Source organism: Priestia sp. FSL R5-0597, from assembly GCF_038006305.1.
Taxonomy (GTDB): domain Bacteria; phylum Bacillota; class Bacilli; order Bacillales; family Bacillaceae_H; genus Priestia; species Priestia zanthoxyli.
This window is the reverse complement of record NZ_JBBOUZ010000001.1, coordinates 2,666,949-2,724,619: the sequence shown is the minus strand read 5'-3', so window position 1 is coordinate 2,724,619 and position 57,671 is coordinate 2,666,949. Positions and strand designations below refer to the sequence as shown.

Below are 57,671 nucleotides of genomic sequence, written 5' to 3'. Positions count from 1 at the left end.
ATGGTGACGTTTCTTTCAAGCGACTATCCGGAGTACATAAACAAGCGTCAAAGCAATATGAAACAGATTGAACAAAGCATACATAGAAGTGTTACAGAGCTTTTCGGAAAAGAACTTTCTTCCGAAGCGGATATGGTGGCGTTTAGAAATGACTTTTTTCAACTAACAGAAAAACATGCTAACACGTCATCGTTAAAAGAAATGAAGGAAAACTGGAATACGTATTTGTCAGCGTTCGTTGACTTTCAAAAAAAGCATGAACATGTAAAACAAGCGACAGCCACAGTACTCGAAGAAGACAAGAGTTTAAAGCAAGAATGGCATCAGCTAAGCAAAAATAAAGTAGTGACCAAACAAAAAACGACCGCCTTTCGCACAAAGCAGCATGAGCTAAATGAAAGCATTCGAAAAGCCACGACTGCACAAAAACAGTTACTCGAACTGCACTGGCCGGATGTTCGCAGTCAGTTTGATGCGCTACAAGAAAAAATGAGCGGAAGTCTTTCTACCGTGCTGAAAGAAACGGAACGCAGTATGGAAGTGATTAGCCAAAACGATGCAAATGAACATGCCAAGTTAAAGCAATCACTTACCGACCTACATGCAGTCCACAAAGTCGACGCTCATCAAACGTGGTTAGCGGCTTTTATTAAAAAATCACGACCATTTTTTAACGAACTGAGTGAAGATATAAAGGATACTCGGTGTCAAGAGCTATGGAACCGAATTTACGGCATGTATAAAGGAATAGCAGTAAACGAGTTTATTGTTGCATATGAAGAATTTTTAGCGCTTCAGCCGCTTGCCAGTGTAAAAAGCACGGAAATACCAAAGCCATTAGCTCGGTTAAAGGTAGATATAGAACCTGTTACACTGCCATCCTACGCAGACTTTCCCGTGCTCAAAAAGCAGCAATCATCACGGCGCACTTTTCCTATTTTAATAGGAGCCGCTATCGTCCTTGTCTTATTAATGACGATTGTATATATGAATCATGACAATCAAACGGCAGAAACAAGCTCAGATATAAAAGAAGCGCCCAGCACGAAGCCGTTAAAAAATGAAGATGTCAAACCAGATTCTGTAAGCAAAACGGAGCTTGAAAACTTTTTTATCTCCTATAAAGCTGCTTACTTTTCAAGTTTAAACAGCGGAGACTTTAGTGGGATGGCACCCTATATCGACTCGAATCAGCCAGTGTATAAACAGTTAAAAAGCTATATCACATCACTCGCCGGCAAAAACGTATCGTTTGCTAACGATCAATTTTTAGTGACAAAAACAGAGTCACATGATGACGGAACCTACAGCATTTATACAAACGAAGTGTACACGTTCACTGATTCATATGACGCGAGCACGCAGTTTAAAAAAGAACGAATTTATCATGTGAAAGCTGCTGGCAAAGACAAACTTCAAATTACTAAAATTGATACGTTAACAGATGAGCAGAAGCCGGTGGAAGAGTGAATGGTTTCTGAGAGATTATGAACAACCGCTAGTTCCTTTTTGGAGCTAGCGGTTGTTGTGGTTGGAGGCGACTTTTCCTTTTTTGGTAGAGTGGTAGCGACTATTTGTGAGTCTTTCATTCATTAAGCTCATGTCTCTCCTAGTATAAGTGTGGTAGTATCGAACATGTATAAAATATAGGTCGTAACATAAGTAAAAGGAGGTGCTATGATGAAAAAACGCACAAAAATAGTTAGTGCAGTCATTGCTGGAGCTACTATTTTAATAGGAGGTATATGGATGGGAAATGAAACCCGTTATCCAAACGTCCCCGCTTTTAATGATCACTTTACACGAGAATTTTTAGAAAAAGATAAAAAAGTAGATGATGGATTTTATGAGTTTAAATCGAAGACAGGGCAGTATACGATGTGGTTTCCAGAGGAGTATCAGTTAATTCATGAAAATAAAGAAGACTACTCTCTCAATGGAAATGCTTATGAGCGATGGGTGGCTTCTTCGGAAAACTCCTTTAATAATAAAAATGGAATTTCATACATAAACGTAGAACTGGCAGAGAAGGTAAAAGAAAATGAGGAGGTAAATGTAGAGAGTCTGTTCAAAAAGAACCTACATGTGAATCAACCAAAAAAGATAGAAACAGCGCATATCAGTATATATTACGATTCAGCATATACATATTTTAAAGGAACTGAAGAAAAAGTTGTAAAGAACAATATCAAGTATGTTCCAAATACATATGTAGCATATATAGCAGATGAAAATACGGATAAAGTAATCGAGCTTTATTACAAATACACTGGAGATCATTTAACAGAGAAACAAGGGGAAAAACAAGAAAAATTCATTTTTAAAATGCTGAAAAGCGTAAAGTTCTAATATCTAATAGGGGAAATAGGCAAGAATGAAAAAGGAATTCGTGTTCATAAAACAACAAATTCCCTATTTCAATACTCTTCTCAAAAAACATTAGCAATTCCAGTTTTTTTCAATGAAATGAAATGCAGGCCGTAAATTTGTTTTATTAGCAATTGAAATAAGAGCGGGAACAACCGAAGGATCTGTTTTAGAGAAATTAGGAATCCGCGGATTTAACCGGAAAAACTGATCGCCTAAAAGCTCAGAGCTGACCATTGATTCATAGTAGCTCGATCCACCAGAGATAATCTGAAGAAATGGCAGCAAGGGTTCATTAGGAGACCGGTCTAAAAGCACTCCCCAATTTGGCGGAAGGTCCTCCATATCTTCAGGTCGTATGTTATCGGCACTAACCATTCCCCATCCCTTGGTATCTCTTCTTAATTGAGTGGGCTGCTCACCTGTTCCGATGGACAATACGGCAATTTGATCCAACGGCTGCTTTGCTTTTCCCACTGCAAACGCGATACTAGCTGTACTGGTATTAGTTGCTACTGTATACCCATCCACGTAGTTTTGATAAGCTCTTTGCGTTGCGGGAGCAGCGCTGCTCCTAAGTATTACGTCACTCGCTTTTTCATTAAGATAAGGGGAGTCAGGAAAGTTATGAAATAACACAGGATTCCAACGGTTCAGCTCCGGTGAAAATAAGTGAAAGGATGGCACAACAATTCGTTTCTTTAAGTCTCTAAGGCGAAGGTCTCGGGGGAAAAACGTTCGTATGGCTTTAATAAAACCAGAATAGGGTAGTTGTTGGTTAAAAACAGGTCCGCCCGGTCGGGAAACGCTGAACGCCGGTAAGATGTGATCTTTGAAAAACTGAAACGTCTCTTCTGGTGATCTTCCGCTTGCTAACGCAAGAGCAGTAAATGAACCAATTGAATTTCCTGAAAAAACATTGGTTTTACTAATTAACTCTGGGTTTCGGTGAGCCAATCTATTCAGAAGCTGTAAACTTAAAGCACCTAAAGTACCGCCTCCATCAAAGGTCATAATCCGATATTTTGTCAAAGGTGATTTCTCCTTTCAAATTTCATGAGACGTATCATTCTGTATATATTTATTTTATGTGTTGTAGAGGTATGATTATCTCTTTTACCGCTCCTTTAGAAGCCAGGTTATGTAGATGAACATTCTTAGAAATAAATAAAGACTCTAACGAACCAAACCATCGGCTAAATCTTAGCCGATGGTTTTATTTGAGTAGATGTTGTTAATAAGGAACATTTCCTTGCTTAATTACAAAAATAAGAACAAGAAAGAGTATGAAAATGGAAATGAAGCTGAAAATATTATACTCATAACATTTCGTTCCTTCTTTTAATCTTTTCATTCCCTTTATAAGTGCAGGTCAAATCTAAAATAGCCCTTTTAAAGAAATTAAAGGAAATATAATACCCGTTTATACAACATTTTATTGTAAGATAGATTAGTTGCATATGAATCGAATATTAGTAGGTCCACACTAACTTATCTATTTTTAGTGTAAGGAATCAAGAAAGAGTGAGGGAAAGGTCAAAATGTCTAAGACAAGGTATAAGAACCAAAAAGAATCCAATGAAGCAATTGCAAAAGCTTATATAGAGAACAATTATACAAATAGTCAAAATAAGCTGTTGCTAGTATCAAAAGCTAATTACGGGAAAAGAAGTTCAAATGTATGTTACTCGGCAGTAGACGATAAAGGTATGAATTTTTATGAATTTAACAACAACGCTGAACAGAATTTAATGTTAATTGAGCGGTATGAATGGGCTGATTTCTCTAGCGTTACAATTGACCATAGCATTGCAAAATCAGTATTTACATTTGTAGGTCATGGTGAAAATAGAGATATTACAATAGAGGTAAAAGGAAAGGAAGTAGAGCAAGTTATTCGTAACCACTCTTCTATGGAAGTTAACGTAGTAAAAAGACCTGTCTGGACTAAGGTATTAGGATATCGTTCACAGACAACTTGGAAAATGTTTATGGCTTCTACTGTTTACACCTTAATTCTTTTATTCATATTACATCCCTTATTACCAGCAGCTACTCATAATTTTATTATGGGACTAGCTTTACTAATTCTGTTTTTAAGCATCACAGGCTTATTTGTTGGATTAATAAAGCCAAAGTGGGTATTGCCTAAATTTAAAATCAAAACAAGAAAACGTGTATTATTTTCTTATCTATATTTAATTATTAGTTGTTTTTTTATTGCTGTAGCTTTTACAGATGGAGAATCAACTTCTACCCCTGCTTCAACTCAAGTAAGTTCTTCGCAAAACAGCGTCACTGTTTCATCTAAAAAAGATGGTGCTGATAGCAGCAAGCAAAAAGTTGAAAAGAATGATAGTGATAAAACAGCAAAAGAAGAGAAAAGACAAAAAGCTGAGGAGCAAGCAGTAAAAGAAGAAGCAAAACAAAAAGCTGAGGAGCAAGCGGCAAAAGAAGAAGCAAAACGAAAAGCTGAAGAACAAGCAGCAAAAGAAGAAGCAAAACAAAAAGCTGAAGAACAAGCAGCAAAAGAAGAAGCAAAACAAAAAGCTGAAGAACAAGCAGCAAAAGAAAAGGCAGAACAAAAAGCTCAGGAGCAAGCGGCAAAAGAAGAGGCAGAACGAAAAGCTCAAGAGCAAGCGGCGAAAGAAGAAGCGGAACGAAAAGCTGAGGAGCAAGCTGCAAAACAAGAAGCAGAGCGTAAAGCTCAACAACAAGCAGCTAGTCAACAGTCTACACCTAGCAGTTCTACTAGCAACAGTGGAAATTATAAGCCATTTGAAAATGATCCGAGTGATGATCAACAGTCTAATATGTCTTGTTCGGGACAAATCAAAGGTAACAAAAATTCGAAAATTTACCATGTACCTGGCGGAGCTTATTATGATAGAACTCAAGATAATATTGTTTGGTTCTGTTCAGAAGCGGATGCACAGGCAGCTGGGTATAGAAAATCCCAACGATAAAGATATTTATGCAACCTTTAAAAGCTCTCCTATATGTTTCTTGGAGAGCTTTTTTCTTTGTGAGAGATTATTTAATGTAGGTATTAAAGGCGCAGAACGAGTAAGTTTTAAAAGCAGAGAAGATATGAAAAAAGAATTCTTTAAATAAAACAACTTGGATAAGAAAGCTTAAAGTAGCGTTTTGTAAACGCGTCTGCAAATAAAGTTCCCTTGCTCATCTGATGCTGTCATATAATAGAATTAGCTATTATACTTACATTTATTAATACTTTTTCAAAAACGGTCTTAGCTCTAAGGTTTTAAATAGTTTTATAGATGGGAGTTAAAGCAAGCTTATGAACAGAGACGAAGTACTTCAAAAAATAAAGAACTTAAACATCTGGAAAAAAAGGGATCAAAGAGCTCCGCACAAACCATTGTTGATACTGTATGCCCTAGGTCAGCTACAGACCAAGCAACGAATGCACCTGCCGTATAGCGAGGTGAAAATCCCTTTAAAAGAGCTGCTTATGGAGTTTGGACCTTCTCGGAGTTCCTACCATCCAGAGCATCCTTTTGTTCGTTTGACAGGAGATGGAATATGGGAGCTAAGCGAAGAAGTTGATAAGCGTAGCTTTACAGATAAATATTTACTGAGTACAAATATAGTAGGCGGTTTTAGACAAGATGTTTATAACCTTTTTGCAAATGATCCTACGCTGCTTCAAGACGTCGCGCAATTTTTATTAAATGAGCATTTTCCGGATACGATCCATGAAGATATATTAAGAGCCGTAGGCTTGGATTTTGAAACACAGTTAAAGAGAAGAAGAGATCCAAAGTTTCGAGAGAAAATTCTTCAAGCTTACGGATATAGCTGCGCTGTTTGTGGGTTTAACGTTCGTCTTGGACATAATTTAGTTGGTGTAGAGGCCGCTCATATTAAGTGGCATCAAGCGGGAGGACCAGATATTGAAAGTAACGGAATCGCGTTATGTTCAATGCATCATAAATTATTTGATCGAGGAGTTTTTACTTTTTCAGATCATAATGAGCTCTTAGTGGCAACTCAAGCACACGGCACAAATGGATTTGAAGAGTGGCTTATGAAATTTCACGGACAAAAGCTTAGAGATCCGATTCATCCGGCGTATCAGCCGAATGAAGATTTTCTTGGGTGGCATGTTAGAGAAGTGTTTAGAGGACCCGCTAGATATCAAGCAAGTGATATAAATTGATTTTTGCACATGATAGATTGCTATGTTTATACTTAGGAAGTAATTTACATATAGTGGCGTCATTTAAAATACGTTAAAAATAAATTAGCACACTTATCCAGAACCCCTCCGGTAAGTTTTCTACTCTCTTTTTCCTCCCTTTAAACTGTGTGTCTTTTCTGAAGAAAATTCATAGGATATAGCATCTTATCTGTATTAAGAAAGGGGTTATATCGTGGAGGAAACAAAGCTTACTGGACGAATCGTTACACCTGATGATGTGGAATATGATCAGGCTAGAACAAATAATAATTTAGGTGTGCCTAAATTTCCGAGAATAATTGTATTTTGTCAGAATACAAACGATGTAGTAAATGCATTGAAATGGGTAAAGGAAAATCATGTCCCATTTCGAATAAGAAGCGGTAGGCATAGCTATGAAAATTTTTCATTAGTAAACGGTGGATTAGTGATTGATGTTAGTGAAATGGATAGAATCACGTTCAACTCTAAAGACATGACAGCGAAAATAGAAGCAGGAGCTAATCTAGGGAAAGTATATAATGAATTATGGAAAAAAGGAACGACTATCCCTGCAGGAACGGAAAGCAGTGTTGGTCTTGTAGGCCTTGTGCTTGGCGGAGGAATTGGGATGTTATCAAGGCTGTTTGGGCTTACCTGTGATAATTTGGTTGAAGTTGAAATGGCGATCGTAAATGAACAGAGAGAAGTTGAACTCATTAAGGCAAATAAAAATCACAACAGTGATCTCTTTTGGGCGTGTTGTGGCGGCGGGGGCGGAAACTTTGGTATTGTTACGTCTCTTACCTTTAAGGTGCAGCCTATTTCAAAGGTGTCAATCTTTTCAATTACATGGGAATGGGAAGATTTCGAAGCTGCTTTTGATGCATGGCAGCACTGGGCCACAAATACCGATAAGCGCTTAACTTCGGAGATTGAGTTAAAATCGAAAGAAGCGAATCAGATTATTGCTCAAGGTGAATTCGTTGGTTCATCATTCAAGTTAAAGGAACTTCTGCAGCCTTTAATAGATGTTGGGTGTCCTAAAAAAGTAGTAATAAAGGAAGTTTCATATATTGAAGCTGTACAATTTTTTGACGATCCGAGCGGAAACCAACCCGCCCCTCGAAAAAGGTCAGGTTCTTTTCTTAATAAACCTTTTCCAAAAGACGCTATTTTAACAATGAAGCATTTTTTAGAAAATGCTCCGAATGAAAAATCTAGTATTTGGCACCAATCTCTCGGGGGAGCAGTAGAGGAAGTTGCCTCTAATGAAACGGCCTTTTATTATAGAGATGCTGTTACCGCACAGGAGTACCTTGCTACATGGAGCCATCCTTCAGAAGAGCGAGTAAACATTCGATGGATTGAAGACTTAAGGAATGCTTTATCGAGATATACAACTGGAGATTATGTGAACTGGCCGGACCGGCTCATCAGAGATTGGCCAACGGCGTATTATGGAGAGAATTTTAAAAAGCTTCGAGAAGTGAAACGAGCATATGATCCGTGCAATCTATTTCATTTCCCTCAGAGCATTCCGCCGTTTATTAACTGGTTTTAAAAAGCGTCTTTCAAGTCGGAGAGCCAAATAATACCCACCTTAAATGAGGTGGTTTTTTGTGTATATTTCCTTTTCCTGAGAGCGTGAAAAAGGCAGCAAACAGTGGTAAGCAGTTATTTTATCAATAGATGGCTACGTTATACGGAGAAACATACATAAATATCATAAACATTGACATTCCCTTCCAAACCGCATACAATAGCTACTAATAAAAGCACACAAATTCGTTGAAGAGAATCAGTACGCTGCAAGTTTGTTCCACAGAGAGCTGGTGATAGCTGAAAGCCGGTGTTCAAGCTGCAGGGGAATATCCTCTCTGAGAAGTCAAACTGAACTATAAGTAAGTTTGAACGGTAGTCTACCGTTAAAAAGAACGCGTATGATTGTACGTTGCTGAGTGCTATTGATGAACGGATCAATAGAAGCCAGGGTGGTACCGCGGTTTAAAACCCGTCCCTAGTCATAGGGACGGGTTTCTTTGTGTGCTTTTAACTTTAAAAGGAGTGGTATCACATGAAAGAAGTGAATGTAAGGGAGTCTTCGCAAGAGCGCGAACAGCGTATCCAGCAGCAGTGGCAAAAAGGAAATGTGTTTCAGCAGTCGGTTGAAAACCGAGAGGGGCATCCTTCGTTTGTATTTTATGAAGGACCTCCAACAGCAAACGGTTTGCCTCACGTTGGGCACGCGCTAGGCCGGACGATTAAAGACGTGGTGGCTCGTTATAAAACGATGACGGGGCATCAAGTGATCCGAAAAGCAGGCTGGGATACGCACGGACTACCGGTAGAGCTCGGTGTCGAAAAGCAGCTCGGAATTTCAGGGAAGCATGACATTGAAAAATACGGCGTAGAAGCTTTTATCAACAAGTGTAAGGAAAGTGTGTTTGTGTATGAAAAGCAGTGGCGCACGTTCACGGAGCAGCTTGGCTATTGGGTTGATATGGAAGACCCTTACATCACCTTGGAGAATTCATACATTGAAAGCGTATGGAACGTGCTTGGCACGATTCATGACAAAGGACTTCTTTATAAAGGCCACCGCGTATCACCTTACTGCCCGAGCTGTCAAACGTCGCTGAGTTCGCATGAAGTAGCGCAAGGGTATAAAGATGTAAAAGATTTAACGGTAACGGTGAAATTTAAAGTGAAAAACCGCGATAATGAGTATTTTTTAGGGTGGACGACAACGCCTTGGACGCTTCCGTCAAACGTGGCGCTTGCGGTGCATGAAGAGATGAACTACGTTCGCGCTGAGCAAGGCGACAGCGTGTATATAGTGGCAGAAGCGCTCGCAGACAAAGTGTTAAAAGGAGAATATAGCGTTTTATCTCATCATAAAGGAAATGAGTTAAAAGGAATGTCGTATGAGCCGCCGTTTAATTTTGTGAACGTTGAAAAAGGTCATGAAGTCGTAACGGCTGATTACGTAACGGATCAAAGCGGAACAGGAGTTGTTCATTTAGCACCTGCTTACGGCGAAGATGATTACAGAGTTGTAAAAGAAAACGGCTTTTCATTTGTGAACGTAGTGGATGAAAAAGGACAGTACACGTCTGAAGTGCCGCCTTTTCAAGGACGTTTCGTGAAAGACTGCGACGTTGATATCGTTCGTTATTTAGCAAACGAAGGCGTGCTGTATCATAAAGAAAAGCATGAGCACAGCTATCCGTTTTGCTGGCGATGCGACTCGCCGCTTCTTTATTACGCAAATGAAAGCTGGTTTATCCAAACGACGGCGTTAAAAGAACAATTTTTGAAAAATAATGAAAGCGTGAAGTGGTACCCGGATCATATCAAGTACGGTCGCTTTGGCAACTTTTTGGAAAATATGGTGGACTGGAACATCAGCAGAAAGCGCTACTGGGGAACGCCGCTGAACGTATGGGAATGCGAAGAATGTCAGCATCAAGTAGCTCCAAAAAGCATCAAAGAGCTTCAGAAACATGCGTCTCATTCCGTGGATGACAGCATTGAACTTCATAAGCCATATGTAGATGACGTGCAGCTAACGTGTCCGGTCTGCAGCGGAGAAATGAAGCGAACGCCGGAAGTGATTGACGTTTGGTTTGACAGCGGGTCGATGCCGTTTGCACAGTATCACTATCCGTTTGAAAACAGCGAGCTGTTTCAAAAGCAGTTCCCGGCAGACGTTATCGCAGAAGGAATTGATCAAACGCGCGGCTGGTTTTACAGCTTGATGGCAGTTTCAACGCTGTTTACAGGAAAAGCACCGTATAAGCGCGTTTTGTCTCTTGGTCACGTCTTAGATGAAAACGGTCAAAAGATGTCTAAAAGTAAAGGAAATGCGCTAGACCCTGTTGATCTTATTCATACATTTGGTGCTGATGCGCTTAGATGGGCGCTTTTAGCAGACAGTGCACCTTGGAATCCGAAGAAATTTTCAGAGCGTGTCGTGCAAGAAGCGAAGTCAAAAGTCATTGATACACTTGTGAACGTGTACGGCTTTTACGTGCTGTACGCTAAGCTTGACGGCTATGATCCGGAGCAAACGTATGAATTAAAAAAAACAAAATTGGATGAGTGGATTCTTTCGCGTTTGCACAGCACGGTCAAGCGCGCAACAGTACATCTTGAAGATTACGGATTTACAAGCGCGGCTCGTGAAATCGCTGTATTCATTGAAGAGCTAAGCAACTGGTATGTGCGACGTTCCCGCGATCGCTTTTGGTCAGAAGGAATGGACGGAGAAAAAGCAGCAGCTTACGATACGCTTCATGAAGTACTAGTGACATTAAGTCAACTATTAGCCCCGTTTACGCCGTTTGTTGCGGATGATGTTCATGAAAATCTAACAGGGAAAAGCGTTCATTTAGCAGACTATCCTGTGTATGATCAAACCAAAGTGAATGAAAAGCTGGAAAAAGAAATGGCAGTGGTACTGCAAGTAGTTGAGCTAGGCCGAAGCATCCGAAATACGCATTCGTTAAAAGTAAAGCAGCCTCTGCAAAGTCTTTCACTTGTGGTAACGGAAGAAGATGTAGAGTGGGAAGCATACCATGATGTCATCAAAGATGAGCTTAATGTAAAGAACTTTAACGTGGAGCAAGACGACGACAAACTTGTTTCATACGTATTAAAACTTGATTTTAAACAGGCTGGGCCAAAGTTCGGGAAACAAGTTAATGAGGTCAACCAAGCGCTGAAAAACCTTTCAGAAGAGAAAGGGAAAGAGTTTGTTGAACAAGGCAAGCTGAGTGTTACGCTTGCTTCAGGAGAAAACCTAACGCTTGAAACGGCAGACGTACTCGTTGAAAAAGTGCCAAAAGAAGGTTTTGCAGTTGCATCCAACGGCACGTACACTGCGGTGTTGGATACGGCTTTAATCGAAGAACTCGTGCAGGAAGGAGTCGCTCGTGAAGTAATTCGAGCGGTTCAAGATTATCGCAAAAAGCTGGATTTACCCGTGAACTTACGTATTGATTTGGAACTTAGCGGAGACGAAGAAGTGAAGGAAGCCGTTGCGAAGTTTGAAACGCTGCTTCAAGAAAATCTTCTGCTGCACAGTCTCAGTGTGAAAGAAGCCATCAAAAACGGAGAGACGGTAAAAGTCGGAACAAAGCAAGTTACGCTTCGTGTTTTAAATCAGAACTGATAAAAAGCACTTACCTCATAGCAGGTAAGTGCTTTTTTACCTTTAATCAAACTGTCCGAGAACATTTTTAAGACTCGGCCAAACGATTTCAAAAGGAGCCGCTAGTACATACTCTTTTCCGTTTTCATCTTTAAAGTGTTGAACAAAACGATATTTTCCTACTTTGTAGTTAGGAGTTGCGATATCTAGTTTGAGTGATTTTCCTGGCTTCAGCGTGACGGTTTTATCAGGGAACTCTAATCCGTTTAGCACAACTTCGTACCACTTGCCGTCTTTTAAGTGATCCGCCGTATTTTCATAAGGAATTGTTAAGGTATGCGTCGAATTGTTTTGGATAACAAAAAAGCCAAACTGCGTTTTATCGTATTTTTCGCTTACAGCAGATAGCGTAATAGTTCTCCCGTCAATGCTTATGGAAGAAGGAATGTTTTTTTCTTGTTTGGGTCCTAGTTCCATTTTTTGACCGTTATAATCGATATAGCCAAAGATACAAAACAAGATAATAAAAATGCCTAGTATTAGTAAAAGTGTTCGTACTATTTTCAAGAGCTTTGCACCACCTTTTTATCACTCTTCCATTATACGGAAAACTTCTTGTTTGAAATAGTATGAATTTACATTTCCTGTATCACTTTTTTGAAAGGAAGAATTGAAATGAGACAAATTATAGCCATGGGCGGCGGAGGTTTTTCGATGGAGCCGGATAACTTGCTTCTGGATCAATACATACTTTCACAAGCTCAGGTAGATATGCCAAAAATCTGTTTTATCCCTACAGCCAGCGGAGATGCCGATAATTATATAGAAAGGTTTTATGAAGCGTTTGAGGAGTTGGTATGTACACCGTCTCATTTATCGCTGTTTGCACGAAACTTTATAGATTTAAAAGCATATGTGCTGCAGCACGATATTTTGTATGTAGGCGGCGGTAATACAAGGAATATGCTTTCTTTATGGAAAGAGTGGGGACTTGATACAATTCTAAAAGAAGCTTATAAAAAAGGAATAATCTTAGCAGGAATAAGCGCAGGTTCGATTTGCTGGTTTGAAGAAGGCGTCACCGATTCAATGAACAATAAACTGTCTAAAATCGACTGTTTAGGATTTTTAACGGGCAGCAACTGTCCTCACTACGACGGAGAAAGCAATCGAAGACCTTCGTATCATGAGTTAATGGCAAGCAGGGAAATGAAAGAAGGCTACGCTGTAGATGACGGAGTCGCGCTGCATTTTAAAGATGAGAAGCTATCCGCGTCAGTTAGCTCAAGGGCAACAGCAAAAGCGTACGCTGTTGATCGAAAAGCGAGCAAAATCATTGAACGTGAACTCCTGGTGACCTATTTGGGTGATCACAAGCAATAAATGGCCGCTTTCCATGTTTCTCTGTATAAAATGGAGCTTATTCGTACATACATAAGCAGAGACTCTATATAGGAGGTTACTTCAGTGAGTTATGAACGATACTGGGGACACATACATGAACAAAGCGATAAGCTGCAGGAGTTATTATCGTCGTATTGGCATCAGTATTCAGATTTTGGAAACTGGCAGTTTTGGGTGGTGCTTGCTTCGCTCGTTCTTCCTCTTGTGTTGTTGTATTTTACCGTAGATCGGACGAGGATCTTTGAGGTGTTTTTCTTCGGTTACACAGTGCACATGCTCTGGGCATATATTGATATTGCACTTGGGAGAAGCGGTCATTTAACGCACACGTTTTTTTTAACGCCGCTGCTTCCGAACGCAACGAATATTACCGCTTCTATTTTGCCGGTAGGCTTTCTGCTGCTTTATCAATATTGTACGAATCACCAAAAGAATTTTTATCTGTATACAATTCTGCTGAGCGCTGTTTTTTCATTTGGGCTAGCCCCTCTTGAACACCATTTTAAATTTATTGATTCAGGAAAAGGAATGAGCTTGTTTTATATTTTTCTGATTGATATAGGAATAACGTTAGTAGCGTATTGGGTTACAAGGCTGCTCGTAAAAGCAAAAGCCGCAGCCTATCGTAAAGTAGAAAAAGAACGCTGAAAAAATGTTTTAAAATGAGTAGTTAAGGGTATACATACATTTAATATAAATTGAGGTGAAGAAATTGTATTACTACCGCATTTCAGAAGGGCAAGGCGAAACGTACTCTGAAACAATTGTTATTCATGAAGAACAATTTGATCAAGGTACATTTGAAAAAATGGTGAAAGAAGCGATGGTCGATAAGCCTGGCAAAATCGATCAAGTGGACATTGTGAAATATTTAATTGGACATTATCATTTCCAAGTTGCATATATTGAAGCCGCTTTTCACAGTACATATACAGATTAATAACGTTATGTATTCGTTAAAAAACCCCGTTGCACTGGCAGCGGGTTTTTTTTGTCTCTACCAATATCGATAGTGATAGGGATTTTGAGGAGAGTAATAAGGATTTTGAGGCGGAGGATACGTATAAGTAGGCTGCTGGTGGTGTACAGGGCCTACTTGTTTTTTCTTTTTATAGTGTTCTTTTTCTCCGCATTCGTCCGTTGGTCCAATCACGATGGTTTGATTTTTTAGCGGAGCCAGCGTTTCCTTTAGCTGCTCCGGATCCAAGCAGTACGTGTGAGCAAGGACTTCAATAGGCGTTTTATTTAAAATGTCCGATCCAAAAATATATTCCGGGTAAGGGGCGTCAAAAATGGCAAGTAAATGCGTATTGTCTTCAGACGCAATTTCCCAGTGCCACCAGCCTTGAGGGATATTGGCTACTTGACCGGGAGTAATCGGAATATTTGTGACTTCGTTGTTAAACGGATCGATTAATGAAACGACGGCTGAGCCTGAAATGCAGTAGACAAGCTCAGCGGCATTTTGGTGATAGTGCGGTTCGACTACGCGGCTTTTGCTTAAGTAAATATCAAGTAATGATACATTTCCTAATGTGTTGAGCACATCCCGGCCCAATCGGTTAATGTAATTTTGATCGTTTCGCGTATTAAGTCTGTTTTTGTTCACATCAGAAAAGTATTGTACGTTTGGATTATTGTAATCCATATAGGGCGTTGACAAGGGTCTCCAGCTCCTATCCTTGAATTTTTTATGATGCTGTATCGTATGTAGAGAGTTTTATTTCGTGACAGAAGCCTAGGAGGATATGTAGGTAAGGCCTATTTTTGATAACGTGTACAAACATTTGTCCACTGATTTTCATACACTGTAACAGGTTCTTTTTTTACAGAGCCATGATCAATGTCAGACGCATAAGACGGATCATTTTAAGGAAAGTGAGTTGCAGAGCTGTTGCTTGATCAATATGAAAAGATAACTAGTACGTATGAAAAGCTGGATGAACTTCAGCTGCCGTTTGATAAGCCCATTTTAGTAGGAGTCGAGTGGAACGGAGTGCTGTTTGAGTTTTTAGTAAGGCTGAAAAAAGAGTCTTCTCATTTGCTTGTGTTTGGTTCAGGAGGAGGAGCAAGTCAAGAAATGCCGGCAGGTCCTCCATATTTTCAGCGCCATTCGTGGATGAATGAATTCCAAGATTCAATTATTTATTATAACGATCCTACGCTTTATTTAGGAAAGGTGTCGCTTGCGTGGGGGCAAGGGACAAGCGACCGTTTTTATTTAAAAGACATTGCGGTTTTAATTGAAAAGTTCATGAAAAAAGTACAGGTGAGTTCGTCTAATGTGCTATTTTACGGATCTTCGGGCGGCGGCTTTATGTCAATGTTTTTAGCGGGGTACGTAAAAGGAGCAAAAGCGCTTGTCAATAATCCGCAGACTTGCTTAACCAAATGGCTAAAAACACCGGTTCAACAGGTGTTTAATTTATCTTATCCTAACCTCACAGAAGATGAAGTGATCGCCTCATACGGTGAGCGAATTAACGTAGTGAAGTTTTTTCGCCATATTAACTATGTGCCAAAGGTGTATTACTTGCAAAACGGGGCGTTTGAATACGATATGAACAATCACTTGCTGCCGTTTCTAACGGATTTGCAGGATATGCCAGACGGCTGTGAAATTAATAATATAAAAGTGGAGCTCTATTATAACCCGAAGTTGAAGCACGCAGCTGTTAGTAAGCAAGAAACGATTGATTATGTGAATATGGCGAAGAAGATATAAGAAAAAAGGCAAGAGTTTATCCTTTAAGGAGCTCTTGCTTTTTTATGTCGAATTTTCTACCTCAATAGATACAAGTAGGAAGTTATGTTGCTTTTTCTTTTGAATATGATAGTGAAGATGAGGTGTAAGGAGGGGAAGTATGGCCGATCAAGATGAGAGAAAAAGATACTTGATGGAAGTTCAGACCTGGCTTGAACAAGTATGTGATCCTGTATTTGAAGAAGCCATTACAGAAGTAGATATAACGTCATATATAACGCGCACGCAAGAAGACGTTCTTGAATATTTAAGCGAAGAAGATGTCAACGAATATACGTTAGAAGAAATCAATAATGCAGTGCGGCATATTGATAAAGTTTTAAAAGAGCGGCTTGGAGACGATGGCAGGGAGCGAGAATCGATAGCGCCAGGACAGCACGAGCTGCCGCCGCTTGGCTATAGCTATTCAGCTCTTGAACCGTATATTAACCGGGAAATTATGCGTCTTCATCACAGCAAGCATCACCAAAGCTATGTCGATGGATTAAATAAAGCAGAGCTCATGCTGCAGCAAGCACGTAACACAAACAATTTTGACCTCATAAAACATTGGGAACGGGAAGCTTCTTTTCATGGCTCCGGTCATTACTTACACACAATCTTTTGGGAGATTATGAGTCCAGAAGGAGGAGGACGACCGAGACGACAGCTGCTGCAGCAGCTTCAAAAAGACTTTGGCAGCTATGAGAAGTTTATGATGCACTTTTCTCAAGCCGCTAAAAAAGTAGAAGGTGTTGGTTGGGCAATCTTAGTATGGTCGCCGCGTTCCCGAAAGCTTGAAGTTCTGCAAGCTGAGCGCCATCAGCTTCTCACGCAGTGGGATACGATTCCGCTGCTTGTATTAGACGTATGGGAACACGCATATTATTTACAGTACAAAAATGAACGTGATCCATACGTTGATAATTGGTGGAAAATCGTTTACTGGCCGAATGTAGAAAAAAGGTTTGAGGCAGCTAGAATGCTTCAGTGGCAGCCGTATTAACAAGTATTGCAGGTATTTTAATTTCAAATAAAAAGGCTATGATAAAAGCATTTTAGTTGAAGGGAAATCCGAACGATGAATTGAGATTCTTGATGGAGAATCCAACGCGTTCGGATTTTTTTATTGTTATGGCGATCATCATGTATGTAGGTGCTTTTAGCGGTTGATTTTCGTGCAAGACGAAGACTCCCGCGGAAAGCGACGTCTTGCACGAAAATCAACCACGATGTAAAAAGTGATTTATATTAAGATCCTTTAACGTATTTATTAATTTTAAATAAACTATGTTCTAAATAACCAATTTAAAATAAAGTATAAGCCTCTAGAACCAGTTAAATGTTACAAATGAAATAATCTAATATAAATGTGTGTAAAAGCACCGTTATATGCCTAAATATGTATGTTTTTAAAATGTTAAGGTGATTAATTTACTAGTTTAAAAGGAAGAATATTTATTTTTACTGTAACTAAACTATCAAACTATTGACATGTTATTGAAATATAACTGTAATATTCATGTGTTATTTTTTATGTATTGGTAGATAAAGGGGAAATCAATTACATGAAAAAGACAATGATTACGTTCAGTTTAGTTCTAATGTCACTGTTCGGAGTGGCAAGTGGTGCATCAGCTGCAACAAATACATATACAGTAAAAAGCGGAGATTCGCTATACAAAATTGCAAAGACATACAAAGTATCGGTTAGTCAGCTGAAACAGTGGAATAACTTAAAGTCAGACAGCATTCATCCGAAACAAGTATTAAAAGTATCTCAAGTAAAATCAAGCACGCCTGCTAAAGCAGCGCCTGCGAAGTCTTCAAACGTTGTGAAAGAATTTAAAGTAACAGCAACAGCGTACACAGCGAACTGCAAAGGCTGCAGCGGAAAAACGGCGATTGGAATCGATTTGAAAAAGAATCCAAATCAAAAAGTGATTTCTGTCGATCCAAAAGTGATTAAGCTTGGTTCAAAAGTATACGTAGAAGGTTATGGCACGGCAATCGCAGCTGATACAGGCGGTGCGATTAAAGGAAATAAAATTGATGTTCTTCTTCCTTCTCAAAAAGAAGCGTTAAAATGGGGAAGAAAAACAGTAAAAGTTCAAATCTTAAAATAAGTATTCCTTAAAGAAATGAGAGCCTTCGTTGAAAGGCTCTCATTTTTTTCTTCATTAAAGGGCATCCTACTTTATATATACTGATGGAAAAGTTTTACGAAAATGATCATATTTGTTGACAAATATTTCGGAAACGGATATATTTATCCGGTATATAATTAAGTTCATTAAATATTCGTGACATAAATTAATAGAATGAACACATAAACTATATTCTTAACCTGTTTGTCATCTGAAGATTTACATACAGATAATTTTAAAAGGGAAAGGTCTTGTTAAAATGAATACACAAACACAACAGTCCGATCAAGCGCGAACTCGGTCTATTTTTGGCGTAATGATAATGGGAGCGCTCGTCGCTTTTTTAAATCAAACGCTAATTAACATTGCGCTTCCGCAAATGATGGATCATTTCCATGTAACGGCGGCTACGGGGAACTGGTTAACAACCATCTTTATGTTAGTAAACGGAATTGTTATTCCAATTACAGCATTTTTAATGAATCGATTTACGACAAGGCAGCTGTATATTACAGCAATGGGTCTGTTTACAGTAGGAACACTCCTTTGCGGTATCGCACCGACATTTTCTGTTATTTTAGTGGGACGCGTCGTGCAAGCTGCAGGAGCAGGAATTTTATTTCCGTTAATTACAAACGTTATTTTCACATTATTCCCGCCTGACCGACGCGGTTTTGCGATGGGGATTTTTGGAGTAGCGATGAACTTCGCGCCGGCAGTAGGGCCGACACTTTCTGGTTTAATCGTTGAGCACTACTCATGGCGTGTTTTATTCTTTATGATGTTTCCAATTGCACTTATCAACGTAATTGCGGCTATTATTTTAGTGAAAAACGTAACGGAAACAAGCCGACCTAAGCTAGACGTGCTTGGCGTTATTTTATCAACAATTGGATTTGGCGGCTTACTGTATGCGTTCGCTACGGGCGGTACAAAGGGCTGGACCAGCACTGAGGTATTAGCCATGTTCATTGTAGGCGGTATTTCAATTCTGTTCTTTATTTTCCGTCAGTTAAAAATCGATCAGCCGCTTCTTGAATTCCGTATTTTCCGTTACCGTATGTTCACGCTGACAACAATCATTAACGTGATTGTGACAATGGCAATGTTTTCAGGTATGATTTTAATGCCGATTTATATGCAAAACGTACGCGGCTTTTCACCGTTTCTTTCAGGATTGCTGCTACTTCCTGGGGGAATTGTAATGGGGATTATGTCTCCGATTACAGGAAGGCTGTTTGATAAGTTCGGCGCAAGATGGCTTGCTGTTATTGGTTTAGCAATTACCGTTGTGACAACATATGAATTAACAAAGCTTGAAACAACCACAACATTTATGTATGTCATGATTGTCTATACTGTTCGTATGTTTGGGATGTCACTGCTTATGATGCCGATCTTTACAGCTGGATTAAATGAGCTTGCGCTTAGCTTAAATAAATACGGTACCGCGATGGTTAATACGCTTCGAATGGTTGCCGGAGCTGTAGGAATGGCGTTCTTTGTATCCATTATGATGAATCAAGGTGAAAAACACGTGAAAAACATCGTAACGAATCAGCAAATTTTGCCGACAGATAAAGGCAGTATGGCTGAAGCTGTGAATCAAGGTACAGCAATGGGTATTAACGATGCGTTTATGATCGCAACGATTTTAAGTGTGATCGCGTTTGTTTTAGCCTTCTTTATTCGCAAAACATCACCAAAAGAAGATACCATTACAAATCGTGTAAAAAAAGCAAGCTAATAAAAAATCCGTGCCTTATATGGTACGGATTTTTTTTATGAGTTAAATTTATCTTTTTTATAGTCAATATAAAGCGATCCGTCCGACTGAACCTCAGCATAAAAGACGTCATCAATTGATTTGACTCCGGCTTTTTCGAGCTGCTTATGCAGCCAGTTATGATCTACGTGCAGGTCCTTCAACGCATCTTCATTCGCTTTTCCGTCGTAAATAACGCCGGCTGAAGTGGGAAATAAAAGCGTTTTTGACCACGCGTTTGGCTTTTTATCTTGTTTTTGCATAACGGAAAGATTTCCATTGATTTCTAATATGGCGTATTCGACATCTTTTATGGAAAATACGTTTTGCTGCCTTAGCATGCCTAAAAGAGATTCAATATCTAGCCGCACTTGTTTTAACGCCTTTTCCATCACTTTTCCTTGCTTAATCACAATTTTAGGCTCACCGGTAATAAGATGCCGTGCTTTTTTCGATTTCATTCCAATATAGCCCATAGCGATTGTTAAAAATGTCCATCCTAGCAGTGAATAAACTCCTTTATCAATCTCTACTCGCTTATCAGTGGAAAGGGAAGAAGCAATATTACCAATCGTAATCGCCGTAATAAATGTAAATACATTTAACTGGCTGATTTCTGTTTTTCCCATGAGCCGCGTTAAAAGAAGCAACACAAAAAATGAACAGGCGATTCGAAACGTCGATTCAGCATAGCCCATACATTTCACCCTTCCTTCATTTCATTGTTTTATGTTGTGAAAAAATAGAAATTTTATGCAGTTAAAAGGATAAATTCCATGCTTGTCTCCCAATCGCTTTTGCTTTTGCGCTACAATAAAGAAGCAACGTGTTTAACTAGACAAAAGAAGGTGAAACCATGAAACCATTTAAAGCCTCAGCCCTACTAGATGTTATCAGTGAATTGTTCTCCGATGAAGCGTCGATTGCCGTTTCAGATCTAGAAACGTACGTGTATTACCGAGCAAGCAAACGAATTAATTTGAAAATCAGCCCTGGAGATCAAATAAAAAAAGGAACGATTACATATAAAGCATTAGAACGAAAGCAAAAAGTATCGGAATTTATTCACCGAGACGTGTTCGGCACACCTTACTACGGCATGGCCGTGCCTTTTTTAGATGAAGGAGATGTTCAAGGATGCGTAACGGCGATTTTTCCTGCGTTAACGAGCGGAAAGTCAGTTGTGACGTTAAAGGTGAACGAAGGATGGATACCGGTTCCTTTCTCAAAAATCATCTACGTAGAAGCGCGTGACCGAAAAACCTATGTGTACGCACAGAAGTATACGGGTACGCATAAATACACGTTAAATGAATTTGATTATGTGCTTCCAAAAGAAGAGTTTGTGCGCTGTCATCGTTCCTTTATCGTCAATGTGACACAAATTCAAGAAATTTACCCTGATACACATTCGACTTTTTTATTAGTGATGAACAATGGAGAAAAAATTCCGGTCAGTCAGTCGTACGCCAGTTATTTTCGAAAGCTGCTTGGGTTTTAACCGTCATTTAGCTTCATTATCATCAAATATGCTGTTTTGTCGCTATTTTTGTCCATTTCATTCCAAAAACTCTTGTGGACGCTTTCTTTACAGTAAAATGGTAAAAAGAGCAAAAACAAGGAGTGAAGAGAATGGAAAACGTACGTAATCGAATTAAGCATGAAGCATTACAGAATCGCGTTGTCTCTGCTGAAGAAGCAGCGTCTTGGATTCAAGATGGAATGACGCTTGGTCTAAGCGGTTTTACACGTGCGGGCGATGTCAAAGCTGTGCCGTTTGCGCTAGCGAAACGAGCGGAAACTGAGGCAATAAAAGTCAGCGTGTATACCGGTGCTTCACTTGGGTCAGATGTGGATAAGCTATTTGCAGAAAAAGGCATGTTAAACAAACGCCTGCCGTTTCAAGCGGATCCGACGATGCGTAAAAAAATTAATGAAGGTGAATTTCAGTTTATTGACCAGCATTTATCGCATACTTCTGAATGGGTGCGTTCAGGCGTGTTAGATTCAATAGATTTCGCTATTTTGGAAGCGGTTTCTATCACAGATGACGGAATGATGATTCCAACAACGTCAATCGGCAATTCAATGGTGTTTGCCGAGCATGCAAAATCAATTATTATTGAAATAAACACAGCGCAGCCAGAGCTGTTAGAAGGTATTCACGATCTGTATGATCCGGGCGCTCAAGGAAAGCGAGATGCAATTCCTTTGAAAAAATCCGATGATCGTATTGGTTCGTTAGGCATACCAATTGATTTAGATAAAGTAAAGGGTATTGTGTTTACAAATCAGCTAGATTCACCGTCTACAATTGTAGCACCTGACGAAGAAACGGTTGTGATGGCTCAAAATTTGATTTCATTTTTACGCCAAGAAATTAAAGAAGGGCGATTAACTGAATCGCTTGCTCCTTTACAATCTGGAATTGGATCCGTGGCAAATGCCGTTTTCCACGGTTTGTTAGATTCTGAGTTTCATGATTTAGAAGTATATTCCGAAGTATTGCAGGACGCCGTGTTTGATTTATTTGACGCAGGAAAAGTTACGTTTGCTTCCTGCTGCTCAATTACGCTTTCAGCAGATAAAATGAAACAAGTTTTCTCGAATTTTGAAGCCTATCGAGGTAAACTTATTCTTCGTCCGCAGGAAATTTCCAACCATCCCGAGATCATTCGTCGTTTAGGGCTGATTTCAATTAATACCGCGCTAGAACTAGATATTTACGGAAACGTCAATTCCACACATGTGATGGGAACAAAAATGATGAACGGAATCGGAGGCTCAGGAGATTTTGCCCGAAATGCGCGCCTTGGTATTTTTGTAACAAAATCCATTGCTAAAAACGGTGATATTTCAAGCATAGTGCCGTTTGTTTCGCACGTTGATCATACGGAACACGATGTGGATGTCATTGTAACAGAGCAAGGATACGCAGACTTACGCGGACTCGCTCCAAGAGAACGAGCAAAACGCATTATTGAAAATTGTGCCCACCCAATGTATCGCGATCAGCTTATGGCGTATTACGAAGAAGCGCTCACGCGAGGCGGCCAAACACCGCACGTTCTTGAAAAAGCCTTTTCTTTTCATACGTCTTATCAAAAAAATGGAACAATGCGAGAAGTTGTAGCGCAAACAAAGTAAAAGAACGCTTTGTCTCATGAGGAGACAAAGCGTTTTTTGCTGAGTAAGAAACTTGTGTTTGTTATCTCGTTGAATTACGATGAAAGGGAATACATAAAGAAAACGAGGTAACTTATATATGAAAGCATTAGTATTTGAAAGATTTGGAGGACCTGACGTTCTTCACTATCAAGATATACCGAATCCCTCTATTGGACCAACAGATGTACTAGTAAGAACAAAAGCAATTGGACTTAATTTTGCGGATGTTTACCGAAGAAAAGGGAACTATCACTTAACGGGTACACCTCCATATATTTTAGGATATGAAGGAGCAGGTGTGGTAGAAGAAGTAGGAGCAGAAGTAAGTCACGTTAACGTAGGAGACCGCATTGCGTTTGCTGACGTTCCTTTTGCAAATGCAGAGCTTGTTGCCGTGCCACAGGATAAAATAATTGCTGTACCTGACGATATTTCGTTTGATGCAGCTGCTTCTGTGCTTTTGCAAGGGTTAACGGCTCACTATTTAACACAAGACAGCTACAGCATTCAGCCGGGTGATTATGTACTTGTTCACGCAGCTGCTGGAGGTGTAGGGCAGCTTTTAGTTCAAATTTCTAAGCTGTTAGGCGGACAGGTTATTGGCTTAACGTCATCTTCTGAAAAAGCAAAAGCAGCGGCTCAAGCAGGGGCTGACCATGTCTTTTTATACGAAGATAACTGGGTGGAACAAGTGAAAGAAGTAACGAAGCGAGGCGCAGATGTTGCCTACGAATCTGTAGGGGTTACGCTAGAAAAAAGCTTTGAAGCCGTAAAAACAGGAGGAACCGTAGTGTTTTACGGAATGGCAGGAGGCGATCCGGCTCCAGTGGATCCGCGTATGTTGATGGATACCTCTAAAACGCTTACAGGCGGAGATCTGTGGAACGTACTTGTATCTTATGAAGAACGCAAAGTACGCTCACAGCAGCTGTTTGAGTGGATCAGTAAAGGTCAGCTTGTGCTAACCGATCCTGTGGTATTTGACTTAAAAGACGGAGCGAAAGCACATGAGCTTCTTGAAAGCCGAAAAAGTACAGGTAAAATTTTGTTAAGACCGTAAAAGAAAAGCCCTTTCGTCAAGGGCTTTTTTCCGTTAGTAAAGGAGAAATCAAGAAGCTGTCTAATATATATAGTAGAGAAGTAGAGTAAAAGAGGTGAAGGTCGATGAAACATGCATTAATTACAGCAGGTCATAAAGGTATCGGCAAAAAAGTAACAGAACAGTTTCTAAAAAAGCAGTATTCCGTTACCGTCCATTTTCGCAGTGATAAAAATAAAGTGCGAGAACTGCAAGAAGAATGGCATCAATATAGTGATAACGTACAGTTTATAGAAGGAGACATAACAAATAAAGAAGATATTGAACATGTCGTTGCGCAGGCTATGGAGCGGTTTGGACGTATTGATGTTTTTATTAATAATGCAGGTCCGTATGTATTTGAAAGAAAGAAATTAATAGAGTACACAGACAGTGAATGGTATGAAATGGTGGAAGGGAATTTAAGCTCTGTTTTTCACTTTGTCAAAGCTGTTGTTCCTATTATGAAAAACCAGCAGTTTGGACGGATTATTACATACGGCTTTCAAGATGTAGAGCATACCCCTGGATGGATGTACCGCGCGGCTTTTAGTGCCGCTAAGTCAGGGCTAGCTTCTCTGACCAAATCGCTTGCTCTAGAAGTAGCGGAATACGGGATTACGGCCAATATGGTCTGCCCCGGAGATATTGTAGGAGACATGAAAGAAAGTGATATTATAAAAGCAAGATTACTAGAAGACAAAGCAACGCCTGTCGGTCGATCAGGTACGGGAGAAGACATTGCGCGTATTATTGAGTTTCTTTGTGATGAAAACTCAGATATGATTACAGGCAGTATTATATCCGCTTCGGGTGGAGTAGACGTTGTTCATAAAAGCAAAAAACAAGCCCCTGGCAGATAATGCAGGGGCTTGTACGTTACAGCAGCGATTCTCCGCCGTCAATAAACATTTCACTTCCGGTAATATGTTTGGACGCGTCAGAAGCTAAAAAGGAAATTAAATCTGCTACTTCTTCGGGCTTAGCCGAGCGTTTAGCAAGCGGTTGATTGCCATTTGGATATTCAATTGGAATCGCGACTTCTTTTAATTTGTCTTCTTGACGGAATGTATTGCTTTCAATATTTGTATCAACTGCTCCTGGACAAATGACGTTAACCCGTATTCCGTATGTAGAAAGTTCAAGAGCTGCCATTTTGCCGAAGGCCATTTGGCCAGCCTTTGAGGAACTGTATGCGCTCATGCCGATGTTTGAAAATGTACGGTTGCCATTAATGGAGCTAGTAATAATAACGCTTCCTCCCTGAGCTTTCAAATAAGGAATAGAATGCTTCACGGTTAAAAAAGTACTCGTTAAATTTGTATCAATTGTTTTTGTCCAATCTTCTGGTGATAGTTCTTCAATAGAAGAAAACGTACCGTTGATGCCTGCGTTAATAGAAACAATATGTAATTGACTCCATAAGCTGCTAATCGTTTCGATGCTTTCTTTTATACTTTCAGAGTCAGATACGTCTGTTTTAATGGCTATACACTCTCCGCCGCTCGCCATGATGGTCTCTTTTACTTCTTGTAACTTTTCTTCCTCTAAGTCTAAAAGAGCAACGCGCGCTCCTTGTTCAGCTAAGGTAATGGCTGAAGCGCGTCCAATTCCAGATGCCGCTCCCGTCACAAGCGCAACTTTTCCAGTTAATGCAATCATTTGTAACCCCTCCATATAAAAATGTTGTTTCCTTTCTTTAACCTATAAGAAGGAAATAAAAACCTCTTTTAAACTATTTGTGTTTAAATTTGCTAAAAGATGCCAAAAGGAAAAGAGAAAACAGCGGCGAATTATTAATATGACGCCAGAACACGAAAAAGGCTAAGGTCAAATGAGCTTGCTTGAGTAGCTAAAGATATACTCTGTCTTTTCAGAAGAATGTTTATATAAAATTTTACATCAGAGGGACTTGCAAATCGTTCCTTGAAAGCTTACACTAGTAAAGCACAGAAAAAGGACGGTGTTTTATGAAGAAGAAAGATAATGTGATTCCATTCCCGCAAAGAAGGGAAGCAGCTGCTTATGTTCCCGCTTCTATTAGCTTAGATAAGGATATTGTGGAGTTTTTAGAAATTATGAATTTTGAAGATCGAAATGATTTTTTAAATGAAATGATTGATTCATTTTTTAAATATGTAAAAGGTGAAGAAGACGAAGTGAGATAAAAAGTAACGTAAAGACATCCAAAGAGATGTTTTTTATTTTGTGACCAACTGCTTAAAATGCATGCTTAAGCCTCGTATAGTTATTTATGGTATAGTATACATTAGATACTATCTAGCAGGTGCAAATGCGAGGAGTGATAAGATGAGTGGATTTAAAAAAGACATTCGTGCCGGATCTGCAGAACCACACTCACTAGAACAATTAAAGCATGAAATGGAGCAAAGCCTGTGGAATTTAAGAAAAGATTTGCGAAATGAAAATCGTTCGGAAACGGAAATGGAAATGATTAAAATTTCGCTGCTGTCACTATTTGAGGAGCAGGCCAATAATTTGAGCAAAACGGAGCTCTCTGATTACCTTGCGGACTATCACAAAAGAGTCGAGCAATTATTCGACAGGTATAGCTATAAATAAGACAAGCATCCTTGCAAGGATGCTTGTTTTTATTTGAGCAAAATTCGCTTGTATTCGCTGCGTTTCAGAGGTTTGGATACATATCCGTCAGCTTCTAGCTGATAAATAATGGTGGCAGCTGCATATACGCTAAAGGCATGATCAAGACCAAAGTAGTCTTGCAAGGCGGCGACGCTCACTTCCTCTTGAAAGATTTTACTGCGGTTCGATAAGACAATAGGGTAGACGTTTTTAACGATTTGCTTTGAAATTTCGAGTGTTAACATATTGAATCCCTCCTGTGTGAGTGTACATAACTAAAGGTATTCAGCGCATTGTACATTCATGAAAAAGGGAGCGATTACATTTTTAAAAGATAAAGAAAAGAGGAGTAAATGCCCATAAAATCAGATATTTTATCACTTTGTGGAACTTGTTTGAGAAGCTCAGTATTTTAGTGTATGACAAACATTTTCAAAAGTTCTATGGAATTATTAGGAGCAATTTAACTAAATCCACATATCTTAAAGTATAGCAAATGGAGGTGAAACACATGGGATACTACGGAGGTTACGGATACGGTTGTGGTTATGGCGGCGGTGGCTGCGGCGGCGGTTTCGCTTTAATCATTGTACTTTTCATCTTATTAATCATCATCGGCGCTTCTTGCTTCGGCGGCGGCTGGTGCTAATTATTAAAAAATGAGGACGATGCAACATCCACACTTTATTTCTTCAACTATTTCTTCCACAAAAGGTCTCTTCGGAATGAAGAGACTCTTTTAGTTTACTATTTATAATAACGTGTACAAACTACATGTTAAAAAAATTTATGCGTAGCTCTACATAAAAAAAAGACTCTGACTGAAATCAGAGTCTTTTTACTACTTATGCTTTTTGAACGTTAGCAGCTTGAGGTCCGCGTTGACCTTCTTCAACGTCGAATGTTACAGCTTGACCTTCGTCTAAAGATTTGAATCCTTCGCTTTGGATTGCTGAGAAATGTACGAATACATCGTCGCCGTTTTCGCGCTCGATAAATCCGAAACCTTTTTCTGCGTTAAACCATTTTACTGTACCTTTTTCCATGAATGTTGCCTCCTCGTGTGCTATGCACACATTGTATTACTATCCTTGCTCATGATCAAAATCTTTAAGACGAAAGTATTCACCTATCGATTGTTGCCGAACAAAAATAATTCTTCTTATAGAATAGCAAAAGATAATGATAATTGCAAGGAATGAAGAAAATTTAACGAAGATGTTGTCTTCCTTTAACGAAAGAAAACGAAAATTATACGGCTGAAAATAAGTAAGAAAGAGCGTATCAGGTCACACTATCTCTATATATAAGAAGAAAGGGGTAGTCATATGTTTAAACAAAAAGCTGGAGAAAAACTGATTGAACTGCTAATTGAATGGGGCGTTGATCATATTTACGGCATGCCAGGAGACTCCATTAATTCAATTATTGAACCGCTTCGCAAAGCCCAGGATAAAATTAAATTTATTCAAGTAAGGCATGAAGAAGCGGGAGCTCTCGCAGCAGCTGCATATGCGAAGCTAACGGGTAAAATCGGTGTATGTACGGCTATTGCCGGACCGGGAGCAATTCATTTACTAAATGGCTTATATGATGCCAAATTAGACAAAGCGCCCGTTTTAGCACTTACGGGGCAAGTAGAATCAGATCTCATCGGCAGCGATGCGTTTCAAGAAATTAATTTAGAGAGAATGTTCGATGATGTGGCTGTGTATAACCAGCGAGTCATGTCCGCTGAGCAGCTTCCGACTGTTGTTAATCAAGCGATTCGAACAGCGTATGCTAAAAAAGGTGTGGCTGTGTTAACCATTCCCGATGATATTCCTCGTTTCGAAGTCGGATCAGAAGTACGAGAAACATCAAGCATCATTGTCAAGCAAGACATTTTTCCCCATAGAGAAGATCTTGAAAAAGCAAAAGATTTGATTGGTAAAGCGGAAAGTCCGGTTATCCTAGCCGGTCGAGGCACACATGAAATGAGAGAAGAGCTGCTTGCATTTGCAGAAAAAATCGCAGCACCGATTGTTCTTACGCTTCCTGGAAAAGGAGCAATACCGGATGAGCATCCATATTGTCTCGGAGGACTTGGATTAATAGGGACAAAGCCAGCGTATGAAGCAATGCAAGAAGCGGATACGCTCATCATGATTGGGACGTCCTATCCGTTTACAGGCTTTTTGCCAGACCATGCGAAAACGATTCATATTGATATTGATCCTGCACAAATTGGCAAAAGATATCCTGTAGATGCGGGGCTTGCAGGAGAAGCGAAAGCAACGGTTCAGTGGTTTTTAGAAAATGTGGGCCGCTCAGAGCATCGCCAGTTTTTAGAGCAAAGTCAAGAACGTATGAAAAAGTGGTGGAATCAGCTTGATAACCAAGAAGCCAAAGAAAGTGTACCTATCAAGCCTCAGCGAGTGATTCGAGCGCTTCAGCACGTAGCGGATGATAACGCGGTCTTGTCTGTAGATGTAGGAAACGTCACAGTATGGATGGCGCGTCATTTTCGGATGACAAATCAGCAGTTTGTGATTTCAAGCTGGTTAGCCACTCTCGGATGCGGGCTGCCGGGCGGAATTGCTGGAAAAATTGCTTATCCCGAGAAGCAGGTGTTTGCGGTGTGTGGAGACGGCGGCTTTGCGATGACAATGGCTGACTTTATTACAGCTGTTAAATACAATCTTCCGCTAGTCGTAGTGCTATTTAATAATCATAAAATTGGCATGATTAAATTTGAACAAGAAGTAATGGGAAATGCTGAATTTGGGACAGATTTAACAAACCCGAATTTTGCTAGGTATGCAGATATCTGCGGAGGTGTTGGCTACCGAGTAGAAAAGGAAGACGAGCTGTTGCCGGCTTTTGAAAGTGCAGTTAGACAGAATAAACCGTGTATTATCGATGTAATCGTTGATGCAAACGAAGCGCCTATGCCAGCAAAAATAACGCTTGGGCAAGCAACAGGGTATGCCAAGCACATGGTGAAAGAATTGTTTCAAGAAGGCAAGCTAGATTTACCGCCTTTATAAAAAAATAGGCTGTGACGAAAGTAATTTAGTTGAAGAAAGATCCGAACGATGAATCGAGATTCTTGATGGAGAATCAACTTCGTTTGGGTTTTTTTTATTGGCATGGTGAATGTAGTTTTCATGTATTTCGTTGCTTCTAGCAGTTGATTGGAGAGCAAGGCGAAGACTCCTGCGGGAAAAGAGGAATAGGTGAGACCCCGCAGGAGCGTATGCGACGAGGAGGCTCACCGGCCGCCCGCGGAAAGCGAAGTCTTGCACGGAAATCGAATGTGGTGTACCAAGCAACCCATATGAGCTCATGTATCCCATTTGTTCGTCTTCAGATTGGACTGGTGTGGTTATGTCTCAATCTCTTTTTCATGGTGAAATTCATTCAATATGATTAACTATAAAATTATTATGTAAACTAAAATACCTAAAAATAAAAAATAGCTACTATTATAATTTTTGATAAAGTGGATGAGCAAAAAAACACCGAATTGGATGGTCTTTTTTTATAAAACTGCTTTAAGATAAGAGAGATAAAGGATAAACTACTAATTAAGAAAGTTTAAATGTAAGGACTGACGCCGCATGAACTGGAGACCAGATCGCGCTAGCAAAAAAGCGATTTATAAACAAATTGCAGAATATATTGAAAGCTGTATTTCATCGGGAGCTTTTCCACCGGATTCTATGCTGCCATCAGAACGAACGCTTGCCGCTGAGCTCAACGTGAACAGAAGCACGGTAGTAGCTGCTTATGAAGAGCTGCAGGCACTTGGAATCGTAGAACGTAAAAAAGGAAGCGGCACGCGAGTGAGTTCGAGCATCTGGGGAATTTCCCGAAAACGTATTCCAAACTGGGGGAGATATGTAGAAGACGGTTCATTTTTGCCTAATTTACCGCTCGTACAGCGAATCAGAAGCGAGGCTTTGCGAACAGATTTTGTGAACTTAGCCAGCGGAGAGTTAGCTCCTAGCTTATTTCCAAGCGAAGATTTTCAGCAAATATTAGCGGGCATGCCTTTTAATGAACATTTAGGCTATGATCATCCCCACGGCAATGAACGTTTGCGTGATGCTATTGCTGCTCATGTTTATGAGTACCGGAAAATCTCCACTGACTCCAATTCTATTCTAATTACATCAGGTGCACAGCAAGCACTTCATTTGATTGTGCAGTGTTTGTTAAAACCAGGGGATGCAGTAGCGATTGAAGATCCATCCTATAGCTATTCACTGCCACTTTTTCAATCAGCAGGTCTACGAACGTTTTTACTGCCTGTAGATAAAAATGGAGCCAACCCGGACGACTTAGTAGAATTACATAAAAAGCATCGCATTCGAATGGTTTTTTTAAATCCGTACTATCAAAATCCGACCGGTATTGTGTTATCAGAAGCGCGCCGAAAGCGGTTTCTAGAGCTTTCTTCAGAATACGGCATTCCGCTTATTGAAGATGATCCTTATTCACTCACGGCATTTGATGGCAATGTACATCAAACGCTGAAATCGATGGACGAGAACGGAAACGTCCTCTATATCAGCTCGCTTTCTAAAATTGTTGCATCAGGCCTTCGAATCGGCTGGATAGTGGGGCCGGAGCAAGTAATTCAGCGCCTGGCAGACGCTAAGCAGCAAATTGATTTTGGTCATAGCATCTTTCCGCAGTGGATTGCTTATCAATTCTTAGATTCTCCTACGTTTTCTTCTCATATTGAAAAGCTTAGACAAGAGCTCAAAAAGCAAGAGTATGCCCTGTCGTCGAGTCTGAACGAATTGCTTGGATCAAAAGTATCTTTCGATTCGCCTCAAGGCGGGATTCACTTATGGTGCAAAGTGAATCAGCCGGTCGATGACTATCGTCTATTGGAAGAATCGCTTAAAAAAGGAGTGGCCTTTGTCCCAGGAAGCGTGCTGAGTTCTCAAAGCGGAGCTATTCGCTTTACGTTTGGCAGAGGGGAAGAAGAGGTTATTCGAGAAGGAATTAAACGATTTGCGAGCGCCCTAGAGAGTCTGGAATAGCTATAAACATAGGTAAACGTGCTGGATGAAAGTTTTATTTTATTATTTCGTATAGATTGTTATGATCTTGTGCTATACTAAGAGTACCATTAACTTTACTTCTGTATTTGTACCGACTGGCCCTGTTGAAAAACAGGGCTTTTTTATGTTTGTACACAAAAAAACAGATCCCTTAAAGGATCTGTTTCTGATATGTTGTGTTTCTTATGCTTTTTGAACGTTAGCAGCTTGAGGTCCGCGTTGACCTTGTTCTACGTCAAATGTTACAGCTTGACCTTCGTCTAAAGATTTGAAGCCTTCGCTTTGGATTGCTGAGAAGTGTACGAATACATCGTCTCCACCTTCGCGCTCGATGAATCCAAAACCTTTTTCTGCGTTAAACCATTTTACTTTACCTTGTTCCATAATTGTTGCCTCCTCGTGCGGACTCGCACATTGTGGTACTATTCTTGCTCAAATCTAAAGACGAAAAGTGACAATACTCATACATCCCCACCGAACAAAAATAATTCTCTTATATCTTAGCAGAAATTTCCTATGCTTGCAAGCGCTTTATTTAAAAACTATCCGTATTTTTTTGACAAGTTTTTCATAAGACACGTCTAAAAAATGTCACATTTTGAACATTTTAGAAAGGCTATTCTTTGTATTCGCTTTTACTGTAGTTATATAATAATGAAAATATGGTTTTTCTAAAGGTAGAAAACAAGTATAAATGTACATACTGAGCGCTGAAATGGAGTGGTAAAGATGAAAGTGGGTTTAATTGGTTTAGGAAATATGGGATTACCGATGGCGGAAAATATGATAAAAGCGGGTCATGAACTTGTGATTTATAACCGAACTGCTTCAAAGGCGGAAAGTCTTGTGAAAAAAGGAGCAAAGGTTGTAGAGACACCTGCCCAAGCAGCACAAGAAGCGAATCTTGTCTTTACGATTCTTTCCAATGACGAGGCTTTAGAAGAAGTAACGATGTCACAAGACGGTATACTTGCAGGCCTCCAAGAAGGCGGTATTCACGTTTCTGTGAGTACTATTAGCGTAGATTTGTCCGAAAAATTAACAAGCGCACATGCTGCATCAGGACAGCATTTTGTTGCAGCGACCGTTTTAGGGCGCCCCGACGCAGCAGCTGCTGCGGCTCTCAAAGTAATAGTTGCAGGTAATAAAGAACCAAGAGAGCACGTTTGGCCGCTGTTTGAAGCGATTGGTCAAACTATTTTTACTGTAGGAGACGAGCCTTACTTATCAAATGTAGCTAAGCTTGGCAATAATTTTTTACTAGTATCGATGTTAGAAGCTGTTTCTGAAGCAGTAGTCATGGTAGAGCAGTACGGGATGCAAGCGGAGCAGTTTCTTGAAGTGGTTAACAGCTTATTTGCATCTCCTGTGTATAAAAATTACGGCAATTTAATTGCTAAAAGAGACTTTGATCCAGCCGGATTTAAGCTGGAGCTTGGATTAAAAGATGTAAACTTGGCTATTGATGCAGCCAAAAAAGTGTCCGCGCCGCTTCCGTTAGGAGAGCTTGTGAAAGGTCATTATGAACAAGGAATTGAAAATGGCTGGGGTCATTTAGACTGGTCGGCGTTACTAAAAACAGTTGAAGCTCTAAAAAAAGATAACTAAAAAGACGAAAAGGAGTGCAGCCAGTGAAAGCGAAAGGAAAGTGGGTATGGATCGTATCCTTTATTTCAATTATTTCGTGTCTGCTGTTTGCAGCAGGGCTTGGAATGTCTATTTATGATTATGTTAGCGCCTCAAAAGCTACTGTAAAAGAAATGCCAAAGCCGAAGCAAGAAACAAGCAGCAGTAACAAAAGTACCAAAAATTATACGATTGTTGCTTTAGGAGATTCACTGACAAGAGGAACAGGAGACGCAGCGGGGAAAGGATACGTTGGGTATTTAAAAGATAATCTTGAAGAAAAAACGAAGAAAAAAATCCTCTTAAGTAACTTTGGAATAAAAGGTCAAACGTCTTCGCAGCTAGCAAGTCAAGTAAAGCAGCAGCAAATTCAGCGACAGATTAAGTCTGCAGACACCGTGCTGATTACGATTGGCGGAAATGACTTATTTCAAGGTGGACAAACGCTGCAAAACTTAAATAAAAACAATATTCAAAAGCTAGAAAATGACTATTTAAAAAACGTAGACAGCATCTTAAAAAGCATCCGTTCGGCAAATAAAGACGCGACGATTTTTTTAATTGGTTTGTATAATCCGTTTAGTAACCTGCAAGATGCAAAAACGACAACGGCTATTGTACGAGAATGGAATTATAAAAGCAGCGAATTAAGCGCTAATTATAAGCAAACTGTTTTTGTTCCGACTTTTGATTTGTTTCAGTTAAAGGTAGATGACTACTTATATACTGATAAGTTTCATCCGAATGCAAAAGGCTACAAGCTGATCGCAGAACGTGTAGCATCGCTTATTACGTGGTAAGGGAGGGAATGATATGAGTGAAGTAACACTTTCCGTAAAAGGACTGAGAAAAGTAATAGGAAAACGTGAAATCATCAAAAATATTGATTTTGAATTAAAAAGAGGCGAAGTGTTCGGTTTTTTAGGACCCAATGGAGCCGGTAAAACGACAACGATTCGAATGCTTGTCGGCTTGATTCGCCCGACGGCTGGTTCCATTTCTATCTGTGGATACAGCGTATCGAAGCAGTTTACAAAAGCGATGGAGCATATCGGCTGTATTGTTGAAAATCCTGAGCTGTATCCATACTTAAGCGGCTGGGAAAATCTGCAGCATTTTTCACGTATGATTCCTTCTATGACGGAAGAACGCATTCATGAAGTTGTGGCATTAGTTGGCTTGCAAGAGCGCATCCACGACTTAGTTCGCACGTATTCGTTAGGCATGAGGCAGCGTTTAGGAATTGCGCAAGCGCTTCTCGGAAAACCAAAAGTGCTCATTTTAGATGAGCCAACGAACGGACTCGACCCATCTGGGATTCGGGACATGCGTAAATTTATTCGCTTTTTAGCTGAAAGTGAAGGTCTAAGCGTCTTAGTATCGAGTCATTTGCTGAGCGAGATTCAGCTGATGTGTGACCGAGTAGCGATTATTGCAAAAGGAGAAGTTATTCACACAGAATCGGTGAAGACCCTGTTAACTCAGCAGGAGCGCTTACTGTGGAAGCTAGATCCGCAGCCAGCGGGAATAGACGTCTTAAAACAAGTGACGGACTTTGTGCAAGTGCAGGGAGAATATGTCACGACGTTTTATGAGGAAGCTGAAGTGGGAGAGTGGAACAAACAGCTCATTCAAGCAGGAGTAACGGTAAAAGAAATGAACCGAAAGCTTCCGACTCTTGAAGATTTATTTATCGAAATGACAGGAGGCGAATCGATTGATTAGTTTGGTTCAAAATGAAATGATCAAGCTCGTTCGAAAAAAGCGCCTGTTAATCGTTACCCTTATTATGGGCGTTTTGATTTCCATGTTCACCTATGCTCAGCTTCGCGAAACGCAGCGCCTTCAAGAAAAGCTAGGAACGACCGATTGGCGCAGTACGCTGCAGCAAGAAATTATCGATACGCAAAACCGGCTGAGCGGAAGCCAAATTTCAGATGATTGGCGCAAGCAGCTTGAAATTCGCGTGGCGCAGCAGCAGTATTACTTAGATAACGATATTAATCCTTCGGAACCAGGAGCCCCAACGTTTGTGCGAGGGTTCATTGAAAACGCCATTCAGCTTTTGCTGCCGCTAATGATTATGATTATTGCAGCGGATTTAGTGTCTTCAGAATACAGCTTGGGATCCATCAAGGTACTGTTGACGAGGCCTGTGAAACGGTGGAAAATCCTGCTTAGTAAATACATCACGCTCGTCATGTCCGTCTCGTTTTTAATTTTAATGTTTGGCGTTTTGTCGTATCTCATTTCTGGCGTTGTATTTGGATTTAAAGGCTGGACAGCGCCTATTCTTACGGGATTTAGCGTGCAGGGCAATGATTTGAATACAGCGGACGTTCATTTAATTTCGCAGTGGAGATATATTTTAATGGAATTTGGCCTTGCTTGGTTTGTATCCCTGGTGGTTGGAACGCTTGCTTTTATGCTGTCCGTTTTAATTAAAAGTACGGCTGCTGGTATGGGGGTGATGCTTGCTTGTTTGATTGCAGGTACGATTTTAAGCAGTATGGTTTCTTCGTGGAATTCAGCTAAGTACTTGTTTATGGTCAATTTAAATTTAACTTCTTACCTGCAAGGCACAGCTCCTCCGACTGAAGGAATGACACTAGGATTTTCCTTAGGTGTTTTAACCATTTGGGGACTTGCCGGGCTGCTCGTGTCGTTTCTGGTATTTACCAAAAAAGATGTGTATTAATTCCATATAAGTTGACGATAATCAGGAACATACGTTATGATTGTGTTAACAAAAAATGCTGTTTTGCTCAAAGGGGAGTAGCTCTTGCAGTAAAGTCGTCATTTCGAGATTATTATCTCCGGCTTTATTGACAATGCAAATTGTTAGCGAGACCTTTGCCAATGTTGCCATTGGTAAAGGTCTGGATACAAACACCTTTACCACATATGGTAAAGGTGTTTTTTGTTATTTCAAAAGAAGAGAGGAGCTTAAAAATGTCAAAACTATCGAGACTGTTAAAAAGCCCCGCTGTAAAAAAAGGAATAAAAAAAGCTGTACCCATTATTATGAAAGAGTTAAAGAAACGAAAATCGAAAAGAAGATAGTAGAAAAGAAAATAAGAAAGGTTGAGTGCTAAGTGAAAAAGTGGATGCTAGTCATGTCAACTGCTGTTCTCTTTATGGTCGGCGGCTGTTCTTTTCTTGAAGATACAAGCAGTACGTTGAACTACGCAAACGATGCGAAAGATTACGTGAGTGAAGCTCAAAAGTTTGCTGAAGAAATACCGCCTCTAGCGGAAAAAGCTGTTAATGACGATGAGGCAATAAAAAAGCTCGAGCAAAAGCTGCAGGAAATGAAAGGGAAAGCCGAAGAATTTAATCAAACCAAAGCTCCTGACATCGCTTCTGATGTGCACGATCAGCTTGTTCAGCAAAACGAAAAAATCATTAGTGGAATTGAAGCGTATGAAGCCAATATAAAGGATGGCAGCTTCAATCCAGAAGCGCTAAAAAACAGTGAATTGTTTCAATCAATTCAAGATGTATCAAGTATTATGAAACAAATTAAAGAATTAGGTCAGTAAAAAAACAAACCTGGGACAAAAGTGTGCTAATTGAAGAAAATCCGAACGATGAATCACGATTCTTGATGGAGAATCAACTTCGTTCGGATTTTTTTATTTGTAGGATGAACGTAGGTTTCATGTGTATAGATGCTTTAGATTGGATTGATATAGTAGGTATGCCTTATAATTCAATCTCGTTTCCATGTTATAAATGTAAAATTATATAAATATATCTATTTATTAGAAGGAAAAACCTTCTCTTTCTTTTTTATATCTACGAAATTTTGTTAGAAGCTGTGACAAACTTAATGTCTGCTTTTCATATCCTATGTATAGTACATATATACACACCGCTTGAAATAAATTTTTTTTGAATGAAAAGAGAACGTGGGAACGTTGATGTATTAGGTAATAAGACTCATTTAAAAAGGAGGGTTCATCCAATTAATAAAAACTATAGTCCTTTGTTTTAAAGAGAGAAACTAAAAAAAATTTTTCGGTTTACAAAAAGTTAATAAAACGCATACAAATGGTTTACTAAAAAATCAAAAAATTTACATCCTTTATAAATCTTTTCTGCTATACTATTTTTGAACAGTTGCTAGATTTATAGCGATGATAACTTACTTGAAAGGTGAATGGTAGATGAAAAAGAACAAACGCAGCAAAACGAAGAAAATACTAACTACATCACTGGCACTTTCTTTATTATCAATGCCGCTTCTAACTACACAGGCAGGAGCAGAAGAACGTCACCCTGGACAAAGCTCACAGCAAAGCAAGCATCAAGGCCACAATAAAAAAGATGCGCTTGTGAATATACGCCTGATGGAAACAACTGATGTTCATACGAATCTATTAAACTATGATTATTTCAAAGACGCCCCTTATGAAAAAGTAGGTTTAGCTAAAACCGCTACCTTAATCAAAAATGCTCGAAAAGAAGTAAAAAACAGCTTATTAGTAGATAACGGAGACCTCATTCAAGGAACGCCTCTAGGCACGTATAAAGCCAAGATTAACCCGCTGAAAAAAGGTGAAGTTCATCCTGTATTTAAAGCCATGAATCAGCTGGATTACGATATTGCAACACTTGGAAATCATGAGTTCAACTATGGATTAGACTTCTTAACAGAAGCGTATAACGACGCGAACTTTCCTTACATAAATGCCAATGTTTACGTTGATGATCATGACAACAACCCGAAAAACGACAAAAATAAATTTACGCCGTATAAAATTATGAATAAAAAAGTCGTCGATGAAAATGGAAAGAAACGAACGATTAAAGTTGGTTTCATTGGCTTTGTGCCTCCTCAAATTAACGATTGGGATAAAGCAAACCTTGATGGAAAAGTCATTACAAAAGGCATTGTGGAAACAGCCAACAAGTACATTCCAGAAATGAAGAAAAAAGGCGCGGACGTAGTTGTCGCGATGGCTCACTCCGGGTTTAGCAGCAACAAGCAAAACACGGAAGATGTCATTTACTCATTAAGTGAAGTAAAAGGCATTGATGCTATTACGTTTTCGCATACGCATAAAGTCTTCCCTGCTAAAACGGAAGCTTCGCTAGACGGTTTGTTCCTTGGAGCAGATAAAAAGCCTCTTCCTGGCGTTGATAATGCAAAAGGAACAATCAACGGCGTTCCGGCTGTCCAAGCAGGTTACGGCGGAGGGTCACTTGGCTTAATTGACTTAACGTTAAAAGAAGAAAAAGGAAAATGGAAAGTAGTAAACTCTCAATCGTCCACGCGTGAAACGTATAAAGACGTAAAAGACGCGTCAGGGAAAACGGTTACGCAAAGTACGGTAGAACCGGATAAAGGTGTTGTTAAAGCAGTTCAAAAAGATCACGATGCAACGGTTAAATATGTGAACACACCCATCGGTAAAACGACGGATGATATTCACAGCTATTTTTCTCTTGTGAAAGATGATCCCTCTATTCAAGTTGTAACAAATGCACAAAAAGACTACGTGGAAAAATACGTTTCTCAAAACAAGCCGGAATATAAAGACCTTCCGATTTTATCAGTGGGAGCCCCTTTTAAAGCAGGAAGAAACGGCGTTGATGAATATACGGAAATTAAAAAAGGTGACTTAACGATTCGAAGCGCAGGCGACCTGTATCTATATGACAACACGTTAAAAGCGGTCAAAGTAAAAGGTTCTGTGGTAAAAGACTGGATTGATATGTCTGCCGGTAAGTTTAATCAAATTACACCGAACAAAACAGAAGAGCAGGAATTATTAAACCCAAGCTTCCCTGTTTATAATTTTGACGTCATTGACGGCGTTCAATACCAAATCGACGTGACAAAACCAGCAAAATACGATGTGAATGGAAACGTGATTCACGCAGATTCAAGCCGAGTTGTTAACTTAACGTATAACGGTAAACCAGTTGACCCGAATCAAGAGTTTATCGTTGTGACAAATAACTACCGAGCTGGCGGAGGCGGAAACTTCCCTGGTCTAAAAGGAAGCGAGCTTGTGGTGGATTCAGCGGATGAAAACCGTCAAATTCTAATGGACTACATCACCGAACAAAAAGAAATTACGCCGACAGCTGATGATAACTGGTCCATTGCACCAATTAACGGAACGGCTAACGTGACGTTCACAAGCTCACCGCGCGGAGAAAGCTATTTAACTGAAGGAAGTAACATTACGTATACAAATAAAACGGACGACAAAGGATTCGGCATTTACAAAATTAATTTAAACGGCGAATCAAAAGATAATACAAAGATTCAGCTGTTAGGCATGAACGACCTTCACGGTCAGCTCGATACAGATACAAAAATCAATTCAAATGGCCAATCGCTGTTAGCTGGAAATATGAAATATACAGCAGCAGCTATTCGTAAACAAGAAGCTGAAAATCCGAATACGCTTTTAGTTCATGCAGGAGACATGATTGGCGGAAGTCCGCTAGTTTCAGCGCTGTTTCAAGACGAGCCAACGGTTGAAGTGATGGAATCGCTTGGGTTTGATGTAGGGACGCTTGGAAACCATGAGTTTGATGAAGGTATTGCTGAGCTTCACCGTATGATTGAAGGCGGAGACCATCCAAAAGGAACAAAAGGATACGACGGCATGAATTTCCCGGTAGTAGCGGCAAATGCTTATGATACGTCAACGAATAAATTAATTACAGAACCTTATGCAATAAAAGAAGTAGGCGGTAAAAAAATCGGCTTCATCGGCGTTGTAACACAAGAAACGCCAAGCATGATCGTTCGTAAAGGAAATGAAAACTTAGAAATTACGGACGAAGCAAAAGCGATTGATAAATATACGGCAGAGTTGAAAAAGCAAGGTATTAAAGCCATTGTGGTACTTGCTCATAATCCATCTAATCAAAATGGAACGTCTACCGAGTTTGATGCAGCAGATATCGCTAAAAAAGTTGACGATGAAGTTGACGTGATCTTTTCAGCTCACAATCACGTATACAACAACAAAGTAGTAGATAACAAACTAATCGTTCAAGCTTATTCATACGGCTCAGCGTTTTCTGACGTAGACGTTGAAATCGATAACACGGGTGACATCGTGAAAAAAGATGCAAAAATTGTGACCGTATACCAAAAAGACTATACGCCAGATCCTGAAGTTTCAAGCATTATGAAAAAGTACGAAGATTTAGCAGCGCCTATTAAAGCAGAAGTGGTTGGGAATTCATCTACAGATTTGGCAAAGGGCTATCCTTCTAGTGGAGCAACAGGGGATATCGCGCTTGGAAACTTAATTGCTGACGGTATGAAAGCAGAAATGAACGCTGACTTTGCTTTAATGAATGGCGGAGGCGTTCGTTCACAGCTTGATGCAGGTGACGTGACATACGGTGATTTGTTTGCGATTCAGCCGTTTGGCAACGTCTTAAATAAAGTAAAGCTAAGCGGAGCGGATTTAGAAACGGTGTTAAACAATCAAATTACATCATCCGGACTAGATTTCCATATTGCAGGCTTTAACTATACGTGGGATAGTAGTACTAATAAAGTCGTCGATATCACGCTTCCAGATGGAAGTAAAATCGACAAAGAAAAAGAATATACGGTAGTAGTCAATAACTATATGTATGGAAATGAAAAATACGGGATTGGCGCACTTTCTTCAGATATGGAAGTAGGACCAGAAGATTTGCAAGCAACGGTAAACTATATTAAAACACTTCAGAGCCCGTTTGAATACAAAGCTGAAGGTCGTATTCAAAACGTGGCAGCTGCTAAAACAGCTGAACAGCAAGAACCGACTTTAAAAATAGCTCAATAAGCCAAAAAAGGCTGTCTCATAACTCCGATTTCCGGTTTAGAGACAGCTTTTTTTTAATAGTTTAACTTAAATTTTAAACTCTCAGTCAATGAATTTACGTTATAAAACATAGCTTAATTTTTGAAACAATCACCAAATTGTGGTATTCTCTCCATAAGAAGACTTACGTAAACGTTAAAAATAGTATCAAAGATTTCACTATTTTTTCATTTATCTACGCTATTATGTAAAGTTATATAGAACCTGTAAAAGAACGTGTTCGCTATAGTAAAGGAGTAAATAAACGTGGCTATTAATCTACAAAAAGGGCAGAAAATTGATTTAACAAAGGGAAGAGAAGGGTTATCTTCTATTACGGTTGGATTAGGATGGGATCCTGTAAAAAAACGCAGCTTTTTTGGTTTTGGAGGAAGCGGCCCAGAGATTGACTGCGATGCATCTGTTCTTATGCTCAATTCGAATGATAAGCTTGTAAGTAACTCAGCCGTTGTGTATTTTGGAAATCGTCATAGTAACTGTGGAAGCGTCAAGCATTCAGGCGATAATCTTACCGGAGCAGGTGAAGGGGACGATGAACAAATTTTTGTTAATTTAAAAAATGTTCCTGGAAACGTACATAAACTTGTGTTTGTAGTCAACATCTATCAGTGTGTTGAGCGAAACCAAGATTTCGGTATGATTAAAAATGCTTTTATCCGTGTTGTGGACAGTGCTAAAAACGAAGAGCTTGTACACTTTAATCTATCTGAAGATCATTCAGGAGCAACAGCTTTATTTGCAGGTGAAATTTATCGAGACGGAAAAGAGTGGAAGTTTTCAGCAACTGGAGATGCAACGAGAGATACTGGATTGGCTGAAATTGCAAACAAATATACAAAATAAACAACTAGAAAAGAGGGAAACGAAATGGCTATTAATCTTTCAAAAGGACAAAAAGTAGATTTAACAAAAACGAATCCAGGATTAACAAACGTAGTAGTAGGTCTTGGGTGGGATGTAAATAAGTATGACGGTGGAAACGATTTTGATTTAGATTCATCTGTCTTTTTATTAAACGGAGCGGGAAAATGCGCTTCAGAATCTGATTTTATTTTTTACAACAATACGACGGGTGCAAACGGAGCGGTTGAACATACCGGAGATAACCGTACAGGCGTAGGTGAAGGAGACGATGAGCAGGTTCAAGTAGATTTGAAAAATGTGCCTCAATCTATTGAACGTATTGCGTTCACCATTACGATCCATGAAGGGGAAGCACGCGGTCAAAACTTTGGCCAAGTAAGCAACGCCTACGTTCGTATTTTAAATGCAACAAATGACGAAGAGTTAATTCGTTATGATTTAGGTGAAGACTTCTCGATCGAAACAGCGGTCGTGGTAGGCGAGCTGTATCGACACGGTGGAGAATGGAAGTTTAATGCTATTGGCAGCGGCTATCAAGGCGGCTTAGCGGCACTTGTAAACGACTTTGGTTTAAACGCCTAATCATTAAAGTAAGAAAATGTACGGAGGATGTTTTTATGTCAATTTCTTTATCAAAAGGTCAGCGCATTGACCTAACCAAAACGAACCCAGGCTTAACAAAAGTGATAGTAGGTCTTGGGTGGGATACAAATAAATATGCTGGATCTCAAGATTTCGATTTAGATGCATGTGCATTTTTAGCCAATAAATCAAGCCAAGTTGTAAATGACGAAGAATTTGTTTTTTACAACAATTTAAAAAGTCCAAACGGAGCTGTGGAGCATACCGGTGACAACCGTACAGGTGCAGGAGATGGAGACGATGAGCAAATCGCCGTTGATTTTTCTCTTCTTCCTGACCACGTTGAAAAAATCGGAATTAGCGTCACGATTCACGACGCAGATGCTCGCGGACAAAACTTTGGACAAGTATCCAACGCGTTTGTTCGTCTCATTGACGCCCAAACAAATGAAGAAGTGCTTCGTTATGATTTAGGCGAAGATTTTTCAATCGAAACAGCTGTTGTGGTGTGTGAGCTATACAAGCACGGAAACGACTGGAAATTTAATGCCATTGGCAGCGGTTTTTCTGGCGGATTGGCCGATCTTTGCCGCAACTACGGACTATCCGTATAAAAAAGGCATGCGATAAATGAAAAAGAAAGGGTGCTTTAACGAGTACCCTTTCTTTTTAGCATGTATATGTCTGAAAAGAAAGGAGCTGTAAGGTGTGAGTAAATTAATTGATCCTCGTATGATTAATCTTAACGAGGAGGATGGAACTTCTCTTTTTTCTAAAGATGTTTCTCTGCGAGGTGACTTTATACAAAATGAGCAGCAAACTACCTATAAACAAGTGGCAGGCAGATATTTAGGCACTCATCTTGATGCGGACGAGTACGCAGATTTTCTTTATGAACTTGCGCATTCATCACCATCAATTATTGTCTTGCAAGATAAGCTTGATAAGTCCATTTCTAATGATAGATTAAAAGAAGTACAAACGATCCTTAAAATTAATCAAGAAGAGCACGGCCTTTCTGTCAATCGGCTATTTGCTTTTTTAGAAGGAAAAAAGCTGATCGTGAAGTCAGAAAATCCCGCTATACATAGAAGAGTACGTGAAAAATTTATTGAAACGTTAACGTGTTTTAAAGAACAGCACGCAGAGGGCTTTATGGACGGGCATTTTCAACGCGTATTAATCGATTTAATAAAGTGGCAGTGGAATCATGTAAAACCTTGGATGGTCGATAAAGCATTTCCTGAGCACGCGCCTCGCATCATGTGGTACGGAGATGCGAATAAAAGCGAGCAGTATTTTCTCCATTATTTAATTTTACTAGGTTTTGACGTCCTTACCTTTCATCCAGAAGGAAAGGATAATTTAAAAGAAGTAGATAAGAATCAGCACTTAACAACGGTTTATACGTTTCCTTCTACTAGCTCTCTTGTACCTTTTCCAACGGATAAACCGGTTCGAAAAGGTACGGTAGCATTTCGAGCTTCTCAAGAAATTGAGCAATTGCTTCATTCAGAGGAGTCCATGCTGTATAAACCTTGGCAATTTCGTTCGTATTTTCCAACTTCAGTTACTCTTAAAACGACGTATGATGAAATCTTTTTATTAATGAGAGAACGGGCGTTTATTCGTCCTAATTTTCAAGTGTCCAAGCCATATGTACACGTGCCGGTCTTGTTTTCAAAAGTACTTGGTATCTCTAAAAACCGAAAAGAGTACTGGAGTAAAGTTCATGAGCTCATGCAAACGGAAGATGAGTTAGCTCTGACGATTGATTCTGTTCCTTTTGCTAAAAAAATAGAAGGAAATAATCACTTTCACTATCAAGGAGCTCTCGGAAGTGATGGCACGCTCAGTCCTGATAGAATGATTGAAAGCAACTGGTGGCGCTATAAAGAGCTGCCTATCGGGCTTCAGCAAGGGCTCGCTGCAGCTATTTCTAGGTACTGTGCACATTCAAAGCTTCTTCGGTTAGATCATGAAGATGCGTATCAGCATCAAATGTACTTGTTTAATCAGTCGTTGAAGCTTCCAAACAACGTGCTTCGCATGCTTCAAAAGTTTGATTATACGCAGCATGTACCCCGTCTCATTATTTATCATGGAAATGAACGAGAAGCGTTTACGCGTGAAGATGCAGCTTTACTGCTTCTATTAAATGAATTCGGCGTTGATATTGTTCTCTTTAATCCAACCGGTCAACTGGATATAGAAGCGTTCGTCGAAGAAAAGTATTTCGATATGCACTGGCTAGAAGATATTAGCTTTAATGAAGAATTCAAAGAGCCGTCGCTCATTCAAAAATGGTTAAAACGAATCTTTTAAAGAAAGAAGGGTTTTTAAATGGCAACAAATGAATTACAGCCTTTAGATGTAAACGAAGCCGAAGAAGTTTTAGAAACAAAGCCTACCGAAGTAAAAGCAAAACTGCGAGAAGAGCCGGAAGTACGTCGCTTGGCAGAACAAATTGATTATAAAAATCAGCTGGCTCTGCTTGAATACGGGAAAGAAACAGCTAATGAAATTTCCTCGTTTTCCGGAAAAGTGCTTAGTACAATTAAATCGTCTAGCATGGAAGAGTCAAGTCAATTATTAAAGCAGCTTGGAAAAATTATGGATAAATTTGATGCAAAGGATTTTGTTGAAGATAAAGGGTTTTTCTCTAAGCTTTTTAAACGCGGTCAAAAAATAGTGGATAAGCTGTTTCAAAAATATGAAACAATGGGCTCTGAAATTGATAAAGTATATGTAGAGATTACAAAATATGAAACGGAAATGAAGCATTCGACCACAACGCTTGAACAGCTTTACGAGCAAAACTATCAGTATTATATGGAGCTTGAAAAATACATTGTAGCGGGCGAAGTGAAAGTAGAAGAGTTAAAACAAGAGCTAAAGGTGCTTGAAGAAAGAGCGTCGAGTGGAAATCAGCTGGCGGCAATGGAGCTTCAAACTTTAAAAAACGCAGTTGAGCTAATGGAGCAGCGATTATATGACTTAGAAATGGCAAAACAAGTATCTTATCAATCCGCTCCTCAAATCCGTATGCTGCAGCGAGGAAATACAAAGCTGATCGGAAAAATCAATTCGGCGTTTATTACAACGATTCCTATTTTTAAAAATGGACTTATTAACGCAATCGCAGCAAAGCGTCAAAATTTAGTAGCGGAGTCTATGAACGAATTAGACAAACGCACAAATGAACTGCTCATTCGAAATGCAGAAAATATTTCACAGCAAAGTGTTAAAATCGCCAAAATGTCCGGTGCCCCTAGCGTAAAAGTAGAAACGATGGAACAAACGTGGAATATTATTATGAAAGGAATGCAGGAAACAAAAGCAATTGAAGAAGAAAATAAACGCCTTCGTGAAGAAGGACTTGTTCGCTTGGAGCAATTTCAAAAAAACTTCAAGGCGCTTGAACATAAGATGTAACGAAAAAGCGGGAATCGTAAAGATTCCCGCTTTTTTTTGCACATACGTTTGTTTGCTAGAAGTCTAAATCATAAGCGATTAGTCAAAAGCGTGAAAGGGTATCAGATATAAAAGAAGTATTATCCAAAATAAGATAGTTATTTCCAGAAGACGTTTGTGTACTTTTATAATTTAAGTTAAAAAAGTAAAAAACTTAATTTTTTTAAGTTTTTTTCTGGTTTTTAACTTTTCTTTGCGCTACAATTAGCTCATATCAAAGTAAAAAAGGAGGGTATTCGGGTGTATCAAGAGCAGCGCATGAGTGCGATTATTGAATACCTTCACACACACCGCACGATTACATTAGACGAAATTTGCGATATGTTCACCGTTTCAAAAGATACGGCGAGACGCGATTTAGTCAAGCTTGAAGAACACGGTGAGGTTATGAGAGTCAAAGGCGGAGCGACGCTATCGTCAAGTCATATCATCGATTACAGTGAGCGAACGCCTACCAAAGCGAAAGAACAAATTGCTAAAGAAGCAGCTGCGTTAATGTCGGAGGGGTATGACGTGCTTTTAGATACGTCTTCTACCATCGCACTGATGGCAAAGTATATGGATGTAAAGCATGTAAACGTTATTACAAATTCCATTGATAATGTGGATTTGCTCGATCAATATACCCCGTGTGATACGTTTTTGCTGCCGGGCAAGTTTAACGGGAAAAACCGTAACGTCACCGGGCCAAGAACGATTTCTACGTTGCAGGAATACAAAGTAGATCAGCTGTTTTTAGGTACGTGCGGCGTTGGTGCAGATGCTATTACGTCTCCAAGTGAAGAAGAAGCGTTTTTAAAAAGACAGATGATTCAATGTGCAAGACAAGTGATTATGCTTGCGGATCATACGAAGTTTGAACGTGAATTTTTACATCGAGTATGTGATATGAGCGACATTGATATCTTAATTACAAATAAAGACCCAGAAGCGGATGTAAAAGAAAAAATAGAACAAAATCAAGTGCGGCTTATCGTCACAGATTTTGATAAAGGAGAGGAAAAACGATGAAAAAAATAAAAGTAGGATTAGTAGGATACGGATTTTCAGCAACGGTCTTTCACACGCCGCTTTTAAGCGTGTTAGACGAATTTCATATTTCAAAGGTAATGAGTTCAAATCCTGAAAAAGTAAAGAGCGACTTAGAAGATGTTGAAGTAGTGAGCACTCTGTCTGAACTTCTAGAAGATGACAGCATTGATTTAGTGATTATTACAACGCCTAGCGGCATGCACTATGAAATGGTGAAAGACGCACTACGCGCAGGCAAGCACGTAATTGTTGAAAAGCCGATGGTGGTATCCGAAAAAGAAGCAAATGAATTAATTCAATTAGCAAAAGAACAAGGTGTTCAACTAACCGTCTATCATAACCGTAGATGGGACAATGATTATTTGACAGTGAAACAGCTGATTGAAGAAGGGAAATTAGGCGACGTAAAAATGTATGAAGCTCATTTTGATCGCTATCGTCCAGCTGTTCGAGACCGCTGGAGAGAAAATGAAGGACCTGGGTCAGGAGCGCTTTACGATTTAGGATCTCATTTAATTGACCAAGCTTTACATCTTTTTGGAATGCCTGACTTTGTTCAAGCTGATGTGTTTGGGCAGCGAGATCATGCACGCACGGATGATTACTTCCACTTAGTGCTTGGATACGGTTCTCTTCGTGTTATTTTACATTCAAGCGCCATTGTGCCAAGCAACGGGCCTCGCTTTCAAGTTCACGGAACAAAAGCAAGCTATATCAAATACGGAATTGACGGCCAAGAAGATATGCTAAGAGCTGGCAAGAAGCCTGTGGATGATACGTGGGGAGCGGATCGTCCTGAACACTACGGTAAGCTGACAACAGGGGAAGGAGAAACAACAGAAATTGAAACGCTGCACGGTTCTTACGTAATGTATTATCAAAAAATCGCCGACAGCCTGCTTCGAGGAGAAGAGCTTCCGGTTTCAGCAGAAGAAGCTCGTGACGTGGTTAAAGTTATCGAAGCGGCATTTGAAAGCAGCAAAGAAAAACGAGCGGTTTATTTTAACTAAGGAGCGAGAAACAGTGAATAATCATTCGACAGAGACGCTGCTTGAAAAAGTAGTTCAACAGGAAAAAGAGCTAATCTTTCATCAATTTACAAATGACCAGGCGTTACAGATCGGCACGGCCATTATTAATGAAGCGAAAAGCAAAGGTAAGGCAGTAACCGTAAGTATTAAACGAAATGGTCAAACTCTCTTTCAACATGCGATGGAAGGGGCTATTCCCGATCATGAAGAATGGATAAAACGAAAATCAAACACCGTTCTTCGTCACCATCACAGCTCGTATTATATGAAGCTGTACTGCGAGTTAAAAGATCGTTCTTACGCGCAGTTTTACGCAGCGAATCCTCAGGAATTCGAAGCAGTAGGAGGGTCATTTCCAATTTCGGTTAAAAACGTCGGCGTAATTGGAACCATTACCGTATCAGGTATGTCGCAAGAAGAAGATCATGCGCTTGTGGCAGATACGATTCGCAGCTTTATTTCGTAAAGAAAGAACTTAGGGTAGGAATAGTTTAAGGAAGATCCGAACGATAAATCGTTCGGATCTTTTTATTGGTTTGGTAAACGAAGGTTTCGCCTACTTAACTATGTCTCAACCTCTATTTTTGCGGAGCCATTATCTGCTGAAGTGCTTAATGGCAGAATCATTTAAAGAAAAATCTTCTTTGGTAAGCGCCGTTTGATTCTGTGTTTCGCATTCTTTAGTAGGATGCTCTTCTTTATTTAGAAACAGTAGAAACTTGTTCGTTATTTTCATACGTGTAGTTTGTTGACATTATGTTTCACCTCTTGTATCTAGTGTTTGAGGTACAGAAAATAAAATAAGAAGAAATATCAGGAATACCTTAAAGAGAAGAGTACTCTTTAAATTATTTGAACTCGTGCAAAAAATTGTCTACACTAAACACTGATACATAAATCAAGTGAGGAGAACGTGGACAGTTTATGAAGTTGATTTCCTGGAACGTAAATGGCATTCGCGCGTGTGTGCGAAAAGGTTTTTTAGATTATTTTCAAGAAGTGGATGCAGATGTATTTTGTATTCAAGAGACGAAGCTGCAGGAAGGCCAAATTGATTTGCAGCTAGAAGGGTATTATCAGTATTGGAATTACGCCGTGAAAAAAGGCTATTCTGGAACGGCTGTTTTTACAAAGCAGAAGCCTTTATCGGTTTCATACGGTGTGGATAAAGAATCGGAAGACGAAGGACGTATCATTACGCTTGAATTTGAACAATGCTATGTAGTAAATGTGTATACGCCAAATTCTAAAAGAGATTTAGCAAGGCTTGAAGAAAGGCTTCAATGGGAAGACGATTTGCTCGTGTACTTAAACAAATTGAATAGCCGTAAAGCGGTGATTTTGTGCGGAGACTTAAACGTAGCACACGCAGAAATTGACTTGCGTAATCCGAAGCCAAACCGAGGGAATTCTGGTTTTACAATAGAAGAGCGAGGAAAAATGACGACGCTTCTTGCTAGCGGATTTCTTGATACATTTCGCTATCTGTATCCGAATCAAGAAGGAGCATACACGTGGTGGTCGTATATGAACAAAGTGAGAGAACGAAATATCGGATGGCGCATTGATTATTTTATCGTCTCGGAGAGAATCAAAGATGTTATTCAAGAAGCTACTATTCATCCGCATGTAATGGGAAGCGACCACTGTCCTGTGATGTTGGAATTAAATGTACCTCATCTATGATATCTTTCTATATAATAGAAGAAAAACGGAAAAAAGGTTGGTTCACGCGAACGGTTGCGGTATAGTAAACATATTAAAAAGTACAGAATGTTTCATGAGATAAAGGGGGAGACAGAGGTGAAGCGAGACTCGCTGCAAACCATTGAACACGAAATTGCGCTGCTTGTTCGTCTAACAACGACGCACAGTCCTAAGCTTGGAAGCTTGGACCGTTCTGAGTATTTACTGTTAAGCGAGCTAGATCAGCGCAGTCCGCTCGGGATTAATGCATTAGCTGAAAATTTAAAGCTGAGCTTATCTACAGCTAGCCGGCAAGTATCTGCGCTTGAGACTAAACAGTTTGTTCGTCGCTTTCCGAGTCCAGAAAATGGGCGGATTAGTTTAATTGAAATGACGGATGCAGGGAAAGATATTTTGCAGCATGTACAAAGCAAGCGTAAACAAGCCTATGCTGAAGTGTTAGAAAATTGGTCGGAAGAAGAGGTTTTGGCACTGGAAAAAAGTTTATCACGCTTGAATCTTGATTTTAAAAGATGGCGCAGTAATGGATGTTAAAGCGAATACATATAGATGAACAAAAAGGCTATTGAAAAATAGTCTTTTTAAGTTGAAACAAAGAAGTTGATTTCTTCATTAAAAGATGTATAATATGTAGTGCTGCTATAACTTGCATGATACAACTTGTACAATAAAATATGTAAGGAATTGTTAGTCATATGAAAAGAATTTAATAAAAGGAGGAATAAATATGAGTCAGAATAATCCAGCAGTAGCCTCCGACAAACAAGGTTTAAGCGTACCTAAATACTTAATTATGGCGATTTTAACGCTATTTTCAATTGGCCCTCAGTATTTTTTGAATTTATCTTACACGGTCAATCAAGTATTGATTCAAAATCGATTTGATGCGAGTACACAAAGCTTACTATTGCCATCTATTATTTCTAACTTGGCATTTGGACTTGGGGTACCAATTGGTCCGATGCTTGCGAAAAAATATGGCGTGCGTAAAGCATACTTAACGTTCGTTTTAGTCTTTTTAGCAGGTTCGATTATCAACGTTTTTTCTGAAAATGTGGCGTTTTTATCCCTTGGTCGTCTGATTCAAGGCTTAAGCTCAGGAATGCTGTTTTTAACCATTATTCCAGCTGCGCTGATTTCGTTTCCGAATAAAATCCGAAACTTCTTTTTAGTATTAGCGATCGGCGGACTGTTCGGTTCAACGGCGATTGGAGCCTTTTTAGGTGCTGTATCTCTTAGCATGGATAATTGGCGCTGGGTGTTTGTTTTAGGAATACTTGCTTCTCTTGTCTCTCTGTTTATCGGATATAAGGTATTACCTGCTCATGATCCAACTCAGCAAGAAGACCGTCCAGTGGATAAGAAAAGTATCTTTATTCTTAGTCTTATTATGATTTTATTAGTGTATCCACTGTATGAACTAAGATACGAAGGATTTGCTTCTATCCAAGTGTGGCCGTTCTTACTAGCTGCAGCAGGGTTAGTTGTCATTTTTGTCTTAGTTGATTTAGCGGCTGAAAATCCGTTAGTACCATTAAAATCGCTGCTAGCCGTAAAACCAGTTGCGGGTACAATTATGGCCATTGGCGGTCATATGGCATACATCTTAGCAATTGCAGGTATTAATGGCGTCATGCAAAATGTGCAAAATGCATCGTACACCACGCTTTCTTATTTTTATTTATACTTTTTTGTTGGGGTACTGATTTCAGCATTTGCAACGACATTCTTATATGACAAATTTGGTCCAGGTTATCTTGGAGCAATTGGATCACTTCTTATTGTCATTGTAGGATTTAGCTGGGTAAACGTATCAGCTGATACATCACTAGTAAGTTTATATGTTCACATTATGCTCTTTGGTATGGGTGTTAGTATGGCACTGGTATCCGGTGCATTAGGAGCGGCACTAGCCGGAGATTTACATCAAGCTTCGATGCGTTCCATTTCACTGCACTCCATTCGAAATTTATTAGGAGCGATTGTAGCACCTGTGATTGGGTGGTTTGTTGTTCGACAAAACGCGATTTATTATGAAGATTTCCGAGGTCAAATTAGCTCAGTAGATCCTCAGGTGAAGATGCAGCTATCTGAAATGATCAAACGCTATATGGGTATGGGAATGAGTCAAGCAGACGCAAAAACATCGGCCGTGACGGCTGTTGTAGCAGGCGCTAAAAAAGCGTCGATTTTACATGCGTATCACAACTTATTTTTCATGCTTGGTATTTTAGGCGTAATTATGCTCATTGCTTCACTAAGTAAAGCGTGGAGCGGTGAAAATAGAATTCTTGTTCAAAAAGAAGAGGTTCAAGAAGAAGCTGAGCCGCAAGAAGAAAGAAAAATGCTGCCGGCACCTCAAACAGAAGAAACCTCTGTATAATATACTAACTATAGAAAGAAGGAATTCCGATGAGTAAAAGTCGTTTATTGGTTACTAACATTGTTGGAATCATTGTGATTTTATTACTAGTAGGCTTTGGTGGATATTATTTCTACGAAAAAGCAAATTACGTTAAAACAGATGAAGCGCAGGTAGAAGCACCGCTTTCACAAGTCATCGCTTCAGCTAACGGTCAGTTAAGCGAATGGAATGTAAAAGAAGGAGATAGCGTTTCTCAAGGTGATTCTGTTGGAAGCTTAAAAGAAGGCGAAAAATCAACAGACGTAACGTCTATGATTGACGGAACAATTATTAAAAACAACGCATCTCAAAATCAATTAGTAAAAGCTGGCGATGTGTTAGCACAAACAGCTGATTTATCTAAAATCTATATCAATGCAAACATTAAAGAAACAGACCTAGGTGACTTAGAAGAAGGAGACAGCGTCGACATTACAGTGGACGGAGATTCAGGTAAAGTCTTTAAAGGCCATGTTGAAGCAATCGGTCGCGCAACAAACTCAGTGTCTTCTATGCTTCCTGCTCAAAATACAGGAAACTACACAAAAGTAACGCAAAAAGTACCGGTGAAAATTTCAATTGATGACGCATCAGATAAAGTTCTTCCAGGTATGAACGCAGAAGTGAAAATTTCAATTTAATACCGGAAAAAAAGCTGCTTCCTCTAAGGAAGCGGCTTTTTTTATGCCTAAACAAATAAAATAAAAAATGTGCTAAAAAGGGGATGTATACAAAGGAAATGTGTGGTAAGATACTTCTTGTTTGAAATTGGATATCGGTAAAGAAGGTGATGGGATGACCGCGGTCGAAACAAAAAAAGGGCCAAAAGAAAAGCTGAATTTGTTTTTCTTAACGTGGCCGATCTTTTTAGAAGTGTTTCTTTTTATGTTAATGGGGATTGCTGATACCTTTATGCTAAGTGCGCTGTCGGATGATGCCGTATCAGGAGTCGGAGCAGCCAATCAATACCTTCACATTGCGATTTTGGTGTTAGAGGTCATTGGTAACGGAGCGGCAATTGTTGTCTCTCAGTATTTAGGATCAAAACGGTATATGGAAGCGTCAAAGATTTCTGCTTTGGCCGTTACGTTAAATTTAGGAGTCGGGCTAGTCATTAGCGCGGGTTTTCTTTTGTTTTCAAGACATATGATGGAAGCGATGAACTTACAAGGTGATGTGCTGATGTATGCACAAAGCTATTTATCCATCGTTGGAGGAGCTATTTTTCTTCAAGCGATTATTAACTCTCTTGCAGCGATTATTCGCGTACATGGCTTTACGAAGCAGGCGATGTTTGTTTCACTTGGAATGAACATTTTTCATATTGCAGGAAACTATGCTTTAATTTTCGGGAAGTTCGGCTTTCCGGAAATGGGCGTGCAAGGAGCAGCGATTTCATCTGCGTTCAGCCGATTCGTTGCCCTTATTGTGTTCTTTTGGCTGCTGTATCAAGTGATGGAATATAGAGTGAAATTTCAATACTACATTACGCTTTCAAAAGAATATATCGGTAAAATTTTAAAAATCGGTATTCCCTCGGCTTTTGAACAAGTGATGTATCAAGGCTGTCAAATTGTCTTTTTATACTATGCAACCTACCTAGGAGCAGAATCACTTGCTGCGAGACAGTACGCGATGAATATTTCAATGTTCATTTACTTATTTGCCATTGCAATTGGAATGGGTACAGCGATTATTGTCGGCCGTTTAGTAGGCGGAAACGAAAAAGATGAAGCGTACCATCGCGTATGGAAAAGCGTCAAATGGGCCAGTGCCGTAACGATGATGATGGTTGTTCTTGTGATGACATTCAGAACACAGCTGATCAGCATGTTTACAGACAATCCGCATATCATTGAGCTTGGGGCGACGGTGCTGCTTCTGAGCATTGTGCTTGAAACGGGAAGAACGATGAACATTGTGCTGATTAACTCGCTGCGGGCAGCGGGAGATGCCAAATATCCGGTGTTAATTGGTGCGATGTCGATGGTCATGATGAGCTTGCCGCTCGGTTATTTCTTCGTTTTCCATTTAGACATGGGGCTCGCTGGCATTTGGCTTGCCATCGCAGCCGATGAATGGACGCGCGCAGTTATTATGTTTTTTCGCTGGAAAAGCCGAGCATGGGAAAACTACGGACTTATACAGCACGAACAAACAGCTGAAGAACCAACGCCGGTTCAAGTATAAAACAAAACCTCTGCAGGATGTGCAGAGGTTTTTTGCTGTGTAAAAAAACGAAGTAAAGCTGGTCTTTTTACGCAAAAAGCTTTAATTTGTGGGAAAAAACGGGTATGGGTACAAAGAAATGGTTTTATTCTACTTATTCTTTGTTTTAGATAACGGTATATGGTTGGATGACGTATTTAGACATGAGTCTTTTTTCTCTGATTTTCCATTTTTATCTCAATTCATGAAACTAGAAGCATAAAAAAGAGAGTTTTTTCCTATTTAGCTATAATGAGACAAATTTTATACTTATAATTATTGGATTAAACTCGAAATGTGCGGAACAGGAGGAACGATATGGGGTTAGGAAGCGTATTAGACGGACTGCTGGGTGAAGTATCTGGAAGAGTCTCAGATGTAGAAGGGAAAATTTCTAAGCTAAGAACGGCTAAAAGTAAAATTGAGCATGAACAAGCTTTTTCATTAAAAGAAATTGAACACATCAAAAAGCCTGAGCTGGGAGACAAATGGACGGGTACGTTATCGGATGATTTTGACGAAAAACGTACGGCAGCCTACGACAACATAAAAGGCATTTTAGACGGTGATTACGATGGATACATTCGTGAAATTGAAACAAAGATATGGGCGCTAGAAGCTGAAAAAGGAGCTTTGAGTGGCTTGAACGCCGTTATTGGAGAAGCGGATTCTTTATTAGCTAAAGGTGAAGAAGCCTATGACGCAGTAGAAAACAAGATTAGTGAAATTAGAAGGGGGCTGTTTTCATGACAATTAAGCTTGATCACGCTGACGTTATCAAAAAGCTTGAAGCAGTCAGCACAGCGATTGGAAATTTATCCATTAGCAAAATGCCTGACCTCGGAAAAAACAGCCTTGATACTACAGAGAAATGGGAAGCGCGCGAAGAAGAAATTCAAACGCTTATTTCTACTTATATAAAAGCACTAAACAAAAACGTAAAAGATACAAAATCTAATGTAGACTTACTAAAAGAACAAGACGAATCTATTATCCATTCGTAGCAGCAAAGGGGGATGACTGTGGGAAAGGTATACGATGCAAAAGCGCTGTTTGATGTAGCAAAAGACAGGGAAAAAGCCTACGATGAGTTACTAAGCCAGCTGGGTGAACTGAAAAAAGCGCTGCAGGGCGTAGCGGACTTAGATGGCAGCTTAGAAGGAAAAGGCGCTGACAATATAAAATCTTTTTATAAGCAGCACGCCGATACGGCCGGACAGTGGGAAAACTTAATTAAAATGCAGCAAAGCTATTTTTCAACGCTTCACGTTAAAGCTGAAAAAGCAAAGCTATCAGGAAGCACGATTGTAACTGAATCATTTTTAGAAACAGAGCTAAAAAACGCCAATAGCAATGCTAAAGAAATGGTTGCGCAGCAGCACGACGATCTGCAGAGTATTTTAAACGGTATTGACGATATCGTCTCTATTTCAGCGTTTTCAACGAGTGAGTTTAACGATAAAATAGAAGAAGCAGAGAAAAAACGCACCGATACAATTGAAGCAGTGAACCAGCTTGACGCTGAATGGTCAAAAGAATACAGCGAAATGGACGACTTCTATGCGGTAGTGGATACGCTAGTAAGCGGCTTAGAGCTTGCTACGAGTCAAGGAGGAAGTGTCTATCAGCTTGCCTTTGACGAAAAAGCCTATCACGACAGCGAGCTGTATAAAGTCCAAACAAAGCTAAACGACTATGCCACTTCATATGTTGATTACAACAAGCAGCAAGAAGAAGTATACGAGCTGGAAAAAAAGCAAGAAGAAGAAGCAAACAAGCCGTGGTATGAAAAAACGTGGGACGCGGTTTCTACCTTTACAGGAGAGGTCAGCGGATATTATGATTATAAACGAGCAGCAGAAGGCGTGGACCCTGTTACGGGTGAAAAACTTTCTACCTCACAGCGCGTCGCAGCAGGAGCCATGGCAGCAGCCGGCTTCATTCCGGTTGTCGGCTGGGTAGGAAGAGCCGCAAAAGGCGGAAAAGCCATCTACAAAACGGCTAAAGGCCTAAGCGCAGCGGATCGCGCCTTAGACGCCTACAAATCCGCTAAATCCTTCAAAGTCCTGGAGCAAACCGAAAAAGGCCTCTACGGTCTTGTGGCTGCAAACGGCTTAGGAGAATACATGACCGGACGCGACATGTTCGGGAATAAAATCAGTGAAGAGCAGCGTAAAGCAAGCCTTCTGCAAGCATTAGGAATTGCTGGAGCTGGGGCGCTTTCTACGAAGGTAGCGGGGAAAATGGGACAAAGCCTTGCGACCAAAGGAACCGAAAAGCTCAACAACATGCGCAACACGCTTCGCACAAGCGCCGTTGCCAACGTCACAAAGCAAGCCTACCAAAGCGTCAAAAACGCACCGGCCTCTTGGACACAGTCGCTACATAAAACGTATAACAACATCCTAGACAGCAGTATGCCACGACTCATGCCAGAACTTGTGCCGGCTGGTCCATCACTTGCCCAGCAGACGGTGAGAGAGACCTTGCAGAATGTGAAGCAGCAGACGATGCAGATGGCGCAAGCTCTCTATAACCCAACTGCCAAGCGATACCAAGATTCAGAAACCGGACGATTTGTGGCTAACCCGAATGTGGAGAGAGTGGAGAAACCGGTTGTTAAAGAAGTTGAGAAGGTTCAAGAAGTTACTAAAGGTACGGGTAATGTAAACTTAAAAAACATTGATGAGTTTATTGATGGTGCTAAAACTTTTGATGATGTTGTCAATGATTTTGCTCGACTATACAGTGAAAAAATTCAAACAAACAAAACTTGGTCATGGAATAAGTCATTTCATGGTGGAGAGTATTTAACTGCCCGCCAACGAAAATTGATAAAGGAAAAAGCAATTGCAGATGGCCTGATTCCCAATGTAAATGTTATTAAAGCAGATGGAATGAGATATGGTTTTGCAGATTTCAAGGGTGCTGGACTCGTGGTAGAGGCTAAAGATTTACCAGAAAGTCTCTGGTTAAAGTCTGACGAGGCACAATTTGAATGGCTAGATAACGTAATTGGTGGAAGACCAGAAGGTATGACATGGCACCATACTGAAGTACCAGGTAAGATGGAACTAGTACCTTTTGGAATACACAATATAACTATTCATAATGGTGGCAGATCTACTGGAATGTGGGCAGATGCTCCGAGATAGGATTTAAAGAAAGGAGAAGAAATATGAAAATAAAACAGGACACTATAGTAAGGCCATTGCCTTCAGAGGA

The 57,671-nt window shown here is 39.8% G+C and carries 54 protein-coding genes and 1 other annotated feature (2 of these 55 cut by a window edge); of the genes, 46 read left to right on the top strand and 8 right to left on the bottom strand.

Features of this window, described 5'->3' with window-relative positions; all coding sequences use genetic code 11:
- Positions 1-1,470, top strand: the 3' portion of a protein-coding gene (locus tag MKX72_RS13890; RefSeq protein WP_155008024.1) for a TcaA NTF2-like domain-containing protein. It extends 237 nt beyond the left edge of the window; 1,470 of the gene's 1,707 nt are visible here — the last part of the coding sequence; its start codon lies beyond the left edge, outside the window; its stop codon occupies positions 1,468-1,470.
- Positions 1,471-1,680: 210 nt separating this feature from the next.
- On the top strand, positions 1,681-2,349 hold the full coding sequence (locus MKX72_RS13885; RefSeq protein ID WP_033579271.1) for a hypothetical protein: 669 nt from the start codon (positions 1,681-1,683) through the stop codon (positions 2,347-2,349).
- 90 nt (positions 2,350-2,439) lie between these two features.
- On the opposite strand, the gene MKX72_RS13880 is transcribed toward MKX72_RS13885, so the two are convergent.
- Positions 2,440-3,399, bottom strand: coding sequence for a patatin-like phospholipase family protein (locus MKX72_RS13880; protein ID WP_155008025.1), 960 nt, complete (start codon positions 3,397-3,399; stop codon positions 2,440-2,442).
- A gap of 509 nt (positions 3,400-3,908) precedes the next feature.
- Here MKX72_RS13880 and MKX72_RS13875 point away from each other — a divergent pair.
- From MKX72_RS13875 to ileS, 4 genes are all read left to right on the top strand, one after another.
- Positions 3,909-5,333 carry a sunset domain-containing protein gene (locus MKX72_RS13875; protein WP_308012823.1) on the top strand — a complete coding sequence of 475 codons (1,425 nt, stop codon included), beginning with the start codon at positions 3,909-3,911 and terminating at the stop codon, positions 5,331-5,333.
- Between the two features lie 335 nt (positions 5,334-5,668).
- Positions 5,669-6,550 (top strand): phosphorothioated DNA-binding restriction endonuclease, encoded by an 882-nt coding sequence (locus MKX72_RS13870; RefSeq protein WP_155008027.1) that lies wholly within the window; start codon positions 5,669-5,671, stop codon positions 6,548-6,550.
- A 214-nt stretch (positions 6,551-6,764) separates the two neighbouring features.
- Positions 6,765-8,114: an FAD-binding oxidoreductase gene (locus tag MKX72_RS13865; protein WP_155008028.1), complete on the top strand. Its 1,350-nt coding sequence runs from the start codon at positions 6,765-6,767 to the stop codon at positions 8,112-8,114.
- Between the two features lie 218 nt (positions 8,115-8,332).
- Positions 8,333-8,575 (top strand) — a binding site (T-box leader).
- A 52-nt stretch (positions 8,576-8,627) separates the two neighbouring features.
- A complete protein-coding gene (gene ileS / locus MKX72_RS13860) occupies positions 8,628-11,726 on the top strand; it encodes an isoleucine--tRNA ligase (protein WP_155008029.1) in 3,099 nt (1,032 codons plus the stop codon).
- A 42-nt stretch (positions 11,727-11,768) separates the two neighbouring features.
- On the opposite strand, the gene MKX72_RS13855 is transcribed toward ileS, so the two are convergent.
- Complete coding sequence (locus tag MKX72_RS13855) at positions 11,769-12,272, bottom strand: immunoglobulin-like domain-containing protein (RefSeq protein WP_155008030.1); 504 nt, start codon at positions 12,270-12,272, stop codon at positions 11,769-11,771.
- A gap of 108 nt (positions 12,273-12,380) precedes the next feature.
- Here MKX72_RS13855 and MKX72_RS13850 point away from each other — a divergent pair, with 108 nt between their 5' ends.
- From MKX72_RS13850 to MKX72_RS13840, 3 genes are all read left to right on the top strand, one after another.
- Positions 12,381-13,088, top strand: a complete 708-nt coding sequence (locus MKX72_RS13850) for a Type 1 glutamine amidotransferase-like domain-containing protein (RefSeq protein ID WP_155008031.1) — start codon at positions 12,381-12,383, stop codon at positions 13,086-13,088.
- Positions 13,089-13,172: 84 nt separating this feature from the next.
- On the top strand, positions 13,173-13,757 hold the full coding sequence (locus tag MKX72_RS13845; protein ID WP_028413033.1) for a hypothetical protein: 585 nt from the start codon (positions 13,173-13,175) through the stop codon (positions 13,755-13,757).
- 55 nt (positions 13,758-13,812) lie between these two features.
- Positions 13,813-14,049 (top strand): hypothetical protein, encoded by a 237-nt coding sequence (locus MKX72_RS13840; RefSeq protein WP_226313298.1) that lies wholly within the window; start codon positions 13,813-13,815, stop codon positions 14,047-14,049.
- 57 nt (positions 14,050-14,106) lie between these two features.
- Here MKX72_RS13840 and MKX72_RS13835 read toward each other — a convergent pair whose 3' ends face one another.
- Positions 14,107-14,772 carry a cupin domain-containing protein gene (locus MKX72_RS13835; RefSeq protein ID WP_155008032.1) on the bottom strand — a complete coding sequence of 222 codons (666 nt, stop codon included), beginning with the start codon at positions 14,770-14,772 and terminating at the stop codon, positions 14,107-14,109.
- Between the two features lie 231 nt (positions 14,773-15,003).
- On the opposite strand from MKX72_RS13835, the gene MKX72_RS13830 reads away from it, so the two are divergent.
- The 4 genes from MKX72_RS13830 to MKX72_RS13815 all read left to right on the top strand — a co-directional run bounded on the left by MKX72_RS13830 (position 15,004) and on the right by MKX72_RS13815 (position 19,746).
- Positions 15,004-15,834, top strand: a complete 831-nt coding sequence (locus MKX72_RS13830; RefSeq protein ID WP_155008033.1) for a glycosyl transferase family 2 — start codon at positions 15,004-15,006, stop codon at positions 15,832-15,834.
- Positions 15,835-15,973: 139 nt separating this feature from the next.
- On the top strand, positions 15,974-16,858 hold the full coding sequence (locus MKX72_RS13825) for a superoxide dismutase (protein ID WP_016764472.1): 885 nt from the start codon (positions 15,974-15,976) through the stop codon (positions 16,856-16,858).
- 562 nt (positions 16,859-17,420) lie between these two features.
- Complete coding sequence (locus MKX72_RS13820; RefSeq protein ID WP_014459735.1) at positions 17,421-17,978, top strand: 3D domain-containing protein; 558 nt, start codon at positions 17,421-17,423, stop codon at positions 17,976-17,978.
- A gap of 280 nt (positions 17,979-18,258) precedes the next feature.
- Positions 18,259-19,746, top strand: a complete 1,488-nt coding sequence (locus tag MKX72_RS13815) for a DHA2 family efflux MFS transporter permease subunit (protein WP_028413037.1) — start codon at positions 18,259-18,261, stop codon at positions 19,744-19,746.
- 35 nt (positions 19,747-19,781) lie between these two features.
- Here MKX72_RS13815 and MKX72_RS13810 read toward each other — a convergent pair whose 3' ends face one another.
- A complete protein-coding gene (locus MKX72_RS13810) occupies positions 19,782-20,462 on the bottom strand; it encodes a DUF421 domain-containing protein (protein WP_155008034.1) in 681 nt (226 codons plus the stop codon).
- Between the two features lie 158 nt (positions 20,463-20,620).
- On the opposite strand from MKX72_RS13810, the gene MKX72_RS13805 reads away from it, so the two are divergent.
- The 4 genes from MKX72_RS13805 to MKX72_RS13790 all read left to right on the top strand — a co-directional run bounded on the left by MKX72_RS13805 (position 20,621) and on the right by MKX72_RS13790 (position 24,873).
- Entirely contained in the window at positions 20,621-21,265 is a 645-nt protein-coding gene (locus MKX72_RS13805; protein ID WP_014459738.1) for a LytTR family DNA-binding domain-containing protein, read from the top strand.
- A gap of 131 nt (positions 21,266-21,396) precedes the next feature.
- Positions 21,397-22,911 carry an acetyl-CoA hydrolase/transferase family protein gene (locus MKX72_RS13800; protein ID WP_033579242.1) on the top strand — a complete coding sequence of 505 codons (1,515 nt, stop codon included), beginning with the start codon at positions 21,397-21,399 and terminating at the stop codon, positions 22,909-22,911.
- 118 nt (positions 22,912-23,029) lie between these two features.
- Complete coding sequence (locus tag MKX72_RS13795; RefSeq protein WP_155008035.1) at positions 23,030-23,992, top strand: quinone oxidoreductase family protein; 963 nt, start codon at positions 23,030-23,032, stop codon at positions 23,990-23,992.
- A 104-nt stretch (positions 23,993-24,096) separates the two neighbouring features.
- Positions 24,097-24,873 (top strand): SDR family oxidoreductase, encoded by a 777-nt coding sequence (locus MKX72_RS13790; RefSeq protein WP_155008036.1) that lies wholly within the window; start codon positions 24,097-24,099, stop codon positions 24,871-24,873.
- 16 nt (positions 24,874-24,889) lie between these two features.
- Here the strand turns inward: MKX72_RS13790 and MKX72_RS13785 are convergent, their stop codons facing one another.
- A complete protein-coding gene (locus MKX72_RS13785) occupies positions 24,890-25,672 on the bottom strand; it encodes an SDR family oxidoreductase (RefSeq protein ID WP_048019146.1) in 783 nt (260 codons plus the stop codon).
- Between the two features lie 308 nt (positions 25,673-25,980).
- Between MKX72_RS13785 and MKX72_RS13780 the strand changes: the two genes are divergently transcribed.
- Both MKX72_RS13780 and MKX72_RS13775 read left to right on the top strand, forming a co-directional pair.
- Entirely contained in the window at positions 25,981-26,178 is a 198-nt protein-coding gene (locus MKX72_RS13780; protein WP_014459743.1) for a hypothetical protein, read from the top strand.
- A 142-nt stretch (positions 26,179-26,320) separates the two neighbouring features.
- Positions 26,321-26,593, top strand: a complete 273-nt coding sequence (locus MKX72_RS13775; protein WP_155008037.1) for a hypothetical protein — start codon at positions 26,321-26,323, stop codon at positions 26,591-26,593.
- Between the two features lie 29 nt (positions 26,594-26,622).
- Here the strand turns inward: MKX72_RS13775 and MKX72_RS13770 are convergent, their stop codons facing one another.
- The gene (locus tag MKX72_RS13770) at positions 26,623-26,859 is read right to left on the bottom strand and encodes a hypothetical protein (RefSeq protein ID WP_014459745.1); all 237 of its coding nucleotides are present in this window, start codon (positions 26,857-26,859) and stop codon (positions 26,623-26,625) included.
- Positions 26,860-27,125: 266 nt separating this feature from the next.
- On the opposite strand from MKX72_RS13770, the gene yjcZ reads away from it, so the two are divergent.
- A complete protein-coding gene (yjcZ, locus tag MKX72_RS13765) occupies positions 27,126-27,263 on the top strand; it encodes a sporulation protein YjcZ (protein ID WP_013057409.1) in 138 nt (45 codons plus the stop codon).
- 196 nt (positions 27,264-27,459) lie between these two features.
- Here the strand turns inward: yjcZ and MKX72_RS13760 are convergent, their stop codons facing one another.
- Positions 27,460-27,660 (bottom strand): cold-shock protein, encoded by a 201-nt coding sequence (locus MKX72_RS13760; RefSeq protein ID WP_013057408.1) that lies wholly within the window; start codon positions 27,658-27,660, stop codon positions 27,460-27,462.
- Between the two features lie 282 nt (positions 27,661-27,942).
- On the opposite strand from MKX72_RS13760, the gene MKX72_RS13755 reads away from it, so the two are divergent.
- From MKX72_RS13755 to pdxR, 3 genes are all read left to right on the top strand, one after another.
- Entirely contained in the window at positions 27,943-29,643 is a 1,701-nt protein-coding gene (locus MKX72_RS13755) for a pyruvate oxidase (RefSeq protein ID WP_033579234.1), read from the top strand.
- 143 nt (positions 29,644-29,786) lie between these two features.
- Entirely contained in the window at positions 29,787-30,029 is a 243-nt protein-coding gene (locus MKX72_RS13750) for a hypothetical protein (protein WP_081356397.1), read from the top strand.
- 187 nt (positions 30,030-30,216) lie between these two features.
- Positions 30,217-31,650, top strand: coding sequence for a MocR-like pyridoxine biosynthesis transcription factor PdxR (pdxR, locus tag MKX72_RS13745; RefSeq protein ID WP_033579233.1), 1,434 nt, complete (start codon positions 30,217-30,219; stop codon positions 31,648-31,650).
- A gap of 204 nt (positions 31,651-31,854) precedes the next feature.
- On the opposite strand, the gene MKX72_RS13740 is transcribed toward pdxR, so the two are convergent.
- Positions 31,855-32,055 carry a cold-shock protein gene (locus tag MKX72_RS13740; protein ID WP_013057405.1) on the bottom strand — a complete coding sequence of 67 codons (201 nt, stop codon included), beginning with the start codon at positions 32,053-32,055 and terminating at the stop codon, positions 31,855-31,857.
- 345 nt (positions 32,056-32,400) lie between these two features.
- On the opposite strand from MKX72_RS13740, the gene MKX72_RS13735 reads away from it, so the two are divergent.
- The 23 genes from MKX72_RS13735 to MKX72_RS13625 all read left to right on the top strand — a co-directional run.
- On the top strand, positions 32,401-33,279 hold the full coding sequence (locus MKX72_RS13735) for an NAD(P)-dependent oxidoreductase (protein ID WP_098627197.1): 879 nt from the start codon (positions 32,401-32,403) through the stop codon (positions 33,277-33,279).
- Positions 33,280-33,302: 23 nt separating this feature from the next.
- Positions 33,303-34,097 (top strand): GDSL-type esterase/lipase family protein, encoded by a 795-nt coding sequence (locus MKX72_RS13730; RefSeq protein ID WP_033579231.1) that lies wholly within the window; start codon positions 33,303-33,305, stop codon positions 34,095-34,097.
- A gap of 13 nt (positions 34,098-34,110) precedes the next feature.
- Complete coding sequence (locus MKX72_RS13725; RefSeq protein WP_014459750.1) at positions 34,111-35,022, top strand: ABC transporter ATP-binding protein; 912 nt, start codon at positions 34,111-34,113, stop codon at positions 35,020-35,022.
- Positions 35,015-35,995: an ABC transporter permease gene (locus tag MKX72_RS13720; protein ID WP_014459751.1), complete on the top strand. Its 981-nt coding sequence runs from the start codon at positions 35,015-35,017 to the stop codon at positions 35,993-35,995. Before MKX72_RS13725 ends, MKX72_RS13720 begins: the two co-directional genes overlap by 8 nt.
- Positions 35,996-36,392: 397 nt before the next feature.
- On the top strand, positions 36,393-36,839 hold the full coding sequence (locus MKX72_RS13715; RefSeq protein WP_049164979.1) for a DUF6376 family protein: 447 nt from the start codon (positions 36,393-36,395) through the stop codon (positions 36,837-36,839).
- Between the two features lie 627 nt (positions 36,840-37,466).
- Positions 37,467-41,105, top strand: coding sequence for a multifunctional 2',3'-cyclic-nucleotide 2'-phosphodiesterase/3'-nucleotidase/5'-nucleotidase (locus MKX72_RS13710; RefSeq protein ID WP_155008038.1), 3,639 nt, complete (start codon positions 37,467-37,469; stop codon positions 41,103-41,105).
- A gap of 285 nt (positions 41,106-41,390) precedes the next feature.
- Complete coding sequence (locus tag MKX72_RS13705) at positions 41,391-41,987, top strand: TerD family protein (RefSeq protein WP_028408239.1); 597 nt, start codon at positions 41,391-41,393, stop codon at positions 41,985-41,987.
- Between the two features lie 24 nt (positions 41,988-42,011).
- Positions 42,012-42,590, top strand: a complete 579-nt coding sequence (locus MKX72_RS13700; protein WP_025751616.1) for a TerD family protein — start codon at positions 42,012-42,014, stop codon at positions 42,588-42,590.
- A 35-nt stretch (positions 42,591-42,625) separates the two neighbouring features.
- A complete protein-coding gene (locus MKX72_RS13695) occupies positions 42,626-43,204 on the top strand; it encodes a TerD family protein (protein WP_028408240.1) in 579 nt (192 codons plus the stop codon).
- A 94-nt stretch (positions 43,205-43,298) separates the two neighbouring features.
- Complete coding sequence (locus tag MKX72_RS13690; RefSeq protein ID WP_033579228.1) at positions 43,299-44,915, top strand: YceG family protein; 1,617 nt, start codon at positions 43,299-43,301, stop codon at positions 44,913-44,915.
- Between the two features lie 18 nt (positions 44,916-44,933).
- Positions 44,934-46,025, top strand: a complete 1,092-nt coding sequence (locus MKX72_RS13685) for a toxic anion resistance protein (protein ID WP_033579227.1) — start codon at positions 44,934-44,936, stop codon at positions 46,023-46,025.
- Between the two features lie 279 nt (positions 46,026-46,304).
- Positions 46,305-47,075 (top strand): DeoR/GlpR family DNA-binding transcription regulator, encoded by a 771-nt coding sequence (locus MKX72_RS13680; protein ID WP_033579226.1) that lies wholly within the window; start codon positions 46,305-46,307, stop codon positions 47,073-47,075.
- A complete protein-coding gene (locus MKX72_RS13675) occupies positions 47,072-48,106 on the top strand; it encodes an oxidoreductase (protein WP_155008039.1) in 1,035 nt (344 codons plus the stop codon). Before MKX72_RS13680 ends, MKX72_RS13675 begins: the two co-directional genes overlap by 4 nt.
- A gap of 13 nt (positions 48,107-48,119) precedes the next feature.
- Positions 48,120-48,593, top strand: coding sequence for a heme-degrading domain-containing protein (locus tag MKX72_RS13670; protein ID WP_033579224.1), 474 nt, complete (start codon positions 48,120-48,122; stop codon positions 48,591-48,593).
- A gap of 458 nt (positions 48,594-49,051) precedes the next feature.
- On the top strand, positions 49,052-49,813 hold the full coding sequence (locus MKX72_RS13665; RefSeq protein WP_028413056.1) for an exodeoxyribonuclease III: 762 nt from the start codon (positions 49,052-49,054) through the stop codon (positions 49,811-49,813).
- Between the two features lie 117 nt (positions 49,814-49,930).
- A complete protein-coding gene (locus MKX72_RS13660; RefSeq protein ID WP_014459764.1) occupies positions 49,931-50,368 on the top strand; it encodes a MarR family winged helix-turn-helix transcriptional regulator in 438 nt (145 codons plus the stop codon).
- Between the two features lie 193 nt (positions 50,369-50,561).
- A complete protein-coding gene (locus MKX72_RS13655) occupies positions 50,562-52,217 on the top strand; it encodes an MFS transporter (protein WP_028413057.1) in 1,656 nt (551 codons plus the stop codon).
- Positions 52,218-52,246: 29 nt separating this feature from the next.
- Positions 52,247-52,879 carry an HlyD family secretion protein gene (locus MKX72_RS13650; RefSeq protein ID WP_025751627.1) on the top strand — a complete coding sequence of 211 codons (633 nt, stop codon included), beginning with the start codon at positions 52,247-52,249 and terminating at the stop codon, positions 52,877-52,879.
- A 154-nt stretch (positions 52,880-53,033) separates the two neighbouring features.
- Entirely contained in the window at positions 53,034-54,428 is a 1,395-nt protein-coding gene (locus MKX72_RS13645) for an MATE family efflux transporter (protein ID WP_033579223.1), read from the top strand.
- Between the two features lie 336 nt (positions 54,429-54,764).
- A complete protein-coding gene (locus MKX72_RS13640) occupies positions 54,765-55,196 on the top strand; it encodes a YwqH-like family protein (protein WP_155008040.1) in 432 nt (143 codons plus the stop codon).
- Complete coding sequence (locus MKX72_RS13635; RefSeq protein WP_013083474.1) at positions 55,193-55,450, top strand: YwqI/YxiC family protein; 258 nt, start codon at positions 55,193-55,195, stop codon at positions 55,448-55,450. Before MKX72_RS13640 ends, MKX72_RS13635 begins: the two co-directional genes overlap by 4 nt.
- Positions 55,451-55,468: 18 nt before the next feature.
- The gene (locus tag MKX72_RS13630; protein WP_080754431.1) at positions 55,469-57,601 is read left to right on the top strand and encodes a T7SS effector LXG polymorphic toxin; all 2,133 of its coding nucleotides are present in this window, start codon (positions 55,469-55,471) and stop codon (positions 57,599-57,601) included.
- A gap of 23 nt (positions 57,602-57,624) precedes the next feature.
- Positions 57,625-57,671, top strand: partial view of an SMI1/KNR4 family protein gene (locus tag MKX72_RS13625; RefSeq protein WP_033579222.1) — the 5' end (the start) only. The gene runs 424 nt beyond the window's last position; the window shows 47 of its 471 coding nt (coding positions 1-47); its start codon is at positions 57,625-57,627; its stop codon lies beyond the right edge, outside the window.

Bases quoted from the DNA above. Each gene is read 5' to 3' on its own strand.
- MKX72_RS13885 (WP_033579271.1), top strand. From the start codon at position 1,681: ATGAAAAAACGCACAAAAATAGTTAGTGCAGTCATTGCTGGAGCTACT.
- MKX72_RS13875 (WP_308012823.1), top strand. From the start codon at position 3,909: ATGTCTAAGACAAGGTATAAGAACCAAAAAGAATCCAATGAAGCAATT.
- MKX72_RS13870 (WP_155008027.1), top strand. From the start codon at position 5,669: ATGAACAGAGACGAAGTACTTCAAAAAATAAAGAACTTAAACATCTGG.
- ileS (WP_155008029.1), top strand. From the start codon at position 8,628: ATGAAAGAAGTGAATGTAAGGGAGTCTTCGCAAGAGCGCGAACAGCGT.
- MKX72_RS13850 (WP_155008031.1), top strand. From the start codon at position 12,381: ATGAGACAAATTATAGCCATGGGCGGCGGAGGTTTTTCGATGGAGCCG.
- MKX72_RS13825 (WP_016764472.1), top strand. From the start codon at position 15,974: ATGGCCGATCAAGATGAGAGAAAAAGATACTTGATGGAAGTTCAGACC.
- MKX72_RS13820 (WP_014459735.1), top strand. From the start codon at position 17,421: ATGAAAAAGACAATGATTACGTTCAGTTTAGTTCTAATGTCACTGTTC.
- MKX72_RS13815 (WP_028413037.1), top strand. From the start codon at position 18,259: ATGAATACACAAACACAACAGTCCGATCAAGCGCGAACTCGGTCTATT.
- MKX72_RS13810 (WP_155008034.1), bottom strand. From the start codon at position 20,462: ATGGGCTATGCTGAATCGACGTTTCGAATCGCCTGTTCATTTTTTGTG.
- MKX72_RS13805 (WP_014459738.1), top strand. From the start codon at position 20,621: ATGAAACCATTTAAAGCCTCAGCCCTACTAGATGTTATCAGTGAATTG.
- MKX72_RS13800 (WP_033579242.1), top strand. From the start codon at position 21,397: ATGGAAAACGTACGTAATCGAATTAAGCATGAAGCATTACAGAATCGC.
- MKX72_RS13795 (WP_155008035.1), top strand. From the start codon at position 23,030: ATGAAAGCATTAGTATTTGAAAGATTTGGAGGACCTGACGTTCTTCAC.
- MKX72_RS13790 (WP_155008036.1), top strand. From the start codon at position 24,097: ATGAAACATGCATTAATTACAGCAGGTCATAAAGGTATCGGCAAAAAA.
- MKX72_RS13785 (WP_048019146.1), bottom strand. From the start codon at position 25,672: ATGATTGCATTAACTGGAAAAGTTGCGCTTGTGACGGGAGCGGCATCT.
- MKX72_RS13780 (WP_014459743.1), top strand. From the start codon at position 25,981: ATGAAGAAGAAAGATAATGTGATTCCATTCCCGCAAAGAAGGGAAGCA.
- MKX72_RS13775 (WP_155008037.1), top strand. From the start codon at position 26,321: ATGAGTGGATTTAAAAAAGACATTCGTGCCGGATCTGCAGAACCACAC.
- MKX72_RS13770 (WP_014459745.1), bottom strand. From the start codon at position 26,859: ATGTTAACACTCGAAATTTCAAAGCAAATCGTTAAAAACGTCTACCCT.
- yjcZ (WP_013057409.1), top strand. From the start codon at position 27,126: ATGGGATACTACGGAGGTTACGGATACGGTTGTGGTTATGGCGGCGGT.
- MKX72_RS13760 (WP_013057408.1), bottom strand. From the start codon at position 27,660: ATGGAAAAAGGTACAGTAAAATGGTTTAACGCAGAAAAAGGTTTCGGA.
- MKX72_RS13755 (WP_033579234.1), top strand. From the start codon at position 27,943: ATGTTTAAACAAAAAGCTGGAGAAAAACTGATTGAACTGCTAATTGAA.
- pdxR (WP_033579233.1), top strand. From the start codon at position 30,217: ATGAACTGGAGACCAGATCGCGCTAGCAAAAAAGCGATTTATAAACAA.
- MKX72_RS13740 (WP_013057405.1), bottom strand. From the start codon at position 32,055: ATGGAACAAGGTAAAGTAAAATGGTTTAACGCAGAAAAAGGTTTTGGA.
- MKX72_RS13735 (WP_098627197.1), top strand. From the start codon at position 32,401: ATGAAAGTGGGTTTAATTGGTTTAGGAAATATGGGATTACCGATGGCG.
- MKX72_RS13725 (WP_014459750.1), top strand. From the start codon at position 34,111: ATGAGTGAAGTAACACTTTCCGTAAAAGGACTGAGAAAAGTAATAGGA.
- MKX72_RS13710 (WP_155008038.1), top strand. From the start codon at position 37,467: ATGAAAAAGAACAAACGCAGCAAAACGAAGAAAATACTAACTACATCA.
- MKX72_RS13700 (WP_025751616.1), top strand. From the start codon at position 42,012: ATGGCTATTAATCTTTCAAAAGGACAAAAAGTAGATTTAACAAAAACG.
- MKX72_RS13695 (WP_028408240.1), top strand. From the start codon at position 42,626: ATGTCAATTTCTTTATCAAAAGGTCAGCGCATTGACCTAACCAAAACG.
- MKX72_RS13685 (WP_033579227.1), top strand. From the start codon at position 44,934: ATGGCAACAAATGAATTACAGCCTTTAGATGTAAACGAAGCCGAAGAA.
- MKX72_RS13675 (WP_155008039.1), top strand. From the start codon at position 47,072: ATGAAAAAAATAAAAGTAGGATTAGTAGGATACGGATTTTCAGCAACG.
- MKX72_RS13665 (WP_028413056.1), top strand. From the start codon at position 49,052: ATGAAGTTGATTTCCTGGAACGTAAATGGCATTCGCGCGTGTGTGCGA.
- MKX72_RS13655 (WP_028413057.1), top strand. From the start codon at position 50,562: ATGAGTCAGAATAATCCAGCAGTAGCCTCCGACAAACAAGGTTTAAGC.
- MKX72_RS13650 (WP_025751627.1), top strand. From the start codon at position 52,247: ATGAGTAAAAGTCGTTTATTGGTTACTAACATTGTTGGAATCATTGTG.
- MKX72_RS13645 (WP_033579223.1), top strand. From the start codon at position 53,034: ATGACCGCGGTCGAAACAAAAAAAGGGCCAAAAGAAAAGCTGAATTTG.
- MKX72_RS13640 (WP_155008040.1), top strand. From the start codon at position 54,765: ATGGGGTTAGGAAGCGTATTAGACGGACTGCTGGGTGAAGTATCTGGA.
- MKX72_RS13635 (WP_013083474.1), top strand. From the start codon at position 55,193: ATGACAATTAAGCTTGATCACGCTGACGTTATCAAAAAGCTTGAAGCA.